The organism is Streptomyces sp. SudanB182_2057, assembly GCF_964272715.1.
Classification (GTDB): domain Bacteria; phylum Actinomycetota; class Actinomycetes; order Streptomycetales; family Streptomycetaceae; genus Streptomyces; species Streptomyces rubradiris.
This window is the reverse complement of record NZ_OZ186798.1, coordinates 4,400,408-4,457,680: the sequence shown is the minus strand read 5'-3', so window position 1 is coordinate 4,457,680 and position 57,273 is coordinate 4,400,408. Positions and strand designations below refer to the sequence as shown.

The 57,273-nt window shown below is 72.8% G+C and carries 45 protein-coding genes, 5 tRNA genes, 1 other RNA gene and 3 pseudogenes (1 of these 54 running past the window's edge); 28 read left to right on the top strand and 26 right to left on the bottom strand.

Features of this window, described 5'->3' with window-relative positions:
• The 3 genes from ACSURM_RS19465 to ACSURM_RS19455 form a co-directional block, all read left to right on the top strand.
• On the top strand, positions 1–515 hold the final stretch of the coding sequence (locus ACSURM_RS19465) for a sensor histidine kinase (protein ID WP_436956629.1). 739 nt of this gene lie to the left of the window's left edge; 515 of the gene's 1,254 nt are visible here — the last part of the coding sequence; its start codon lies off the left edge, out of view; the stop codon is at positions 513–515.
• Positions 512–1,126: a response regulator transcription factor gene (locus ACSURM_RS19460; RefSeq protein WP_030792512.1), complete on the top strand. Its 615-nt coding sequence runs from the start codon at positions 512–514 to the stop codon at positions 1,124–1,126. Before ACSURM_RS19465 ends, ACSURM_RS19460 begins: the two co-directional genes overlap by 4 nt.
• Before the next feature lie 23 nt (positions 1,127–1,149).
• Positions 1,150–1,225, top strand: a tRNA-Gly gene (locus ACSURM_RS19455).
• Positions 1,226–1,291: 66 nt separating this feature from the next.
• Here the strand turns inward: ACSURM_RS19455 and ACSURM_RS19450 are convergent.
• The 6 genes from ACSURM_RS19450 to ffs all read right to left on the bottom strand — a co-directional run bounded on the left by ACSURM_RS19450 (position 1,292) and on the right by ffs (position 10,141).
• Positions 1,292–2,191, bottom strand: coding sequence for a phosphoribosylaminoimidazolesuccinocarboxamide synthase (locus tag ACSURM_RS19450; RefSeq protein ID WP_436956626.1), 900 nt, complete (start codon positions 2,189–2,191; stop codon positions 1,292–1,294).
• Positions 2,192–2,260: 69 nt separating this feature from the next.
• Complete coding sequence (locus ACSURM_RS19445) at positions 2,261–3,757, bottom strand: N,N-dimethylformamidase beta subunit family domain-containing protein (RefSeq protein ID WP_436956625.1); 1,497 nt, start codon at positions 3,755–3,757, stop codon at positions 2,261–2,263.
• Positions 3,758–4,036: 279 nt separating this feature from the next.
• Complete coding sequence (locus ACSURM_RS19440) at positions 4,037–5,911, bottom strand: hypothetical protein (protein WP_436956624.1); 1,875 nt, start codon at positions 5,909–5,911, stop codon at positions 4,037–4,039.
• A 280-nt stretch (positions 5,912–6,191) separates the two neighbouring features.
• Complete coding sequence (gene purD / locus ACSURM_RS19435) at positions 6,192–7,451, bottom strand: phosphoribosylamine--glycine ligase (RefSeq protein ID WP_436956623.1); 1,260 nt, start codon at positions 7,449–7,451, stop codon at positions 6,192–6,194.
• Between the two features lie 95 nt (positions 7,452–7,546).
• Entirely contained in the window at positions 7,547–9,943 is a 2,397-nt protein-coding gene (locus tag ACSURM_RS19430) for a DNA polymerase III subunit gamma and tau (protein WP_436956622.1), read from the bottom strand.
• A 99-nt stretch (positions 9,944–10,042) separates the two neighbouring features.
• Positions 10,043–10,141, bottom strand: an RNA gene (gene ffs, locus ACSURM_RS19425) — signal recognition particle sRNA small type.
• A 119-nt stretch (positions 10,142–10,260) separates the two neighbouring features.
• Here ffs and ACSURM_RS19420 point away from each other — a divergent pair.
• A tRNA-Ser gene (locus tag ACSURM_RS19420) sits at positions 10,261–10,348 on the top strand.
• Between the two features lie 84 nt (positions 10,349–10,432).
• On the opposite strand, the pseudogene ACSURM_RS19415 reads toward ACSURM_RS19420, so the two are convergent.
• The 4 genes and pseudogenes from ACSURM_RS19415 to ACSURM_RS19400 all read right to left on the bottom strand — a co-directional run.
• A pseudogene (locus ACSURM_RS19415) lies at positions 10,433–11,452 on the bottom strand (copper resistance D family protein); the annotation flags it as partial.
• Positions 11,442–12,221, bottom strand: coding sequence for an SDR family NAD(P)-dependent oxidoreductase (locus tag ACSURM_RS19410; RefSeq protein ID WP_436956620.1), 780 nt, complete (start codon positions 12,219–12,221; stop codon positions 11,442–11,444). The pseudogene ACSURM_RS19415 and the gene ACSURM_RS19410, both read right to left, overlap by 11 nt.
• Positions 12,218–12,694, bottom strand: a complete 477-nt coding sequence (locus ACSURM_RS19405; protein WP_436956619.1) for a cupin domain-containing protein — start codon at positions 12,692–12,694, stop codon at positions 12,218–12,220. Before ACSURM_RS19405 ends, ACSURM_RS19410 begins: the two co-directional genes overlap by 4 nt.
• Positions 12,691–15,429: a GNAT family N-acetyltransferase gene (locus ACSURM_RS19400; protein ID WP_436956617.1), complete on the bottom strand. Its 2,739-nt coding sequence runs from the start codon at positions 15,427–15,429 to the stop codon at positions 12,691–12,693. Before ACSURM_RS19400 ends, ACSURM_RS19405 begins: the two co-directional genes overlap by 4 nt.
• A gap of 81 nt (positions 15,430–15,510) precedes the next feature.
• On the opposite strand from ACSURM_RS19400, the gene ACSURM_RS19395 reads away from it, so the two are divergent.
• From ACSURM_RS19395 to ACSURM_RS19385, 3 genes are all read left to right on the top strand, one after another.
• Positions 15,511–16,254, top strand: coding sequence for a siderophore-interacting protein (locus ACSURM_RS19395; protein ID WP_436956615.1), 744 nt, complete (start codon positions 15,511–15,513; stop codon positions 16,252–16,254).
• A gap of 37 nt (positions 16,255–16,291) precedes the next feature.
• On the top strand, positions 16,292–16,888 hold the full coding sequence (locus tag ACSURM_RS19390; protein WP_436956613.1) for an HhH-GPD-type base excision DNA repair protein: 597 nt from the start codon (positions 16,292–16,294) through the stop codon (positions 16,886–16,888).
• A 64-nt stretch (positions 16,889–16,952) separates the two neighbouring features.
• Positions 16,953–17,648 carry an HdeD family acid-resistance protein gene (locus ACSURM_RS19385; RefSeq protein ID WP_436956611.1) on the top strand — a complete coding sequence of 232 codons (696 nt, stop codon included), beginning with the start codon at positions 16,953–16,955 and terminating at the stop codon, positions 17,646–17,648.
• Positions 17,649–17,668: 20 nt separating this feature from the next.
• On the opposite strand, the gene ACSURM_RS19380 is transcribed toward ACSURM_RS19385, so the two are convergent.
• Positions 17,669–19,231 carry a helicase HerA-like domain-containing protein gene (locus tag ACSURM_RS19380; RefSeq protein WP_436956609.1) on the bottom strand — a complete coding sequence of 521 codons (1,563 nt, stop codon included), beginning with the start codon at positions 19,229–19,231 and terminating at the stop codon, positions 17,669–17,671.
• Between the two features lie 134 nt (positions 19,232–19,365).
• Between ACSURM_RS19380 and ACSURM_RS19375 the strand changes: the two genes are divergently transcribed.
• Positions 19,366–19,662 (top strand): type II toxin-antitoxin system VapB family antitoxin, encoded by a 297-nt coding sequence (locus ACSURM_RS19375; protein ID WP_004943146.1) that lies wholly within the window; start codon positions 19,366–19,368, stop codon positions 19,660–19,662.
• A gap of 104 nt (positions 19,663–19,766) precedes the next feature.
• The gene (locus tag ACSURM_RS19370; RefSeq protein WP_436961141.1) at positions 19,767–20,414 is read left to right on the top strand and encodes a LytR C-terminal domain-containing protein; all 648 of its coding nucleotides are present in this window, start codon (positions 19,767–19,769) and stop codon (positions 20,412–20,414) included.
• A gap of 75 nt (positions 20,415–20,489) precedes the next feature.
• Here ACSURM_RS19370 and upp read toward each other — a convergent pair whose 3' ends face one another.
• Entirely contained in the window at positions 20,490–21,125 is a 636-nt protein-coding gene (upp, locus tag ACSURM_RS19365) for a uracil phosphoribosyltransferase (RefSeq protein WP_436956607.1), read from the bottom strand.
• Positions 21,126–21,205: 80 nt separating this feature from the next.
• Here upp and ACSURM_RS19360 point away from each other — a divergent pair, with 80 nt between their 5' ends.
• The 9 genes from ACSURM_RS19360 (at position 21,206) to ACSURM_RS19320 (ending at position 26,797) form a co-directional block, all read left to right on the top strand.
• Positions 21,206–21,400, top strand: a complete 195-nt coding sequence (locus ACSURM_RS19360; RefSeq protein ID WP_354671425.1) for a hypothetical protein — start codon at positions 21,206–21,208, stop codon at positions 21,398–21,400.
• Between the two features lie 302 nt (positions 21,401–21,702).
• Positions 21,703–22,236, top strand: a complete 534-nt coding sequence (locus ACSURM_RS19355; protein WP_436961140.1) for a tRNA adenosine deaminase-associated protein — start codon at positions 21,703–21,705, stop codon at positions 22,234–22,236.
• Between the two features lie 89 nt (positions 22,237–22,325).
• Complete coding sequence (tadA, locus tag ACSURM_RS19350; protein ID WP_436961139.1) at positions 22,326–22,787, top strand: tRNA adenosine(34) deaminase TadA; 462 nt, start codon at positions 22,326–22,328, stop codon at positions 22,785–22,787.
• 70 nt (positions 22,788–22,857) lie between these two features.
• A tRNA-Ser gene (locus ACSURM_RS19345) sits at positions 22,858–22,942 on the top strand.
• 156 nt (positions 22,943–23,098) lie between these two features.
• Positions 23,099–23,278 (top strand): hypothetical protein, encoded by a 180-nt coding sequence (locus tag ACSURM_RS19340; protein ID WP_030786078.1) that lies wholly within the window; start codon positions 23,099–23,101, stop codon positions 23,276–23,278.
• Between the two features lie 10 nt (positions 23,279–23,288).
• Complete coding sequence (locus ACSURM_RS19335) at positions 23,289–23,582, top strand: Dabb family protein (protein ID WP_436956605.1); 294 nt, start codon at positions 23,289–23,291, stop codon at positions 23,580–23,582.
• Positions 23,583–23,766: 184 nt separating this feature from the next.
• The gene (locus tag ACSURM_RS19330; protein ID WP_030786081.1) at positions 23,767–24,603 is read left to right on the top strand and encodes an RNA polymerase sigma factor SigF; all 837 of its coding nucleotides are present in this window, start codon (positions 23,767–23,769) and stop codon (positions 24,601–24,603) included.
• 369 nt (positions 24,604–24,972) lie between these two features.
• Positions 24,973–25,932: an RNA polymerase sigma factor SigF gene (locus tag ACSURM_RS19325; protein ID WP_436956603.1), complete on the top strand. Its 960-nt coding sequence runs from the start codon at positions 24,973–24,975 to the stop codon at positions 25,930–25,932.
• A gap of 49 nt (positions 25,933–25,981) precedes the next feature.
• Entirely contained in the window at positions 25,982–26,797 is an 816-nt protein-coding gene (locus ACSURM_RS19320; protein WP_436956602.1) for a hypothetical protein, read from the top strand.
• Between the two features lie 18 nt (positions 26,798–26,815).
• Here the strand turns inward: ACSURM_RS19320 and ACSURM_RS19315 are convergent, their stop codons facing one another.
• Positions 26,816–27,013, bottom strand: coding sequence for a hypothetical protein (locus ACSURM_RS19315; protein ID WP_189994722.1), 198 nt, complete (start codon positions 27,011–27,013; stop codon positions 26,816–26,818).
• A gap of 206 nt (positions 27,014–27,219) precedes the next feature.
• On the opposite strand from ACSURM_RS19315, the gene ACSURM_RS19310 reads away from it, so the two are divergent.
• From ACSURM_RS19310 to ACSURM_RS19295, 4 genes are all read left to right on the top strand, one after another.
• Complete coding sequence (locus ACSURM_RS19310) at positions 27,220–27,714, top strand: MarR family winged helix-turn-helix transcriptional regulator (protein ID WP_436956600.1); 495 nt, start codon at positions 27,220–27,222, stop codon at positions 27,712–27,714.
• A gap of 13 nt (positions 27,715–27,727) precedes the next feature.
• Positions 27,728–30,250: an MFS transporter gene (locus tag ACSURM_RS19305; RefSeq protein WP_436956598.1), complete on the top strand. Its 2,523-nt coding sequence runs from the start codon at positions 27,728–27,730 to the stop codon at positions 30,248–30,250.
• A 103-nt stretch (positions 30,251–30,353) separates the two neighbouring features.
• Positions 30,354–31,175, top strand: a complete 822-nt coding sequence (locus ACSURM_RS19300; protein WP_030786095.1) for a YceI family protein — start codon at positions 30,354–30,356, stop codon at positions 31,173–31,175.
• A gap of 49 nt (positions 31,176–31,224) precedes the next feature.
• Positions 31,225–31,695: a PPOX class F420-dependent oxidoreductase gene (locus ACSURM_RS19295; protein ID WP_189994731.1), complete on the top strand. Its 471-nt coding sequence runs from the start codon at positions 31,225–31,227 to the stop codon at positions 31,693–31,695.
• Here ACSURM_RS19295 and ACSURM_RS19290 read toward each other — a convergent pair whose 3' ends face one another.
• The 7 genes from ACSURM_RS19290 to ACSURM_RS19260 all read right to left on the bottom strand — a co-directional run bounded on the left by ACSURM_RS19290 (position 31,696) and on the right by ACSURM_RS19260 (position 41,069).
• Entirely contained in the window at positions 31,696–32,454 is a 759-nt protein-coding gene (locus ACSURM_RS19290) for a TetR/AcrR family transcriptional regulator (protein ID WP_436956596.1), read from the bottom strand. It lies immediately after the preceding gene.
• Between the two features lie 79 nt (positions 32,455–32,533).
• Entirely contained in the window at positions 32,534–33,919 is a 1,386-nt protein-coding gene (locus ACSURM_RS19285; protein ID WP_436956594.1) for an MFS transporter, read from the bottom strand.
• 62 nt (positions 33,920–33,981) lie between these two features.
• Positions 33,982–36,162: an ArnT family glycosyltransferase gene (locus tag ACSURM_RS19280; RefSeq protein ID WP_436956593.1), complete on the bottom strand. Its 2,181-nt coding sequence runs from the start codon at positions 36,160–36,162 to the stop codon at positions 33,982–33,984.
• Positions 36,159–37,697, bottom strand: a complete 1,539-nt coding sequence (locus ACSURM_RS19275; protein WP_436956591.1) for a glycosyltransferase — start codon at positions 37,695–37,697, stop codon at positions 36,159–36,161. Before ACSURM_RS19275 ends, ACSURM_RS19280 begins: the two co-directional genes overlap by 4 nt.
• Before the next feature lie 14 nt (positions 37,698–37,711).
• Entirely contained in the window at positions 37,712–39,352 is a 1,641-nt protein-coding gene (locus ACSURM_RS19270) for an ATP-binding protein (RefSeq protein ID WP_436956590.1), read from the bottom strand.
• Complete coding sequence (locus ACSURM_RS19265) at positions 39,349–40,089, bottom strand: response regulator transcription factor (protein WP_436956589.1); 741 nt, start codon at positions 40,087–40,089, stop codon at positions 39,349–39,351. The genes ACSURM_RS19270 and ACSURM_RS19265 overlap by 4 nt, the downstream gene beginning before the upstream one ends.
• 107 nt (positions 40,090–40,196) lie before the next feature.
• On the bottom strand, positions 40,197–41,069 hold the full coding sequence (locus tag ACSURM_RS19260; protein WP_436956588.1) for a DUF2797 domain-containing protein: 873 nt from the start codon (positions 41,067–41,069) through the stop codon (positions 40,197–40,199).
• Between the two features lie 436 nt (positions 41,070–41,505).
• Between ACSURM_RS19260 and ACSURM_RS19255 the strand changes: the two genes are divergently transcribed.
• On the top strand, positions 41,506–41,907 hold the full coding sequence (locus ACSURM_RS19255) for a hypothetical protein (RefSeq protein WP_436956587.1): 402 nt from the start codon (positions 41,506–41,508) through the stop codon (positions 41,905–41,907).
• A gap of 483 nt (positions 41,908–42,390) precedes the next feature.
• Positions 42,391–44,523: a hypothetical protein gene (locus tag ACSURM_RS19250; protein ID WP_436956586.1), complete on the top strand. Its 2,133-nt coding sequence runs from the start codon at positions 42,391–42,393 to the stop codon at positions 44,521–44,523.
• A 97-nt stretch (positions 44,524–44,620) separates the two neighbouring features.
• Here ACSURM_RS19250 and ACSURM_RS19245 read toward each other — a convergent pair whose 3' ends face one another.
• Positions 44,621–45,241 (bottom strand): DUF4145 domain-containing protein, encoded by a 621-nt coding sequence (locus ACSURM_RS19245; RefSeq protein ID WP_436956584.1) that lies wholly within the window; start codon positions 45,239–45,241, stop codon positions 44,621–44,623.
• A gap of 378 nt (positions 45,242–45,619) precedes the next feature.
• Between ACSURM_RS19245 and ACSURM_RS19240 the strand changes: the two are divergent.
• Positions 45,620–46,054 (top strand): annotated as a pseudogene (locus tag ACSURM_RS19240) (tyrosine-type recombinase/integrase); the annotation flags it as partial.
• Between the two features lie 77 nt (positions 46,055–46,131).
• Here ACSURM_RS19240 and ACSURM_RS19235 read toward each other — a convergent pair.
• Positions 46,132–46,204: transfer RNA gene (locus ACSURM_RS19235), tRNA-Arg, on the bottom strand.
• Positions 46,205–46,405: 201 nt separating this feature from the next.
• Positions 46,406–46,496, bottom strand: a tRNA-Ser gene (locus ACSURM_RS19230).
• Positions 46,497–46,829: 333 nt separating this feature from the next.
• Here ACSURM_RS19230 and ACSURM_RS19225 point away from each other — a divergent pair.
• Together ACSURM_RS19225 and ACSURM_RS19220 are read left to right on the top strand one after the other, a co-directional pair.
• Positions 46,830–47,228 (top strand): annotated as a pseudogene (locus ACSURM_RS19225) (SSI family serine proteinase inhibitor); the annotation flags it as partial.
• Positions 47,229–47,771: 543 nt separating this feature from the next.
• Entirely contained in the window at positions 47,772–52,718 is a 4,947-nt protein-coding gene (locus ACSURM_RS19220; protein WP_436956582.1) for a PAS domain-containing protein, read from the top strand.
• 143 nt (positions 52,719–52,861) lie between these two features.
• Here ACSURM_RS19220 and ACSURM_RS19215 read toward each other — a convergent pair whose 3' ends face one another.
• Positions 52,862–53,443: a TetR family transcriptional regulator gene (locus ACSURM_RS19215; protein WP_436956581.1), complete on the bottom strand. Its 582-nt coding sequence runs from the start codon at positions 53,441–53,443 to the stop codon at positions 52,862–52,864.
• A gap of 134 nt (positions 53,444–53,577) precedes the next feature.
• Between ACSURM_RS19215 and ACSURM_RS19210 the strand changes: the two genes are divergently transcribed.
• Complete coding sequence (locus tag ACSURM_RS19210; protein ID WP_436956579.1) at positions 53,578–54,789, top strand: MFS transporter; 1,212 nt, start codon at positions 53,578–53,580, stop codon at positions 54,787–54,789.
• Between the two features lie 139 nt (positions 54,790–54,928).
• On the opposite strand, the gene ACSURM_RS19205 is transcribed toward ACSURM_RS19210, so the two are convergent.
• Positions 54,929–56,584, bottom strand: a complete 1,656-nt coding sequence (locus ACSURM_RS19205) for a long-chain fatty acid--CoA ligase (RefSeq protein WP_436956577.1) — start codon at positions 56,582–56,584, stop codon at positions 54,929–54,931.
• A gap of 120 nt (positions 56,585–56,704) precedes the next feature.
• On the bottom strand, positions 56,705–57,262 hold the full coding sequence (locus tag ACSURM_RS19200) for a SigE family RNA polymerase sigma factor (RefSeq protein ID WP_359041320.1): 558 nt from the start codon (positions 57,260–57,262) through the stop codon (positions 56,705–56,707).
• Between the last annotated feature and the right edge of the window lie 11 nt (positions 57,263–57,273).

Below are 57,273 nucleotides of genomic sequence, written 5' to 3'. Positions count from 1 at the left end.
TGCAACTGGCCCGGCGCGGGCGGCCGGAGGCGGTGGAGCAGATGATCGAGGTGCAGCGGATCGCGCAGGAGACCCAGCGGGAGGTGCGGGCCGTCGTGCGCGGCTACCGGGAGGCCGACCTCGGCGCCGAACTCGCCGGGGCGCAGGGCGTGCTGGCGGCGGCCGGGATCGACTGCGAGGTCCGCGCGGAGACCGGGGGGCTGCCCGCCGAGGTGCGGTCCGCGCTCGGTTGGGTGGTGCGCGAGGCGGCCACCAACGTGCTGCGGCACGGGGACGCGCGCCGGTGTCAGGTGGGGCTGACGGTGCGTGAGGGGCGGGCGGTGCTGACGGTGGAGAACGACGGAGCCGGGGCGGCGGGCGGCGGCGGGGGCGGCGGCTCGGGGCTGGCCGGGCTGCGGGAGCGGCTGGCCGCCGTGGGCGGGACCTTGGAGGCGGGCCACGCCGGTTCGGGCCGGGACCGGTTCCGGCTGGTCGCGGACATACCCCTGACCACTGTGAGAGGAGTCACCTCGTGAGCGCACCGGTACGGCTGTTGCTGGCCGACGACGAGCATCTGATCCGGGGCGCCCTGGCCGCGCTGCTGTCCCTGGAGGACGACCTGCTGGTCGTCGCGGAGGCGGCGAGCGGGCCCGAGGCGCTGGCCATGGCGCGGGCGCACGCCCCCGACGTCGCCGTGCTGGATCTGCAGATGCCGGGCGCCGACGGTGTGAAGGTCGCCACATCCCTGCGCGCCGAACTGCCCGGCTGCCGGGTGCTGATCGTCACCGGGCACGGCCGGCCCGGGCATCTGAAGCGGGCGCTCGCGGCCGGTGTGCGCGGGTTCGTCCCGAAGACCGTCAGCGCCCAGCGGCTCGCCGAGATCATCCGGACCGTGCACGCGGGAAACCGGTACGTCGACCCGGAGTTGGCCGCCGACGCGATCTCCGCCGGGGACTCCCCGCTGACCGCGCGGGAGGCCGAGGTGCTGGAGCTGGCCGCCGACGGGGCGCCGGTCGCGGAGATCGCCGAGCGGGCCGCGCTGTCGCCGGGGACCGTGCGGAACTACCTCTCCTCGGCCGTCACCAAGCTCGGCGCCGAGAACCGTCATGCGGCGGTGCGTCTCGCACGGGAGCGAGGTTGGGTATAGTTGCTCTCGCGCCACGGCGCAACGCGGACGTAGCTCAGTTGGTAGAGCGCAACCTTGCCAAGGTTGAGGTCGCGAGTTCGAGCCTCGTCGTCCGCTCCATGAAGAAGCCCCCGGTTCCCACCGGGGGCTTTTCCCATGCCCCCGGCTCCCGCCGGGGGTTTCCGGCTACGACCAGGCGGTGCCGGTCAGGCGCTCGTACGCCTCCACGTACTTCTGCCGGGTCGCGGTCACGACCTCCTCGGGCAGCGGCGGCGGGGGCTGCTCGCTGCGGCGGTCCCAGCCGGACGCCGGCGAGGTCAGCCAGTCGCGCACGAACTGCTTGTCGTACGACGGCTGGGCGCGGCCCGGCTGCCAGGTGTCGGCCGGCCAGAAGCGGGAGGAGTCCGGGGTGAGGACCTCGTCGGCGAGGACGAGGGTGTCGCCGTCGAAGCCGAACTCGAACTTGGTGTCGGCCAGGATGATCCCCCGGTCCCGGGCGATGTCCCGGGCCCGCGCGTACACGGCGAGCGTGGCCTGGCGCAGCTGGGCGGCGGTCTCCGCGCCGACCTGCCGGGCCACCTCCTCGTAGGAGACGTTCTCGTCGTGCTCGCCGACCTCGGCCTTGGTGGCCGGGGTGAAGATCGGGGCGGGCAGCTCGGAGCCGTCGACGAGGCCTTCGGGGAGGGCGAGGCCGCAGACCGTACGGGACTCCTGGTACTCGGCGAGGCCGGAGCCGGTGAGGTAGCCGCGGGCCACGCACTCCACCGGGACCATCTTCAGGGACTTGCACACCAGCGTCCGGCCCGCCCAGTCGGCCGGGGCACCCTCGGGCACGTCGGTGCCGATGACGTGGTTCGCGGCGAGGTCGCGGAGCTGGTCGAACCACCACAGGGAGAGCTGGGTGAGGACCCGGCCCTTGTCGGGGATCTCGGTGGGCAGCACCCAGTCGTAGGCGGACATACGGTCGCTGGCGACCATCACGAGGTCGCCCGCCTCGTTCTGGTACAGGTCCCGCACCTTTCCGGTGTGCAGGTGCACCAGGCCCGGAACCTCGATCGGCTCGGGCTTTTCTACGAATCCGGACACGGTTCCTCCCCGTGGCTCTGTCCAATGCCCCGATTCTCCCGTACGGGGCCGACCGTTCGCGCCCGGGGGTCAGTCGCGTTTGCAGATGCGGTCCAGCAGGTTCGCCGTGGCCCGCTGGATCCGGGTGTCCACGTGGCCGGGACGGTCCAGGGCCGGGGACCAGGCGAAGGTTCCGGAGGCGAACACCCAGGCGCCGGAGGGGGCTCGGTAGAGGGACGTCTCCTGGTGCCGGCGGACGCCGTCGGCGTCGGTGTAGGGGGAGTGGGCCAGCAGGATCCGGCCGTCGTGCTCGGGCAGCGCGGTGCGCGGGAAGTAGCGGTCCGCCTCGCCGGCGACCAGGCCCTTGATCTCGTCGCCCTCGTGCGCGCCGGTCGCCTCCCACAGCCAGTGGCCGCCGTTGCGCACGATCAGCGGGTGCGGCTCGGGCACCCGGCCCGCGTACTGGATGCCGATCAGTTCCTGTTCGGGCCGGTCGATCTCCCGCCAGAGCACCGGCCGTCCCGGGCCCTTGCGCTTGCGGCAGGTCAGCAGCCGGTCCGGGACGCCGGACGGGGAGGGCGCCAGCTCGACCTGCCAGTACATGGTGTTGGCGGAGAGGAAGACCAGCGAGGTGCCCCGGTCCCGGGCGTCCTCGACGGCCCGGCGCATCGGCACCGACCAGTACTCGTCGTGGCCCGGGAAGACCAGGCCCCGGTAGCGGGTGGGGTCGATCCGGCCGGCGTGCAGGTCGCGGGCGTCGGCGTAGGCGAGGTCGTAGCCGTAGCGCTCGGCCCAGCGGATGAAGTCGTAGGCGTGGCCGACGTGCAGGGGCAGGCCCGCGCCCGCGTACGGCCGGTCGAAGGAGACCGTGGTGGCGGCGTCGGCCTCGCCGAGGAGGCGGCCGTCCTCGCCCCAGGCGTGGTAGAGGCTGGCGCCGGTGTGGCCGTCCTCGGGGTAGAGGTTGTACGCCTGCCAGGTGACGTCGGGCAGCAGCAGGAGCAGGTCGGCGGGGTGGCTGTCGCGGACCGTGAAGGGCACGTGGGAGCGGTAGCCGTCGCGCGTGGTCAGGACGGCCACATAGGCGCCGATGCTCCAGTAGGAGGGCACCTGGAGCCGCCAGGACAGCCACCAGTGGTGGCAGGAGACCGTGCGGTCGGCGGTCAGCGGCGGGGGCTGGACGATGCCGGAGAGCCGGGGGCTGGTGGTGATCTTCGCCGCGCCGTCGCCGCCGTAGTGGCCGATGCGGTAGATGTCCACGACGAACTCCTGCGGCGGGTCGACCGTGATGTGGAAGTCGATCGCCTCGCCGGGCGCGACGGCGCCGGTGGAGGTGAAGCCCTTGATCTGGAGGTGCACGTCGTCGGCGGAGCGGGGCCCGGTGGCGGAGGCGCGGGCGGCCGGGGCGCGGCGGCCGGTCCCCTTGACCGCCTGCGGGCAGGCGTCGACGTACCAGGGCATCACCTTGCCGAAGTCGTCGATGTACGGCTCACTGCCGCGCAGCCAGGGCACCGGGCCCTGGCCGAAGGGGTCCGTGACGCCATGGGCGAGTGCTCCGGACTCCCAGCGGCGAATGCGGTCCGAGGCCATGGTCGCTCCCCTCCCTCGTCCCCCCGTGTCCGGGCTCGCTGTGCGGTGGCTCCGCCGCGTCCGGCCGCGCTGTCGTATGTCGCGCGCCATTGCCAAAGGCGTGGTCGGTCCCAGCACATCACATTACGCACGGGGCCGGTCACTACTCGTTGCGAATTGACCTGAAGTGGAAGACGCCTTTCCGTTACGGGAGTGACCGACGGGGGTAAGGCGCCGGCCCCCCGGGACCGGGCGCCGACGGCCTGACGGGCACGCCCGGCTACGGCCTTAGCAGCGGCGTCATACCAGCCGTACGGGCTTCTCGGGGCGTATGCCGAAGGCGGTCAGCCAGTCGCGCAGCGGGCCCGGGTCCCCGTCCTCGATCAGGGTGAGCACCTTGGGCGCGAGGTCGGCGGCCCGTTCGCCGCCCAGCAGCAGGGAGGGGCCGTCCAGCCAGTCCAGGGCGGGGACCGCGCCGGCGGTGTCCACGGCCGCGCAGCACACCATCGCCGTGACGTGGTCGGCGAGCAGCTCACGGGCGGTGCGGTGGGGCTGGAGCGGGAAGGGGGGCAGGCCGGGGTCGCCGGGGGCCCAGGCCACGCTGTCGGGGCCCTGGTGGGCGGTGGAGGCGCCGGTACGCGCCCGCTGGGCCCCGGCCTCCTCGCGGGCCAGCTCGGCGGTGAGCCGGGCGGCCAGGGCGACGCTGCGGTCGGTGCCGGGCTCCGCCTCGGCCTCGCCGTCGGCGTCCATGTCGCGTTCACCCACACCACCCGCGCGAGTGACGTCCTCGGACGGGGGTGGCCCCTGCGAGGAGTACCCGTCGCCGTCGGCGCGCGGAGTGGGCATCGCCGGGGCCTGCCGAAGAGGCTCGAGCGGGTGGGCGGCCTCGGCCGGGGTCGCATCGGCGGTGGCGAGGTGGTCCAGGACCCGGGCCAGGGTGGGGCCGCCCGGGTCGGGGGTGCCGGGATGGCGGGAGGGGCGTACGCCCAGCGCGTCCAGGACCCGGTGCAGGCGGGCCGCGTCGACGCGCCAGGTGCGGTCCACGACCTCCTCCGGATACGCCTGCCAGTCCACCGGCGCCCACTCGGAACACGGCTTCGCGGGGCCGCCGTGGAAGAGGCGGGCGGCGAGCAGGGACGCGGCCTCGTCCACCGCGCCGGGCTCCTCCAGCAGATCGCAGGCCGGGCGCTCGCCGAGCCGGGAGGTGAAGCCCTCGGCCAGCCGGTCGCGGCGGGACAGCTCGGTGAGCGCCGCCACCACGCCCGCGTCCAGCCGGGACGGCCACCGGCCCATGCGCCAGGCGGGCAGCGCGACTCTGGTCAGCAGCCGGTCCCAGCCGGCGTAGGCGAGTCCGACCTGCTCCTGGGCGACGATCCGCAGGCCGTAGTCGACCGCTTGGGCGCGCTCGGCGGCCGCCGCCGCGACCCCGCGCTCCATCTGCGTCGCGTGCTCCCGGCAGCCGCGCAGCAGCAGCCGCGCCACCCAGCCGACGGCCGCCCACAGCCCGCGGGCCGGTGGACAGCGGCCGGGTGCCGAGGCGACGGCCACGGCCGCGTCCAGCCCGCGCACGAAGCGGCGGGCGGCCGCTATGTCCGGGTGCGCCGAGGGTCCCGTGCCCGCGATGACCGGGGCGAGGACCGCGCGCAGCTCGCCGACGCGCATCCACCACAGGAAGGGCGAGCCGATGACGAGGACCGGCGGGGTCGGGGTGCGGGGACGGGACGGGACCGGCGGCCGGCCGGGTGCCGGGCGCGGCGGGCCGTGCGCCGAGTGCGCCCGGTCCTCCAGCCAGCTGTCGCAGTCCGGGGTGAGCGCTATGGCCGACGGGGCCGGTACCTCCAGGCGGTCGGCCAGGTCACGCACCATCCGGTACAGATCCGGGGCGGATTCCTCCGGGATCGGCACCGTGGGGCTGATGGCGGGGCGGGCCCGGGCCACGACCAGGCCGACACCGGCCGCTGCCAGCAGCACCAGCACCGCCGGGACGCCCACGGCCCAGCGGGCGGCGTCCCAGCCCCGGCCGACGAGATGGCCGGTGGAGGCGCCGGTCAGCAGGATCACCGCGGCGCCCGCGGGCAGCACCGCCACGGCCAGCGCCCGGCTCCGGACCCGCAGCACGGCGAGGGCCCGGGAGCGCGCGGCCTGCGCGCCCGCCTCCACACCGATTCCGGTCACGTGCCGATCTCGCCCCCTCCCTGCCGCTCGCGTGCTGCCCTGGTGTTGGTCACTCCCCCACTGTGGCACCCGCCACTGACATCGCAATGCCGGTGGGCCAAGTGCCGGAACGCTTGCGCGGCACCCTAGTTGGGGCCTGGTCCCCCGTCAGCCGGATAGCTGATTGCTCACTCGATGGAATGGCTTTGGTCAGAGCTGGGTGACAGACAGCAAAGATCAGGCCCCGGATTGTCGATCCGGGGCCTGAAGGGCATACGTGCAGGTCAAGGGCTGTCCTGGCTCAGGCGCCCGGGGTCTGTGCCGCCTTCGCCGCGATGTCGGTGCGGTACTGCGAGCCGTCCAGGCCGATCCGGTCCACCGCCCGGTAGGCCCGCTCGCGCGCCTCGGACAGGTCCGTGCCGGTGGCCGTGACGGACAGCACGCGTCCGCCGGCGCTGACGACCGCGTCGCCCTGGTGCTTCGTACCGGCGTGAAGTACGTACGCGTGCGGGGCGTCCTCGGCGGCCACCGCGTCCAGCCCGGTGATCGGGTCGCCGGTGCGGGGGGTGCCGGGGTAGTTGTGCGAGGCGACGACGACGGTGACGGCCGCGTCCTCGCTCCAGCGCAGCGGCGCCAGGTCGGCCAGGTTGCCGGTGGCGGCGGCCATCAGCACGCCGGCCAGCGGCGTCTTCAGGCGGGCCAGCACGACCTGGGTCTCCGGGTCGCCGAAGCGGGCGTTGAACTCGATGACCCGGATCCCGCGCGAGGTGATCGCGAGGCCGGCGTAGAGCAGCCCGGAGAACGGCGTACCGCGGCGGTGCATCTCGTCCACCGTCGGCTGGAGCACGGTCCGCAGCACCTCGTCGACCAGCTTCGGGTCGGCCCACGGCAGCGGCGAGTACGCGCCCATGCCGCCGGTGTTGGGGCCCTCGTCGCCGTCTAGGGCGCGCTTGAAGTCCTGGGCGGGCTGGAGCGGTACGACGGTCTCGCCGTCGGTGATGGCGAAGAGGGACACCTCGGGGCCGTCCAGGAACTCCTCGATCACCACCCGGTCGCACCCGGCGGCGTGCGCCTTGGCTGCCTCGAGGTCGGAGGTGACGACCACGCCCTTGCCGGCGGCGAGTCCGTCGTCCTTGACGACGTAGGGGGGACCGAAGGCGTCCAGTGCCTCGGCGACCTCCTCGGCGCCGGTGCAGACGTAGGAGCGGGCGGTGGGCACCCCGGCCGCCGCCATGACGTCCTTGGCGAACGCCTTGGACCCCTCGATCCGGGCGGCCTCCCCGGAGGGGCCGAACACCGGGATGCCGGCCGCGCGGACGGCGTCGGCCACACCGGCGACCAGCGGGGCCTCCGGGCCGACGACGACCAGCTCGGCACCGAGGCGGGCGGCCAGTCCGGCCACGGCGGCACCGTCGAGCGCGTCGACCTGGTGCAGCTCGGCCACCTCGGCGATGCCGGCGTTGCCGGGGGCGCAGTACAGCGCGGTGACGTCGGGGTCGAGGGACAGGGAGCGGCACAGGGCGTGTTCGCGGGCGCCGCCGCCGATGACGAGGACCTTCACGGGGCTCAGCCTAATGGCAAGGTCACCGAAGGCCGGTCGGCGGGTTTCTCGGAGGTTTCTCCAAAAGGGGGGTGGGCGACCCGGCCGTCGGTGGGCTACTCGTTGGTGAACTCCTCCACCACCGTCGCGCCCAGCTCGCGCACGATCAGTTCGTGGCCGGAGAGGGCCGACTCGTCCAGATCCGGGTCGTCGTCCTCGGGGATGTCGTCCTCGGGGGCGACGGGCGGCGGTTCGGGAGCGGCGGCCGGCTGGGGCGCCGGTGCGGGCGCGGGCGCGGCCGGAGCGCTGTTCCGGGTGGCGGCGGGAGCCTGCGCGGCGGCCTGGGGAGCCGCCGGGCGGGGCGCGGCGGGTGCGCCGTAGCCACCAGCGGGAGCGCTGCCGTAGCCACCGGCGGGGGAGCCGCCGTAGCCGGGCGCGCCGCCCGGGGCCTGCGGGGCGCCGCCGCCGGACGGGTCGACGACCGCCTCGATCTTCCACTGCACGTTGAACTGCTCGGCCAGCGCCTGGCGCAGGACGTCCTCGCTGCCGCTGCTAGCGAAGTTGTCACGGGCGCCGGCGTTGACGAAGCCGAGCTGGAGGGTGGTGCCGTCGAAGCCGGTCACCTGGGCGTTCTGGCTGAGCAGGATCCAGGTGAAGCGGCGGCGGTTCTTGACAGCCTCCAGGACGTTCGGCCAGAGCGCGCGGGGGTCGAGCCCACCGGTGGGGGCGGGCGCCGGGGCCTGCGGTGCGGGCGCGGGAGCGGGAGCGGGAGCCGGACGGCCCGGCTGCTGCTGAGGTTGCTGCGGCTGGCCGGCGCCCTGTCCCTGGCCCTGGCCTGTCCGCCCGCTCGCCGGAGCGGCGGCCGTGGGCCAGCCACCGGGACGCCGGCCACCGCCGACGGGGGCCGCGGTGGGCCAGGCGCCGGGGGCGGGAGCGGCCGGGGGCTGGGCCGCGGGCGCGGGTGCTTCCGCTTCCGGGGCGGCGGGGGCCGGGGCAGGAACGGGCGCCGCTGCCGCCGGGGCGGCGACGGCCTCGACGGGGACGGGAGCGGCGGTGCCCGCCGGGACACCGGGAGTACCGGGAGTACCGGGGGCACCGGTAGCACCGGGCGCACCGGGGGCACCGGGACCACCACCCGCACCAGGCCCCGCCGGAGCTCCCGCACCCTCCGGAGCCCCACCTGCGGCCCGCACAGCCGCGCGGGCCGCTGCGGGCCCTCCACCGGGCGGCACGGACAAGGCACCCGCACCCGCGCCGACGCCCGCGCCCATGCCCGCTGCCGCCACGGCGCCGCCGTGGGCCTCGGGGCCCGGGACGTAGCCCATGGCGGGCGCGCCGCCCCCGCCCGAGAAGCCGATGCCGCGCTCCAGGCGGTCGAGGCGGGCCATGACGGCCCGCTCGTCGCCGTAGGCGGCGGGGAGCAGGACGCGGGCGCAGATCAGTTCGAGCTGGAGGCGGGGCGAGGTGGCGCCGCGCATCTCGGTCAGGCCCTCGTTGACCAGGTCGGCGGCGCGGCTCAGCTCGGCGGCGCCGAACGTCTCGGCCTGGGCCCGCATCCGCTCCAGCACGTCGGCCGGGGCGTCGATGAGGCCCTTCTCCACGGCGTCCGGCACGGCGGCGAGGATCACCAGGTCGCGCAGCCGCTCCAGCAGGTCGGCGACGAAGCGGCGCGGGTCGTTGCCGCCCTCGATGACCCGGTCCACGACCTCGAAGGCGGCGGCCCCGTCACCGGTGGCGAATGCCTCCACGACGGAGTCGAGCAGGGAGCCGTCGGTGTAGCCGAGGAGGGAGGTCGCCATGGCATACGTCACACCGTCCTCGCCCGCGCCGGCGAGGAGCTGGTCCATGACGGACATGGAGTCACGCACGGAACCGGCGCCGGCGCGCACGACGAGCGGCAGCACGCCGTCATCGACCGGGATGTCCTCCTTCTGGCACACCTCGCCCAGGTACTCGCGCAGGGTGCCCGGGGGGACGAGCCGGAACGGGTAGTGGTGGGTCCGCGACCGGATGGTGCCGATGACCTTCTCGGGCTCGGTGGTCGCGAAGATGAACTTCAGGTGCTCCGGCGGCTCCTCGACGACCTTCAGCAGCGCGTTGAAGCCGGCCGACGTGACCATGTGGGCCTCGTCGATGATGTAGATCTTGTAGCGGCTGCTCGCGGGGCCGAAGAATGCCTTCTCGCGCAGCTCACGGGCGTCGTCCACACCACCGTGAGAGGCCGCGTCGATCTCGATGACGTCGATGGACCCCGGTCCGTTCCGGGCGAGGTCGCGGCACGACTGGCACTCCCCGCAGGGGGTCGGCGTGGGACCTTGCTCACAGTTCAGACAGCGGGCGAGGATGCGCGCGCTGGTCGTCTTGCCGCATCCGCGGGGGCCGCTGAACAGGTACGCGTGATTGACCCGGTTGTTCCGCAGCGCCTGCTGCAGCGGGTCGGTTACATGCTCCTGCCCGATGACCTCCGCAAAGGTCTCCGGGCGGTAGCGGCGGTACAGCGCGAGAGACGACACGCATACGAGGTTAATGGGGCGCACTGACAACGGGCCCCGCCCGCGGATCCGCACCCTCGCCCCGGTCCTGCCCTGCCCCGGTCCTGCCCCGGCCCCGGGAACGCAAGCGCCCCCCACGCACCCGCCAGAGCCGACCTACCCTTGCTGCCTTCCGGCCCTGGGGGAGTTCAGTCAGATAGCGCCGCGTGAGGGGCTGTGCCCCACAGTACCCGATGGCGGCGCCCGGACCGAACCCGATCGCCCCGTCCTCCGCACCCGGGGACGGCCTGCGGGAACGAGTTCGCGAGCACTCCTCTCGGTCATGTAATGTTCTCGGCGGAGGATTCGCCTAGAGGCCTAGGGCGCACGCTTGGAAAGCGTGTTGGGGGCAACCCCTCACGAGTTCGAATCTCGTATCCTCCGCCAGTGCCTCACCGGGCACGTTGTCGAAGGGCCCCACCGTTCGCGGTGGGGCCCTTCGACGTGTGGGCCCCGGACGGCAAGAGATCCTCACCGCCTCACCCGCACCGGCGCCGACACCGTCGCCTGGTCCACCTCCGAGACGCGGACCGTCGCCCTCAGGGTCCAGGTGCCGGGGAGGGGGAGGGTGAAGGCGCCGGTGGCCCAGTAGCCGCCGCGGTCCGTGACGCGGGTGTCCAGGGGGCCCACGCGCCGGTCCGGGAGCGTGAGGGTGACGCGGAGTTCCGGGACCGCGCAGAGGCCGCCGTCGGGGCCGTAGACCACCGCCTGGACGGAGTTCTCGCCCACCCGGCCGGGGTCCAGGGTGATCTGGACGCTGCCGTGACCGCCGGGGGCGCCGGTGTCGAACGGGAGCGTGGTGACGGAGGCGGTGGGGATGCCCGGCGCCGGGGAGGCGACGTCCCGGGCGGTCTCCGTCGCCGCGCGGCCGGGGGCGGTGGCGGTCAGCAGGGTGGTGAGGGCCAGGACGACGGTGGCCACGGCCGCCTCCGCGAGCACCGAGCGGCGCAGGGCGCGTGCGTGGAGGACGGTGGGCGTCTTGGCCACGCGGGCGGTCCGGGTGCGGGAGCAGGCCGCCGCGAGGAGCAGTGCGGCGACCGCCGCCAGTTTGGCCAGCAGGGTCCGCCCGTACGGGGTGCCGGTCAGCGCCTGCCAGGAGCCGAGGCCGCGCCAGGACTGGTAGGTGCCGGTCAGCACCACGACCGCCACCGACGCGGTCGCCAGCCGGGAGAAGCGGGCCGGGAGCGAGGCGGGCGGGCCGTCCGGTTCCGGGGCGCGCCGCAGCGTCCACAGCAGCGCGGCCAGACCGCCCAGCCAGGCCCCCGTCGCCAGCAGGTGCAGGGTGGCCGAGACGAGCGCCACCGGGACCTGGATGCCGGCCGCCGCGTGGCCGGAGGCCGGCCAGGTCAGGGCCAGGGCGACGGCGAGGACCGCGCCCACCGCCAGGGTGGCGCGGCGCGGCAGGCGGACGCGGCGCCGGCTCAGCAGGAACGTACCCGCCGCCGCCAGGAGCAGCAGCCCGATGCGGGCCAGGAGCAGCTCACCAGGTCGGCCGGGATGTCACCCCGCCGTCCACCACCAGGTCGTGCCCGGTGATCCAGGAGGCGAGCGGGGAGGCGAGGAAGGCGCAGGCGTCGGCCACGTCCTCGCCGCGGCCCAGGCGGCCGGCCGGGGCGGCGGCGAGCCAGCGGCGTACGCCGTCCGGCCAGGACTCGGTCAGGCCGGGGCGGTCGATCAGCCCGGGCGAGACCGTGTTGACGCGGATGCCGTCGGGGCCGTACTCCAGGGCCGCCGCGCGGGCGTGCATGACCACCGCCGCCTTGGCCGCGCCGTAGTGGGCGTGGCCGGGGGCCGGGTGGGCGGCCTCGATGGAGGCGATGTGGGTGATGGTGCCGCCGCCGTGGGCGCGCATGTGGGCGGCGGCGGCCTGGGTGCAGGCGAAGACGCTGGTGAGGTTGGTGTCGACGACCGTGCGCCAGTCCTCGGCCGTCAACTCCGGGAGCGGCTGGACGGGCTGGACGGCCGCGTTGTTGACGAGCGCGGTCAGGTGCCCGTCGGACCAGGCCGTCGTCTCCTCGACCAGGCGGCGGCAGGCGGTCTCGTCCGTCAGGTCGGCCCGGAGCACGACCGCCCTGCCGCCCGCCGCCCGGATGCGGTCGGCCACCTCGGTGGCGGCGGCGAGCGCCGTGCGGCAGTGCACGGCGACCGCCGCGCCGTGCTCCGCGAAGCGCAGGGCGATGGCGCGGCCGATGCCGCCGCCCGCGCCGGTCACCAGCGCGGTCTGTCCGTCCAGCAGGCGGGTGGGAGGGGGCGGGGTCATGGGCGGCACAGTTCCGTGATCAGGGGCGCCTCGGCCGGGTAACGCGCCGTGAGGTCGGCCGGGTTCCCGTGTTCGTAGTCCGCGTAGGTGAATCCGGGGGCCATCGTGCAGCCGAAGAACGTCCACGCGCCGCCCGCCACCACCCGCGCCCCCATCCAGGTGCGGGCCGGCACGGTCAGCTGGAGGTGCTGACCGGAGCCGGGGTCCGGACCGAGGACGGGGCTGCTGGTGGTGCCGTCGGGGGCGAGGAGCAGCAGTCGGAGCGGGTCGCCGAGGTAGAAGTGCCAGACCTCGTCGAAGGGCAGCCGGTGCAGGGCGGAGAAGTCGTCGGCGGTGAGCAGGGCCACGATGGCCGACCCCTCGGGGCGGCCGTCCGGGCGCTCGGGCCCGGCCCAGGTGCGCCGGAACAGGCCGCCTTCGCGGGGCAGGGGTTCGAGGCCGTAGCGGGCGGTCAGCTCTTCGGGCGTCGTCACCCGGGGAAGGCTACCGCCCGCTCCAGGAAGGCGAGTTGCGCGTGCTTCTCGGGCAGGTACACCTCGGGCAGGTCGACCTCGGGCAGGACGACGGCCGGGCCGCGGGTGAAGCCCTGGCGTTCGAAGCGGGCGATGGCCTTGGCGTTGCGCACATCCGGGTCGATCACGATCCGCGGCCGGTCCAGGACCCGCATCACGAACGTCGTGATCGCCTTCACCAGCCCCGACGTCCAGCCGGGGTGCGGCCCGTCGGGGCCGGCGGGGGCGAGGAGGAGGTGGACGCCGAGGTCGCCGGGGCGGACGTCGTAGCACTCGCCGACCCGGTCGGCGGACGGCTCGTAGGTCTGGAGGAGGGCGGCCGGTTCGCCGTCCTTGGTGACCAGGTGGGCGTGGTGGGTGTCGAGGGTGGCCATGTGGGCGTATATCTCGGCGACCTGGTCCCTGCCGAGGCCGTTCATGCCCCAGAACACGGCGCGGTCGTCGCTCACCCAGGAGTGGATCAGCTCCGCGTCGCCCTCCGGGTCGACGGGGCGGATACGGACGGTGCCGAAGCCGTCGATGTGCTGGACGTGCGGGTCGGTCATCGGGTTCCTCGGGGGGTCGGGGATGGTTCGCTCGTGGGTGAGCCGGGCCCAGTCGGTGACCACCGGGGCGAGTTCGCCCTCGAGCCACAGCGGGAGCTGGTCGTGGTGGTGGGGGCCGCCGGGTACGCCGTCGGCGCCGAAGGGCACCACCCAGCGGCTGCCCTCCCGGTCGGCGAGGTCCCAGACGTAGCGGGCGGCCGGACCGCGGGCGGCGCGGTCGGTGACGCCGGGGACGGCCGAGGTGCACAGCACGCAGTCGTGGTCGCCGCCGAGTCCGGGTTCGGCGGCGTCGGCGGCCGGCTGCCCGGGCAGGGCCCGCCAGGGGGCCAGGCGGTGGGTGGCGGACCAGGGGCGGCCCGGCGGTGCGGCGGCGACCTCCTCCAGCGCGTCGCGGACGACCGCCGTGCGGTCGATGTCGTACAACTCCTTGGCTTCCAGGAGGTGTTCGAGGGCGAGGCCGACACGGGGCACGAGGGCCAGCCAGGGCAGCAGGACCTCCGGGTAGGCCGGGGGCTCGGCGAGCGGGGCGAAGACCGGTTCCGCGGCGAGCCGGCGTACGACCGCGTGGCGCAGCGCCGCGAACACCGCCGCGTCGGTGCTGTCCGCGTCCATCCGGCGGTCCCAGTCGAGCAGGCGGTCGCGCAGGGCCGCGGCGGCGGGGCCGAGGCCGGTGAGGGCGGTGAGGCGCTCCAGCAGCGGGGCGGCGGAGCCGAGGTGGGTGTCGGTGTGGATGGCGGCCATGTCGTCGGCCGTCCAGGTACGGCGGGCGTCGAGCAGGGCGCCGATGCGGTCGGCGCGGTGGGGCGGGGCGAACTCGACGCCGAGGGGGGCGGCGAGGCCGCGGGCGTTGGCCATCACCGCGATGCCGTCGGTGGTGGGCGGGTCGGCGTACGGCGTCTCGTGGGTGCCCTGCCAGTCGTGGCCGGGGAGCCAGGCCGGTACCGGGTGGTGGCGGTTGGCCTCGCCGCGGAGGGGGACCTTTCCGGCGACGCGGTGCAGGGTGCCGCCCGCGGTGTCGGCGGCCTGGACGACGTTGACCGGCTCGGTCCAGGCGTCCAGGGCGCGGTCGACGTCGTCGACGGTGCGGGCGCGCAGGAGGGGGAGCAGGGCGCTGAAGCCGAGGTCCTCGGTGACGCGGGGCGGGTAGCGCAGGGCGAGCGCCTCGGCTTCGCCGTCGGCTCCGGGTCCGTGCGGCGGTTCCTCCCCCGGTACGACGACCGCGTCCAGGCCCTCCGGCCCGCCGGCTATCACCGGCCCCCGGGGCGTCTCGACGAGCTCTATCTCCAGCGGTGGTTCGGACGCGATGCGGACGGTCTCCGTGTGGCGGCTGGCGCGTCGCCAGGTGCCGTCCGGGCCGAGGGCCTCGATGCCCGCGCCGGTGCGGCGGAGCCGCTCGCGGTAGAGGTCCTGGTAGTCGGCCATGGCGTTGGTGATCGCCCAGGCGACCGTGCCGGTGTGGCCGAAGTGCGGGATGCCGGGCACGCCGGGCACGGCCAGGCCGACGACGTCGAACTCGGGGCAGGCCAGGCGGATCTGCTGGTAGACACCGGGGTCCTCGATGAACCGGTGCGGGTCCCCGGCGAGCAGCGCCCGTCCGGTGGCGGTGCGTTCGCCGGTGACCAGCCAGCCGTTGCTGCCCGCCGTGCCCGTCCCGTCGGTGGCGAACAGGCCGACGGCCTCCGGCCCGAGGTGCCGTATCGCCTGCTCGCGCCAGAGCTTGGCGGGGAATCCGGCGAACAGGATGTGCGTGCCGAGCCAGACCGCGAGGGGCGTCCAGGGCTGCCAGCGGCCCGGGGTCAGCCCGGTGCGGGCGAACTCGGGGGCGCGGCCGGCGCCTTCGGCCAGGCCCTCGTTGACGCCGGCGACGTACGCGCGTACCCAGTCCGCCGTCTCGGCGTCCCGGCGCTCCAGCGCGGCGAAGCAGCGCCGGGCGGTGTCCGCCAGCCGGGCCCGGCGGGCGAAGACGTCCCAGGAGAGGGCGTCGGCGCCGAGGAAGGACGCGGACGTGCCCTGCGCCCGGTGCCGTTCGACCTCCAGTTGCCAGGCCCGGTCGTGCGCGGTGACCAGGCCCTGGGCGCGGGCGAGTTGACGGGCGTCGGACGCGCGCAGGTGGGGGACGCCCCAGGCGTCGCGGTGTATCTCGATGGCCACGAGGGACCCCCTTGGTGCTTTTAGGTTAGCCTTGCCTAAGTATTTTCTGTGGCGGAATCGTACGCGAACGATGGAGGGGGCATGGGACAGGGGCGGGGCTGGGAAGGCGCGGTCCTACGACTGCTGCGCGCCAAGGACTTCGAACTGACCGTCCTCGAAGCCGAGGACGTGACCCCTCACTACCGGCGGCTCCGGATGGGCGACGGCGGACTGCTCGCCGCGACCGGCGTCCACCCGACGATGTGGGTCCGGCTGTGGTTCTCCGACCAGGGCCGGCCGCACCAGCGCGCCTACACCCTGGTCGACCCCGACCCGGTCGCCGGCACCTTCGGCCTCGAATTCGCCCTGCACGAGGGCGTGGCCTCCGACTGGGCCCGGACCGCGCGGCCCGGCGACACCGTCGAGGCCACCGTCCAGGGGACCGGCTTCCAGCACCCCGACCCCGGCCCCTCCCACCTCGTCGCGATCGGCGACCCGGCCTCGCTGCCCGCCGTCAACTCCCTCCTCGGCGCCCTGGGTTCCGTTCCGGCGACCGTCTGGTTCGAGGGCGACCCGGCGGGGCTGCCCTGCCGCGCCGAGCCCGGCCGGCACGAGATCCGGCCGGTGCCCCGCCGGGACGCGGGCGCCCACCTGGTCGAACGGGTCCGCGCCGAGCTGCCCGCCGTCCTCGCCGGCACCCCGCACCCGTACGTCTGGATCGCCTGCGACACCGCCACCACCCGCACCCTCGCGGCCTACGTGCGCAAGGAACTGGGCGTGCCGAAACAGCGGGTGCACGCGCTCGGGTACTGGCGCGACCAGCCCGCGCCCCGGGGAGCGGACTGAGCGGGCGGCGCGGGCGGGGGCGCGGGATCATCGACGCATGGACGTCACCCTGCACCTCGCCCAGGACCCCGCGGCCGACGCGCTGCTCGGGCGCTCCCCGCTCGCCGCGCTGACCGGGATGCTGCTGGACCAGCAGATCCCGATGGAGTGGGCGTTCAAGGGCCCCCGGACCATCGCCGACCGGCTCGGCACCGAGGACCTGGACGCCCACGAGATTGCGGCGATGGACCCGGAGGCCTTCGCCGCGCTGCTCGCCGACAAGCCCGCGGTGCACCGCTACCCGGGCTCGATGGCCAAGCGCGTCCAGCAGCTGTGCCAGTACCTCGTCGAGCACTACGACGGGGACGCGGAGGCGGTCTGGCGGGACGCCGGCAGCGGGCCGGAGCTGCTGCGCCGGCTCCAGGAGCTGCCGGGGTTCGGCAAGCAGAAGGCGCAGATCTTCCTGGCCCTGCTCGGCAAGCGGCTCGGGGTCACTCCGGAGGGCTGGCGGGAGGCCGCCGGCGCCTACGGCGAACCCGATTCCTTCCGCTCCGTCGCCGACATCACCGGGCCGGAGTCGCTGGCCAAGGTGCGCGCCCACAAGCAGGAGATGAAGGCGGCGGCCAAGGCGGCCAAGGCGGCCCGGAAGAACTGAACCCGCCTCACCCGTCCGGCCCACTCCGCTGGCCGCCGCCCGCCGCCCGCTCCCAGCATGGAGCATGACCGAGGCACCGAGCGGCGGCCCCGCCGGGGACCGTGAGTACGACGACCGGCACGTCCACGCGGCGGAACCGCCCCGGGGGCACCCGGCGGCGGAGCCGGCCCGCGGCCACCCGGAACCGGAACCGCCGTTCGAGGGACCGCTGCACGCCCTGTCCCGGGCCGCCTGGCAGACCGTCCTGCTCACCGGGATCGGCTCCCTGGTGCTCGGCGTCCTGGTGCTGGTCTGGCCGGGCGCCTCCCTGCTCGCCGCCGGCGTCCTCTTCGGCCTGTACCTGCTCTACACCGGTGTCCTCCAGCTGGTCGCCGCCTTCGGCACCCACCAGGCGACCTCGCTGCGGGTGCTGGCCTTCATCAGCGGCGCGCTGTCGATCCTGCTCGGCCTGCTCTGCTTCCGCGGGCCCACGCGGTCGCTCCTGCTGCTCGCCCTGTGGATCGGCATCGGCTGGCTGTTCCGGGGGATCACCCAGTTCCTGGCCGCCGTGCACGATCCCCGGATGCCCGCCCGGGGCTGGCAGATCCTCCTCGGGGTCCTCACCTTCGTCGCCGGTGTCGTGCTCATCGACTCGCCCTTCGAGTCGGTCGCGGTGCTCACCCTCGTCGGCGGGATCTGGCTGGTCGCGGTGGGCGTCGTGGAGGTCCTCACCGCGCTGCGCATGCGCGGCCGGGCCCGCCGGGTGCCACGGACTCTGTGACCCCCGGCCCCGCCCCGGGGCTAGCGTCTCCGCCGGGCCGTGCCGAACAGGGACCGGGTGATCTCCCGGCCCAGCTGGGTACCGACCGAGCGGGCCAGCGACCGGAACACGCCGCTGTTCACCACCTGTTCGACCAGCGACGGCTCCGCCCTGGGCCGTTGCCGGGGCGGCGGCGCCGGTGCCGTCTCCGGGGGCCGGGCCGCGCTCAGCCTCTCGTACGCCGACTCGCGGTCCACAGCCTGTGCATAACGTCCGTGGAGCGGGGAGCGGCGGACCGCCTCGTCCAGTACGGCGGTGTCCACCGGGCCCATCAGGGACTCCGGGGCGCGCAGCCGGGTGGCGGCGACCGGGGTGGGCGCGCCGGACTCGCCCAGCACGGTCACCACGGCCTCGCCGGTGCCCAGCCCGGTGAGCAGTTCCTCCAGGTCGTACGCCGATTCCGGGAAGGTCCGCACGGCCGCCCGCAGGGCCTTGTGGTCGTCCGGGGTGAAGGCGCGCAGCGCGTGCTGGATCCGGTTGCCGAGCTGGGCGAGGACGTCACCGGGCACGTCCTTCGGGGTCTGGGTGACGAAGAAGACGCCGACGCCCTTGGAGCGGATCAGCCGCACGGTCCGGGTGACGGACTCCAGGAACGCCTTGGAGGCGTCGTCGAACAGCAGGTGCGCCTCGTCGAAGAAGAAGACCAGTTTCGGCTGGTCCACGTCGCCGACCTCGGGCAGGTCGTGGAAGAGGTCGGCGAGCAGCCACATCAGGAAGGTGGAGAACAGCAGCGGCCTGTCCTGGACGGCGGGCAGCTCCAGGACCGAGACGACGCCCCGGCCGTCCGGCGCCGTGCGCAGCAGATCGGCCGTGTCGAACTCCGGCTCGCCGAAGAAGTCCGCCATGCCCTGCGCCTCGAACGCCGTCAGCGAGCGCAGGATCACCCCGGCGGTGGCGGTGGACAGCCCGCCGACGGTCTTCAGCTCGCTCCTGCCCGCGTCGGAGGTGAGGAAGGCGGTGACCGCGCGCAGGTCCTTGAGGTCGACCAGCTCCAGGCCCTTGCTGTCGGCGTAGTGGAAGATCAGGGCGAGGGACTGCTCCTGGGTGCGGTTCAGCCCGAGCGCCTTGGCCAGCAGCAGCGGGCCGAAGCTGGTGACGGCGGCCCTGACCGGAATGCCGTGGCCGAGGCCGCCGAGCGCGTAGAACTCCGCGGGGAAGCCGGCCGGGGCCCACTCCTGCCCGACCTCGCCGGCCCGTCGCCGCACCCGGTCGTCGCCCTGTCCGGGGCGCGCGATGCCGGACAGGTCACCTTTGACGTCCGCGAGGAACACCGGCACGCCCCGCGCCGACAGCTGCTCGGCGATCAGCTGGAGGGTCTTGGTCTTGCCGGTGCCGGTGGCGCCCGCGACCAGGCCGTGCCGGTTGAGCACGGACAACGGGACGCGGACCGGCGCGCCGGACAGGCACCGCCCGTCCCACAGGAGGGCGCCGAGGTCGAGCGCGGGGCCGGTGAAGGCGTAACCGGAGGCGATCCGCCCGGCCGGGCCGGGCAGTGCGGCGGCCTCCGGGGTGCCGGCGGGCGGCACGGACTCGCTGTCACTCATCTCCGGCCCCTGTTCCCCTGGCGACCCGTATGACCGTTTGGTCCGTCTTTCACCTGTCTTCGATCCGTCTTTTCAAGCGTCGCACCGGGCCGCCATGGCTGCGCCCGGAACGTCTGGGCCGGTAGGCTTTCCGTGTGATCTTCAAGCGCATCGGAAACGGCCGGCCGTACCCCGACCACGGCCGGGAGAGCACCCGGCAGTGGGCGGACGTCGCGCCGCGCCCGGTCCGCCTCGATCAGCTCGTGACCACCAAGCAGCAGCTCGATCTGGAGACCCTGCTCGCGGAGGACTCGACGTTCTACGGCGACCTCTTCGCGCACGTCGTGAAGTGGCAGGGCGACCTCTACCTGGAGGACGGGCTGCACCGCGCGGTCCGCGCCGCCCTCCAGCAGCGCCAGGTGCTGCACGCGCGCGTGCTCGAACTCGACTGACCCGGCACGACACGGCCGTTGGCCCTTTCGGGTTCCGCTGGGCACCCTCTGCTGATCATCTGATAGGCATCGTCGCCCGGGCGCACTACGCTGCGCTCATGAGCATGCTGACTCCCCCCGGCATGGGCGGCCAGTACCGGATCACGGGGGACAAGTACCCCCGCATGCGTCCGTCCCGCCGGCGCGGCAGGCTCGTGGCCGCGGCGGTGGCCTCCGCCGCCGTGCTCGGCCTGCTCGGCTGGGGCACCGTGCAGCTCATCGACGTCTTCACCGGCGGCGGCGACGGCACCGCGACGGCCCGCCGTACGACGCACTGCCCTGCCAGGACCGCCGCCGGGACCGGCCGGGCCCCCGCGGCCGAGGCGAAGTCCCTGCCCGCGCCCGGCCGGATCACCGTGAACGTCTACAACGCCACCCCGCGCAGCGGGCTCGCCAAGAAGACCGCCGACGAACTGCGCCGGCGCGGCTTCCGGATCGGCAAGGTGGGCAACGCCGCCAAGGAGTACGACAAGAAGGTCAAGGGCCCGGGCCTGCTCCTCGGCTCCCCCGCCGCCCAGGACACCTCGCTGCGGGTGCTCGCCACCCAGCTGACCGGCGCGTCCCTGCGCGCCGACGCCCGCGAGGGCGCCGACCTGGACCTGATCATCGGCGACGCCTTCAAGGACCTGACCCGCCAGCGGACGGCCGACGAGGCCGTGACGACGCTGACGGCCCCGGACACCGCCACGGCCCCCGCGAAGAAGACCTGCTGATCAGCGCCCCGGAAGGGGCGCGGGGAACGGCGCGATCGGCCCCGGGCCGCTCCCCGGTGGGCCCACCCGGAGGAACTACTCGGCGGACCCGTACAGCCGGTCCCCCGCGTCCCCGAGCCCCGGCACGATGTACCCCTGCTCGTCGAGGTGGTCGTCGACGGCCGCGGTGACCACGGTCACCGGCGTGCCCGCCAGCTCGCGCTCCACCACGGCGACCCCCTCGGGAGCGGCCAGCAGCACCACGGCCGTCACGTCGTCCGCACCGCGCTTGATCAGCTCCTGGATCGCCGCGACCAGGGTGCCGCCCGTGGCCAGCATCGGGTCCAGGACGTACACCTGGCGGCCCGACAGGTCCTCCGGCATGCGCGAGGCGTACGTGGACGCCTCCAGCGTCTCCTCGTTGCGGACCATGCCCAGGAAGCCCACCTCGGCGGTCGGCAGCAGCCGGACCATGCCGTCCAGCATGCCGAGACCGGCCCGCAGGATCGGCACCACCAGCGGACGGGGACGGGCCAGCTTCACACCCGTGGTGCGGGCGACCGGTGTCTGGATGTCGACGGCCTCGGTGCGCACGTCCCGCGTGGCCTCGTAGGCGAGCAGGGTGACCAGCTCGTCGGCGAGCCGCCGGAAGGTCGCGGAGTCGGTGCGCCGGTCGCGCAGCGTGGTGAGCTTGTGAGCGACCAGGGGGTGGTCGACGACATGGAGACGCATGCTCCTAACGGTACCTGCGCCACCGGCCGCCCTCACGCTGGAGTCAAACCGGCCGTCCGGGGGAAAGTGGGAGAGACGGAGTGGGGTGGTGTGACGTGTCCGACCTGCCTGACCAGCCCGGGAAACCCGAGACCGACGCCGAACGCCGCAGACGGCGCGCCCGGTTCCTGCGCGATCTCGCCGAGGCCCGGGAGCTGCGCGCCCGGGTGCGGCCCCGGCGCACCAAGGCCGCCCGGCTGCGCCAGGCGCTGCGCATGCGCACGTTCCGCTGGTAGTCCCGCGGGGCCGCGACCGGCGCGGAACAGCGGCGTGCGCACCGGTGTTGGGGAGGCGGCCGTGCGTGTGCCCGGGGAAAAGCCGCGTACGATCCGCAGGTGGCCGCAATGAGCGCGCTGCTGAGCCGATCACGGATCCACGATCGAATCAGCCAGACACAGGGAGCCGAAGACGTCCCCTGAACGCCTTGTTTCTGCCACGATTCCGAGTGGGTGGGGCTCGGAGCCCAGCTCTCTCCGCCCACGTACCTCCGCCGGGGGGACCCCCAACCGGCACGCCTATGACCAGTGGGAGAGTCACGGTGTACTTCGCCGCACTGCTCGCGCGCACCGAAGACGGGTGGGAAGCGAGCGACACAGAGCTCGACGATGTGGAGACCCTGTCGGATCTGGCCGACCTGGCCCGGGAAGCCTCTCCCGACGAGGACACGGTGCTCGTCCTGATCGAACAGGAGGACTCCTGGTTCGGTGTCGTCCGCGTGGACGGCGAGGACGACCCTCGCATCTACGTCTCGGACGCCGCCGCCGCCCGCCGCAGCGCTTACGGGGAGCTGCTGCTCACCGACGAACTGCTCGGCCGGGAGCCCGGCGCCGACGACGGCCCGGACCTGGACGCCCTCGACCTCGACGGCACCGAGGACGGCGAGTCCGAGGACGACGACGAGGAGGTGGTCGGCACCGCCGACGCGGTGACGCACAGCCCGGTGGGCGACAGCGGCATCCTCGACGACCTGGGCATCAGCGAGAAGGAGCTGCGTTCCCTGGACGCGAACGACGCGCTGAACACGATCGCCGAGGCGCTGGGCGCCTCGGAGGTGCTGGAGACCGTCCGCTGACCACGGAACGGAATCCGCAGGACACCCCGGACCCGGTGCGGAGCCCCGAGGGCACCCCGGACCCGGTTCGGGACCGCTGGCGGGCGGCGATGCGGCTCGCCCTGGAGCAGGCCGGCCGGGCCGGCCGGGGCGGCGACGTCCCCGTCGGCGCCGTCGTGCTGTCCCCGGACGGTACGACGGTGCTCGGCGCCGGGCACAACGAGCGTGAGGCCACCGGCGATCCCACGGCCCACGCGGAGATCCTCGCCATCCGGCGGGCCGCCGCCACCCTGAACGAGGCGGCGGGCACCGGGCGGCGGGCACGCGAGTGGCGGCTGACCGGCTGCACGCTCGTGGTGACCCTGGAACCGTGCACGATGTGCGCCGGCGCGCTCGTCCAGTCCCGGGTGGACCGGGTGGTCTACGGCGCCCGGGACGACAAGGCGGGCGCCGCCGGGTCCCTGTGGGACGTCATCCGCGACCGGCGGCTCAACCACCGCCCGGAGGTGATCGAGGGCGTCCTCGCGGCCGAGTGCGCCCGGCCGCTCACGGAGTTCTTCCGGGACCGCTGAACGGGAGCGGCGGGCCGCGGCCGGGATATCGATTTCGAACCATGCCGCCCCGTGCTGTAGGGTCTCCCTCGGTAGCGTGTCCGAGCGGCCGAAGGAGCTCGCCTCGAAAGCGAGTGTGGCGCAAGTCACCGAGGGTTCAAATCCCTCCGCTACCGCTCTTCGAAAGGCCCCGTCGTCCGGCGGGGCCTTTCGCGTGTTCCGGATCACAACGCGGGGGCGCCGCCGGGCCGTCGGCCCGGCGCGCGGGGCCCGGAGGTTACACTCGCGGCCGGCAGCAGGGGGCCTCGGGGCCCGGTACAGGGGAGGCCGTGGTGGCGGTGAACGTCAAGAAGATCGCCGTGTACGTACTGGTGGTCTTCGCGCTGTACGTGATCATCACGGACCCGGCCAAGGCCGCCGACTACGTCCAGATAGGGTTCGAAGGCATATCGGACGCGGCCGGGGCCATCGGGGACTTCATGACCTGGGCCGCCAACGGAGGAAAGAGCTGAGGTACCCCCCATGATCCGTCATCTGGTCCTCTTCAAGCTCAACGAGGGTGTCGAGCGCGACGATCCGCGGGTCACGGCAGGCGTCGAGGCCTTCCGCGCCCTCGGCGGGCAGATCGAGGAGGTGCGGTTCTGGGAGTGCGCCTGGAACATCAGCGACCGGCCCATCGCCTATGACTTCGCGATCAACTCGGCCGTCGACGACGCCGACGCCCTCAAGCGCTACCTGGAGCACCCGGCCCACCAGGCGGCCGGCGCGCAGTGGCGCGAGTTCGCCACCTGGGTGATCGCCGACTACGAGTTCTGAGCCCCGGGCTCCCCGAAAGCCCCCCGCCGGTCGTTTCCGGCGGGGGGCTTTCGCATGGGCGCCCACCCGTCAACTTGTCGGTGTCCGGCGACAACACGGCGTTATCGGGTGCTTGCACACAGTGCACATGTCTTGTGATGCTATGACCGCTTTTGACGGATGATTGACGGACGAAGAGGTGGCGTTGACCGTGTCGGCCAGTACTGCGCCCCCTCAGGACGAGGCGGCGTCCCCGACCCCGTCGGCCCCCGGAAAGCGCCGTGGCGCGGACACCCGCGCCCTGACCCAGGTGCTCTTCACCGAACTGAAGCAGCTGACCCCCGGCACGCCGGAGCACAACCGGGTGCGCGGGGCGCTGATCGAGGCGAACCTCCCGCTCGTACGCTACGCCGCCGCCCGCTTCCGCTCCCGCAACGAGCCGATGGAGGACGTCATCCAGGTCGGCACCATCGGCCTGATCAACGCCATCGACCGGTTCGACCCGGACCGGGGCGTGCAGTTCCCGACCTTCGCGATGCCCACCGTGGTCGGCGAGATCAAGCGCTACTTCCGCGACAACGTCCGCACCGTCCACGTCCCGCGCCGGCTGCACGAGCTGTGGGTGCAGGTCAACAGCGCGACCGAGGACCTGACCACGCTCTACGGCCGCTCCCCGAGCACCGCCGAGATCGCCGAGCGGCTGCGGATCAGCGAGGAGGAGGTGCTCAGCTGCATCGAGGCGGGGCGCTCCTACCACGCCACCTCGCTGGAGGCCGCCCAGGAGGGCGACGGACTGCCCGGCCTGCTGGACCGGATCGGCTACGAGGACCCGGCCCTGGACGGCGTCGAACACCGCGACCTGGTCCGCCACCTCCTCGTCCAGCTCCCCGAGCGCGAACAGCGCATCCTGCTGCTGCGCTACTACAGCAATCTGACCCAGTCCCAGATCAGCGCCGAACTCGGCGTCTCCCAGATGCACGTCTCCCGGCTGCTCGCGCGCAGCTTCCAGCGGCTGCGCTCCGCCAACCGCATCGACGCGTGACCGGCGAACGGTACGCGAACTCCTCCCGCACCGGACCGGGGCACGCCGGGTGTTCGCCTGGTGCATGACGGGCGCACGGAAGCACGGCACCGACGGCGCTGCATCGCAAACCCGATCGATCGGTAACCGGCGCGAGCGAATCGCTCACCAGGGCGGATGCCGACAGACACGGACAGAAATACCGTCAGACCCCTTCCCTGCAGGGGCGATTCGCCATTCGCATGTCGACATGTCGGTACAGCGCGTTGCCGACATGTGACATTCTGCGGGAAGCGCGTTTGCCGTGGCTCCGGCTCCGGTATTCAGGTGAAGGCTGCGTTGCTCGACGACGGCGCCGCCGCGACCGTCCCGCGACCCAAAGGGGGTGGCATGTCCGCAGACCAGGGCAGCTCGAAGGTGCTGACGCCCACGAAGAGCGAGGCAGCGCCCAAGGAGCTCGACGCTCTCGACGTCCTCGACGGCTTCGAGGGTGTCACGGCCCTCGACGCCGTGCCGGCCCTCGACACCGTGCCGGCCCAGGCCGTCGGCCCGTCCGCCGAAACGCTCCCGGCCCCGCAGACGGCGGCGAACCTCGACACCCGCACCCTGTCCCGGTCGCTGTTCCTGCGCCTGGCCGCGCTGGAGCAGGACAGCCCCGAGCGGGCGTACGTCCGGGACACCCTGATCGAGCTGAACCTCCCGCTGGTCCGGTACGCGGCGGCCCGCTTCCGCTCCCGCAACGAGCCGATGGAGGACATCGTCCAGGTCGGCACCATCGGCCTGATCAAGGCGATCGACCGGTTCGACTGCGAGCGGGGCGTGGAGTTCCCGACGTTCGCGATGCCCACCGTGGTCGGCGAGATCAAGCGGTTCTTCCGGGACACCTCGTGGTCCGTGCGGGTGCCGCGGCGCCTCCAGGAGCTGCGCCTGGCCCTGACCAAGGCCAGCGACGAATTGTCCCAGAAGCTGGACCGCTCGCCCACGGTCACCGAACTGGCCGCCGTGCTCGGCGTCTCCGAGGAGGACGTGGTCGACGGCCTCGCGGTCGGCAACGCCTACACCGCCTCCTCCCTCGACTCCCCGGCCCCCGAGGACGACGGCGGCGAGGGCTCGCTGGCCGACCGGCTCGGCTACGAGGACACGGCGCTGGAGGGCGTGGAGTACCGCGAGTCCCTCAAGCCCCTGCTGGCCAAACTCCCGCCCCGGGAGCGCCGGATCATCATGCTGCGCTTCTTCGCCAACATGACGCAGTCGCAGATCGGCGAGGAGGTCGGCATCTCCCAGATGCACGTCTCCCGGCTGCTGACGCGGACGCTGGCCCAGCTGCGCGAGGGACTGATCTCGGACTGAGGTCCGTCATCCGCTTCCCAACTGACGTTCCGTCAGTCACCATGTGCGGATGCTTCGTTCCGGGGTACCGCACACGACGGCATGGACACGCGGCCGCCGGGGCGCCGTCACGGCGGCCACGGCGGCCGTCGTCGTCCTGGGCGCGGTTGTGGCCGCGTGCGGGGGCGGCGGCCCGGGCGGCGGCTACACCGCGGTCGGCGCGGGCCGGGGCGGACCGACGGCCGTGGCGCCGACGGAGCCGGTGACGCTGGTGCCGCTGGACGGGCCCGCGGCGGGCGGGGCGAGCGGAGGGGAGGCCCCGCACGCGAGCGGCCCGGCGGCGCGCGCACAAGGTCCGGCGGCGCGCACGCGAGGCCCGGCCGGTCGCGCGGGCACCGATGCGCCGGCATCCGGGGGCGGCACGGCGAGCACGCACGGCACGGTTTCGGGCGCCCCCGGAACGAGCGGTGGGCAGGACGGCCGTACGACGGCACCGCCGCCACCGGCCGCCTCACCGCCTCCGGCCGCCACGCCTTCGCCGGCCGACCCGCCCGGCAGCCCGGCGCCCGGGCGCACGACGCCCGCCGCGCTGTCCTGGGGGGAGCCGGTGACCGAGGGCACCGACCGGCGGTGGTGCCAGGAGGTGACGGTCGCCTTTCACAACTCCGGTGGTACGGCGGTGCGTTCGGGCTCGGTGACGTTCGGGACGCACATCATCGGCGCGCTCGGCGTGGACTGGGGGACGGTGGAGTCGACCGTTCCGCTGCCGGTGCCGCTCGCTCCGGGCGCGCGGAAGAGTCCGGTGTGGACGGTGTGCGTGGACGCCTGGAGGGTGCCGCTCGGTATGCGTGTCGAGACGCGCGAGGTCTCGGTCGACTGGGGCTGAGCCCTTGCTGGCCGGCCCTTACTTCAGCGCCAGCCAGGCGACGCCGGCCACCACGACGAGCGCCACGATGACGCCGACGATCACACCGACCCGGGGGCCGGAGGAGGCCGCCGCCTGCCGCTGCCGCCCCTGGGGTGCCTCGTCGACGAAGGCGCGGAACATCTGGGTGCTGCCTGCGGGGTCGTAATTGCCCTGGGGGCCCTGGGTGTTAGCCATGCCCCGAGACCCTAGCGAATCCAGGTGACCGGCCCAAGTGCGGGGCCTTCGGGACAGACGGGGGCACCCCACCCGCACTCACCTGCACATTTACGTTCGCAATACTTGCCTTTGCCAAGTTTTTGCAGCGGCCACCCCCATGATTGTTTGCCTTCAGCAACCAAACAGTCCTATGGTTGCCCCAAGCAACGAATACGGGAGGTGTGATGGCCGAGCAGGCGCAGTTTGAAGAGCTGGCGCGTCAGCTCAGTGCCGTCGGAGCCGTGAAACGGGACATGGGGCGGATCCTGCCGCCCGACTGCCCGGCAGGCTCGGCCGCCGTGCTGACCCTGCTCGGCCGCCACGGCGACATGCGCATGAGCAAGCTCGCGGAACTGCTCGCCGTGGACATGTCGGTCACCAGCCGGCATGTCGCGCACGTGGCCGCACGCGGCTGGATCGAGCGGCTCCCGGACCCGGCGGACAAACGGTCGCGCATCCTGCGCCTGACCCCGGAGGGTCTGGAACAGCTCGACGAGCTGTCCCGGCGGACCACGCATCTGCTCGCGGAGCGGCTGGCGGACTGGACCGACGACGAGGTCGGCCAGCTGATCCGGCTGATGACGCGACTGCGCGACTCGTTCGGCGACTGCCGGTCCGCCCCGGTCCGGATCCCCGCCCCCGTAGTCGAAGAGACCACCCGTACACCCGCAAGCACGTAAGAAAAGGAAGCCCATGGCAACGACCACACCAGCCGGTGTGCGGGCTCACGCCAAGCACGGGGGAGGCCAAGGCGACGCCCCGATGACGCACCGGCAGATCATGGAGGCCCTGTCCGGGCTGCTGCTCGGCATGTTCGTGGCGATCCTGTCGTCCACGATCGTCTCCAACGCCCTGCCGGAGATCATCGGGGACCTCGGCGGCGGCCAGTCCGCCTACACCTGGGTGGTCACGGCCGCCCTGCTGTCGATGACCGCGGCCACTCCCCTGTGGGGCAAGCTCGCCGACCTGTACAGCAAGAAGGCTCTCGTCCAGATAGCCCTCGTCATCTACGTGGTCGCCTCCATGGCGGCCGGCCTGTCGCAGAACCCCGGCATGCTCATCACCTTCCGGGTGTTCCAGGGCATCGGCGTCGGCGGTCTGTCCGCCCTGGCGCAGATCGTCATGGCGGCGATGATCTCCCCGCGCGAGCGCGGCCGGTACTCCGGCTACCTCGGCGCCACCTTCGCCGTCGCCACCGTCGGCGGCCCGCTGCTCGGCGGCGTCATCACCGACACCTCCTGGCTGGGCTGGCGCTGGTGCTTCTACGTCGGCGTCCCCTTCGCGATCATCGCGCTGATCGTGCTGCAGAAGACCCTGCACCTGCCCGTGGTCAAGCGCCAGGTCAAGGTCGACTGGGGCGGCGCGACCCTGATCGCCGCCGCCGTCTCCCTGCTGCTGGTCTGGGTCACCTTCGCGGGTGACAAGTACGACTGGCTGTCCTGGCAGACCTACGCGATGGTCGGTGGTTCGATCGTCCTCGGCGCGCTGTTCGTGCTCGTGGAGTCCAAGGCGAGCGAGCCGATCATCCCGCTGCGCCTGTTCAAGAACCGCACGATCACGCTGGCGTCGCTCGCCTCGCTGTTCGTCGGTATCGCGATGTTCTCCGGCACCGTGTTCTTCAGCCAGTACTTCCAGCTGGCCCGCGACAAGTCCCCGACCATGTCGGGCGTCATGACCATCCCGATGATCGGCGGTCTGTTCGTCTCCTCGACCGTCTCGGGTCAGCTCATCACCCGCACCGGCCGCTGGAAGGCGTGGCTGGTCAGCGGTGGCGTGCTGGTCACGGCCGGACTGCTGCTGCTCGGTGGCATCCGGTACGACACGGACTACTGGAAGATGGCCATCTTCATGGCCCTGCTGGGTCTCGGCATCGGCATGATGATGCAGAACCTGGTGCTCGCCACGCAGAACCAGGTGGCCCCCTCCGACCTCGGCTCGGCCAGCTCCACGGTCACCTTCTTCCGCTCCCTCGGCGGTGCGGTCGGCGTCTCCGCGCTCGGTGCCGTGATGTCCCGCCGGATCACCCACTACGTCCAGGACGGCGTCTCCGCGCTGGACCCGAAGTCCCAGGCCGCGCTGGCCGGCGGCGCCGGCTCGTCCGACAGCATCCCGGACATGGACAAGCTCCCGGCGCCCATCCGGACGCTGATGGAGAGCGCCTACGGCCACGGCATCGCCGACGTCTTCCTCATCGCCGGCTGCCTCGCCGCCGTCGCCTTCCTGATCACGCTGTTCATCAAGGAGGTCCCGCTGAAGACCAAGGGCGCGCTCGCGCAGTCCACCGACGCCGCCGCCCCGGCCCAGGCCGAGGCCCCGGCCGCCGCGGCCACCGCGGCCCAGGCCCCGGTCCCGGCCGCGGTCGCCCAGACCGCCCCGGCCGCGTCCGACGGCACCGCCGCCGACACCCGGCCCATGGCAGCCGTCGCCACGGTCGCCGAGCCCGGCGCGGGCCACGGCGGCACCCCGGTGCACGGCTTCGTCCGCGGCGCCGAGAGCGCCCCGGTCCCGCAGGCCGCGGTCACCCTGATCTCGCTGTCCGGCCGCCAGCTGGGCCGCTCGGTCGCCCAGGCCGACGGCTCCTACGCGCTGGACGCCCCGGGCACCGGCAGCTACGTCCTGATCGCCTCCGCCGACGGCTACCAGCCGCAGGCCTCCACCATCGTGGTGGGTGAGGAGCCGGTGGCGTACGACATCCTGCTCAGCGGCACCAGCGGGCTGACCGGTGTGGTCCGGGCCGCCGGGAGCGCGCTGCCGGTCAAGGACGCGATGGTGATCGTCACCGATGTGCGCGGAGACCTGCTGGCCACCGCCGCCACCGGGGAGCAGGGCGACTTCGCCCTCACCGACCTGGTGCCCGGCACGGTGACCGTCGCGGTCAACGCGAGCGGGTACCGGCCGCGGGCCCTGCCGGTCGAGGTCGGCGCCACCGGCGTCACCCGGATCGAGATCGACCTGGACGCCGGCGCCCGGCTCCAGGGTGTCGTCCGGGCCCCGCACGGCCCGCTGGCCGACGCCCGGGTCACCCTGGTCGACCAGGCGGGCAACGTGGTCGGCACCGCCACCACCGGTGCGGACGGGGCGTACGCCTTCACCGACCTGGACGGCGGCGAGTACACCGTCATCGCGACCGGCTACCCGCCGGTGGCCACCGCGCTGACCGTGACCGGCCCCGGCGTGGACGGCCACGACATCGAGCTCGCCCACCCCGGCGAGTAGGCACCTCCCGGCCCGTGGCGGCGCGCGTCCTGAGCGGAGGGCGCGCCCGCCGCGGGCCGGTCTCGTACGAGCAATTTTTGAGCCTTTTTCAGGGAGAAACGGGATGGGACTGACCGCGAAGATCCGTACGCGGGACGGGTGGGCCGTGTCGCACGCGGTCGTCACGGTGACCGACATGACCGGTACGCAGGTGCTGCGCGCCGAGGCGGATCACGAGGGAGCCGTACGGGACACCACCGAGCTGGCGCCGGGGGCGTACACCGTGATCGTCACGGCCGTCGGCTACGCGCCCGCGGCCTCCTCCGCGATCGTCACCGCCAGCGGCCGGGCCGAGGTCGGCACGGTCACGCTGGCCCGGCAGGGCGGCACCGAGCTGCCGCCGCCCGGACCCTGGACCATCGACCCGGCGCACTCCTCCGTCGCCGCGGTCGCCCAGCACCTGGGCATCTCCAGCGTGCACGGCCGGTTCACGGAGTTCGGCGGCACCATCGAGATCGCCCCCGACGACATCGCCAAGTCCCGGGTGGAGGCGGTGATCCGGGCGGCCTCCGTCGACACCGGCAACGGCATGCGCGACACGCACCTGCGCTCCGCGGACTTCCTGGACGTCGAACGGCACCCGGAGATCACCTACCGCTCCACGGGCCTGACCCAGGCCGGCTCCGACCGCTGGACCGTGCACGGCGAACTGTCCCTGCACGGCGTCGTACGACCGGTGGACCTGGACCTCGCCTACCTGGGCACCGGCGCCGACCCCTGGGGCGGCACCCGCGCCGCGTTCCGGGCCACCGCCGAACTGCGCCGCGAGGACTTCGCGATGAACTACAACCAGGTCCTCCAGGCGGGCATCGCCGCCATCGGCACCACCCTGAAGGTGGAGCTGGACATCCAGGCCGTGCAGGGCGACTCGCTCCCCCAGGCGTAGGCACAGCAGGGTCAGCCTAGGGCGCACCCGCTGCCCCTAGGCTGCCCCCATGGCACCGAACATCGCTACCAACACCCGTGTACCGCTGGACGAGCTGCTGGACTTCGTACGGCCCCGGCACCGGGCCCTGCTGATCACCCGCCGGTCCGACGGCTCCCCGCAGGCGTCCCCGCTGACCTGCGGGGTGGACGACTCCGGGCGGATCGTGGTCTCCACCTACCCGGAGCGGGCCAAGACGCGCAACGCCAAGCGGGACGAGCGGGTCAGCCTCGTCGTCCTCAGCGACGACTGGAACGGCCCCTGGGTGCAGATCGACGGCACGGCCGAGGTCATCGACGCCCCGGACTCCGTCGAGCCCCTGGTCGAGTACTACCGCAACATCGCGGGCGAGCACCCCGACTGGGACGAGTACCGGCAGGCCATGATCAAGCAGGGGAAGTCCATCATCCGGGTGACCCCGCGGCGGTGGGGGCCGGTGGCGACCGGCGGTTTCCCGGCGCGGCTCGTCCAGGAGGACTAGTCAGCCCCGGGCGACCATCGCCTCGATGCCGGCGACCAGCAGGTCCAGCGCGAACGTGAAGTCGCGGTCCAGCATCTCGGCCACCGTGTCGCCGCCGCGCGCCGCCATGATGTCCTTGGACTCCCCGATGATCTCGGCGGTCCCGGGGACCTCGTCCACCAGGGCCATGGACTGCTCGAAGTACTCCTCCGGGGACAGCCCGGTGTCCGCCACCCGGGTCAGGAAGTGGCTCTCGATCGTGCCGTAGCCGTAGACGAACTGGAAGACGGCCGAGATCGCCCCGGTCACCCCGTGCGCGGGCAGCCCCGCCCGGCGGACGACCCGCTGCACCGCGCGGGAGAACGCGAGCGAGTGCGGGCCGACGTTGAGGAAGCGCCCGGCCAGCGGCGACAGCCAGGGGTGGCGGACCAGCAGCTGCCGGTAGGCGGTGGCCAGCCTCCGCAGCTGCTCGCGCCAGTCCTCGCCGGTGTCGTCCGGGTCGGGCAGCCTCAGCTCGGCGTAGACCGCGTCCAGGGCGAGTTCGAGCAGGTCGTCCTTGGTGTCGACGTACCAGTACAGGGACATCGCGGTGACGTTCAGCTCGGCGGCCAGCCGGCGCATGGAGAACTTGGCGAGCCCCTCGGCGTCCAGCAGCCGCACCGACGTCCCGGTGATCCGCTCGCGGTCGAGCCCGGAGGGCTGCCCGCCGCGTCCCCCGCGCCGGGGCTTGCCCTCCAGCCAGACGCTGTCCCGCGCCGACCGGCCTGCCTGCTTCGTCACCGGCGCACCCTTCTCCCACTCGCTTCGCTTCCCAAGATGCTAGGACCGCGGCCACCGCACGCCGGCCCGGGCCGGGCCGTCACGCGGACACCCGCTCCGCCCGCCGCAGGAGACCGGCCGCCACGAACCCGCCGACCAGCACGGCGACGGCTCCCACCAGCTGACCCGTGCCCAGTCCGACGGACAGCGACTCGCCCGACGCCACGGAGGCGCTGAGCACGGCACCGAGGACGGCCACACCGAGACCGTTGCCGAACTCGGCCAGCGTGCCGTTGATGCCGGCGCCCACCCCCGCCTTCTCCGGCGGGATGGCGCTCATGATGGCGTGCGCCATCGCCGGGTTCGCCACCGCGCACCCCGCGCCGATCAGCAGCAGCCCGATCAGCGTCCCCGCGTAGCCACCGGAGTCCAGCTCCGCGATCGACACCAGGCCCGCGGACATGCACACCATGCCCAGCGCGATCGACGCCGGCGTGCCCAGCCGCGCCGCCCACTTCGCGGACAGCCCGCTGAAGTTGAGCGCCACCACCGTCAGCGCCAGCGGAGCGGTCCGCAGACCGGCCTCCAGCGGCTCGTAGCCGAGGACGAACTGGAGGTGCTGGGTCAGCAGGAACAGCGCGCCGCCCATGCCGAACACGATGAGCACGGCCCCGGCGACCGCGCCGGTGAACCGCCGGTCCCGGAAGAAGTGGATGTCGAGCATCGGCTCCTCGGTCCGGCTCTCCCACCAGGCGAAGGCGCCCAGCACCAGCACCGCGACGACCGCCGTGACCAGCACCCGCGCCGATGTCCACCCGTGGCCGGGCCCGGAGATGATCGCGTAGACGAGCGAGGCCATGCCGATGGTGGACAGCACCGCGCCGATCAGGTCCGGGCGGTCACCGCGCGGGTTCTTGGACTCGGGCACGAGGATCACCACCGCGACCACGGCCAGCGCCGCGACCGGCAGGTTGATCAGGAAGATGGCGCCCCACCAGAAGTGGTCGAGCACGAAGCCGCCTATCAGCGGGCCGCCGGCGAACCCGAGCGCGTTGACCGCGCTCCAGATGCCGATCGCCTTCGCCTGCTCCTCGGGCGCGAAGATCTGCATCGCCACGGCCAGCGTGGTGGTCATCAGCAGCGCGCCGCCTATGCCCATGCCGGCCCGCGCGGCGATCAACTGGGCGGTGCTGCCCGCGAGTCCGGCCACCAGCGAACCGGCGCCGAACAGGACGAGCCCGGTGATCAGCATCTTCTTGCGGCCGTAGCGGTCGGCGGCGCTGCCCGCGGTGAGCAGCAGGCCGGACTGGACCAGGGAGTACGCATTGATCATCCACTGGATGTCCGAGGTCGTCGCGTGCAGCTCGCGGGTGAGCGAGGGGATGGCCACGTTCAGGACGGTGTTGTCGAGCAGCACGGTGAGCTGCGCCAGACAGATGACGCCGAGGATCAGCCAGCGCTGGGGATGGCCTTGGGATGTGGGCATGCCGTACACCGTATAGCTGTGGCTATACGGTGTACAACACAATTTCCGGTCGGCCTCCGGACTCAGTCGGCCGCCTTCCGCGTCAGGTCGTAGAACGTCGCCGAGCCCACCGTCACCTTCGTGAAGGTGCTCTGCACCCAGGAGCTGATCCCGGAGGCGGTGCCGTCGCCGCCCATGCCTCCGCCCATGCCGCCGCCCGCGATGAAGTAGTGGATCCTGCCGTCCGCGACGTACTTCTTGAACTGGGCGAGCGTCGGGGACGGGTCGGTGCCGTTGAAGCCGCCGATCGCCATCACCGCCTCGCCCGTGGCCAGCTGGTAGCTCGCCGCGTTCTGCGAACCGATGGAGGCGGCCACCCAGGTGTAGTCAGCGGCGTCCTTCTCCAGCAGCTCCTTCGCCTCGGCCGGCACGTTCGCGCCGTTCAGCAGGCCGCCGACGCCGCCCGTGCCACCCTCACGGGTCCGGCCGCCACCGGGGAAGCCGTCGCCGTTCCGCGGGTCGCCGTTCTGCGGGTTCTGACCGGTGCCGTCCTGCTGGTTCTGACCTGGCATGCCGCCGGGGAAGCCGCCGCCGCCCGGGAAGCCGTTGCCGTTCTGCTGGCCCTGCTGACCCTGCTGGTTCTGCCGGCCCTGCCCGGGCGTGCCGCCGCCGAAGCCGCCGCGCGCGCCGTCACCGCCGGGGCCGCCCGGGCCGCCGCCCCGGCCGCCCATCATGCTCGCGCCCGCCGGGCCGGCCGTGACGATCGAACCGGTGTGGCCCTGCCGGACGGTGCTGAGCGTGTACGCGGCCGGTCCGGCCAGCGCGGCGACGAGGCCCACGGCCGCCGTCGCGCGGGCGAGCCGCCGGTCCAGCCGGCCGGCGAAGACCAGGCCGAGCGCCGCGGCCAGCCCGCCGACCAGCACCAGCCAGCGCAGCCAGGGCAGGTAGTCGGGGGTGCGGTGGAGCAGGACGTACCCCCAGGCCGCCGTCGCGACGAGGGACGCGGCGAGCGTGACGGCCGCCCACCCCTCGCGCCGCCGCTCCCACAGCAGCCCGGCGCCCATGCCGGTCACGGCCGCGAGGTAGGGGGCGAGGGCCACCGTGTAGTACTGGTGGAAGATGCCCGCCATGTAGCTGAACACCACCATGGTCGTCAGCAGCGATCCGCCCCAGACCAGGAACGAGGCACGGGTGACCGAGGTCCGGCGGGCCCCGCGCGTGGCCACCAGGCCGGCGGCGAGCAGGATCAGCGCGGTGGGCAGCAGCCAGGAGATCTGGCCGCCGATCTCAGAGTCGAACATCCGGTCCCAGCCGGTCTCGCCCCACCTTCCGCCGCCGCCCGGCCCGCCACCGCCGCCGACACTGCCGGTCTCCTCGCCGTTCAGCCGGCCGAGCCCGTTGTAGCCGAAGGTCAGCTCCAGGAAGCTGTTGTGCTGCGAACCGCCGATGTACGGGCGGGAGGAGGCCGGCCACAGCTCGACGGCCGCGACCCACCAGCCGCCCGAGACGACCAGCGCGAGCGTCGCCGCGGCCAGCTGGGCGAAGCGCTTGCGCAGCGGCACCGGGGCGCACACCGCGTAGACGACCGCCAGCGCCGGCAGGATCAGGAACGCCTGGAGCGTCTTGGCGAGGAACGCGAATCCGACCGCGGTCCCGGCCCACACCAGCCACTTGGTCCGGCCGTCCTCCAGGGCGCGGACGACGAGGTAGCAGGCCACCGACATCAGCAGGGCCAGCAGCGCGTCGGGGTTGTTGAAGCGGAACATCAGCGCCGCGACCGGGGTGAGCGCCAGCACCGTACCCGCGACCAGACCGGCCACCGGGCCGGACCGGCGGCGCACGGCCGCGTACACGACGGCGACGGTCGCCACGCCCATCAGCACCTCGGGCGCCAGAATGGCCCAGGAGTTCAGGCCGAACAGGCGCACGGACAGCGCCATCGGCCACAGCGCGGCCGGCGGCTTGTCGACGGTGATGGCGTTGCCCGCGTCCAGCGAGCCGAAGAAGAACGCCTTCCAGGACGTGCTGCCCGCCTGGACGGCCGCCGAGTAGAAGGAGTTGGCGTAGCCGGAGGCACCGAGGCCGTACAGGTAGAGCAGGAGGGTGGCGGCCAGCAGGACCAGCAGGGCCGGGCGTGCCCAGCGGGGGTCCTCGGGCCGGCCGCGCCACAGCCGCCGTACGAACGGCAGTCCCGGCCCGGCGGCGGGTTCCCCCGCGGTCGTGGCGCCGGGCGCGGTCGTCGGCGGGGCGTCATGGGTGGTCATCGGGTGTCCCCCGGGTCGGTGGAGTACGGACGCGCCGGCCGCGGGCGCGCGGTGGCGTCCGTGGTCTTGGTGGCGTGGAGGTGCGCGGTGGCCTCGGTGGCGTGGAGGTGGGTGGTGGCCTCGGTGCTGTGCGGGTGAGCGGTGGCCTCGGTGCCGTGCGGGTGGGCGGTGGCCTGGTGCGGCCACGTGTACGGGGACGGGGACGGGGCCGGCGCGGTGGCCGTCGGGGACGGGGCCGACGCGGTGGCCGTCGGGGACGGAGCGGGCGCGGGGGCCGCCGGGAGCGGGCCGGGCTCCGTCCGGTCCGGGAAGACCCAGGCGCGGAAGAGCAGGAACCGCAGCACGGTCGCCGCGAGGTTGGCGGCGATGAGCACCGCCAGTTCGGTGGAGTGCGCCGGGCTGTCGCCGGCCGCGTTCAGCGCGGCGAGCGAGCCGCTGGTCAGGACGAGGCCGATGCCGAAGACGACCAGGCCCTGCGCCTGGTGCCGGACCGCGCCGCCCCGGCCGCGCACCCCGAAGGTGAGCCGGCGGTTGGCGGCCGTGTTGGCGACGGCGGAGACCAGCAGCGCGAGCGCGTTGGCGGTCTGGGGGCCGACGGCCTGCCGGAAGGCGCTGTACAGCAACAGGTAGAACAGCGTGGACAGGCCGCCGACCACGCAGAAGCCGACGAGCTGGCGGGCCAGTCCGTGCGGCACGCCGGTCAGCTCGCGGTCGCGCGGATCGTCGCCGAAGGGCCGGGCCAGCCGGTCCAGCGGCAGCGAACCGGTGGCCAGGGCCTTGCCGACCCGCCACACACCCTTGAGATCCTCGGTGGCCGTCCTGACGATGTGCACGGTGGAGTCGGGGTCGTCCACCCAGTCGACCGGCACCTCGTGGATCCGCAGGCCCGCCCGCTCGGCGAGCACCAGCAGCTCGGTGTCGAAGAACCAGCCGGTGTCCTCCACCAGCGGCAGCAGCGCCTGGGCCACGTCCCGGCGGATCGCCTTGAAGCCGCACTGCGCGTCCGAGAAGCGGGCCTGGAGCGAACCGCGCAGGATCAGGTTGTAGGCCCGGCTGATGAACTCCCGCTTGGGGCCGCGTACGACCCGGGAGGCGCGGGCCAGCCGGGAGCCGATCGCCAGGTCCGAGTGGCCGGAGATCAGCGGCGCCACCAGCGGCAGCAGCGCGTTGAGGTCGGTGGACAGGTCGACGTCCATGTAGGCGAGGACCGGGGCGTCGGAGGCCGACCACACGGTCCGCAGCGCCCGTCCCCGGCCCTTCAGCTCCAGCCGTACGGTGCCCACCTCGGGGATCTCGGCCGCCAGCCGCGCCGCCACCAGGGGGGTGGTGTCCGTGGAGGCGTTGTCCGCGATGGTGATGCGGAAGGCGTACGGGAAGGTGCGCGCGAGGTGCTCGTGCAGCCGGCGCACGCACGGCGGGAGGTCCTTCTCCTCGTTGTAGACGGGGATCACTACGTCCAGGACAGGCGTACCGGCGTCTCCGGCCGGGAGGTGCTCCCGCGCCGGCAGGGTGCCGGGAGAAGAGTCGGTTCGCATGGCACCGACTCTTCTCAGGCCCCCTGTCGCGCCCGTGTGGTGGCGCTGTGCTGCGGCTGTGAGTGCGGTGGTGAGGGTGCGGCGGGGGAGCGGTGCGCTTCGAGCACGAGGGTGTCCAGGGCGGGCAGGCGCAGGGTGAACACCGTGCGGCCGGGCGCGCTGTCCACGGTCACGGCGCCCCCGTGCGCGACGGCCACGGCCTGCACGATGGCGAGCCCGAGGCCCGTGGACCCGGTGGCGCGGGTGCGCGCGGAGTCGCCCCGGGCGAACCGCTCGAAGACGTGCGGCAGCAGCGGCGCCGGGATGCCCGGCCCGTCGTCCTCCACGTCCACGCACGTCCACGGCCCGTGCCGGCGCACCCGTGCGGTGACGGTCGTACCGGGCGGGGTGTGCTTGCGGGCGTTGCCCAGCAGGTTGACCAGCACCTGCTGGATGCGGGCCGGGTCCGCCGAGACCGGGGCCGGGGCGTCGGGCAGGTCGAGCCGCCAGGTGTGGTCCGGGCCCGCCGCGCGGGAGTCGCTGACGGTGTCGACGACCAGCGGGACCAGATCGGTGTGCTCCCACTGGAGCGGGCGGCCGGCGTCGAGCCGGGCGAGCAGCAGCAGGTCCTCCACGAGCAGGGTCATCCGCCCGGCCTCGGACTCGATCCGGCCGAGGGCGTGCCGGGTGTCGGGCCCGATCTCCTCGTGTCCGCGCCGGGTGAGTTCGGCGTATCCGCGGATGGAGGCGAGCGGGGTGCGCAGCTCATGGCTGGCGTCGGCCACGAACCGGCGTACCCGTGTCTCGCTCTGCTGCCGGGCGTGCAGGGCGCCGTGGACGTGGTCGAGCATCCGGTTGAGCGCGGCGCCGACCCGGCCGACCTCCGTGTGCGGGTCGCACTCCGCCTCCGGCACCCGTTCGCTGAGGTTCACCTCGCCGGTGTGCAGGGGCAGTTCGGAGACCCGGGTGGCGGTGTCGGCGACCCTGCGCAGGGGGCGGGTGGCGACGCCGACGAGGACGTATCCGGCGATGGCGGCGGCGACGAGCCCGGCGGCGGTGACGCAGACCTCGACCAGGATCAGGGTGTTGATGTTGTCGTCGGTGTCCTTGGTGGGCAGCGCCACGTAGAAGGCGTCGGTGCCGTTCTGGCTCGCCATGTACCGCACGCGGTAGTCGCCGAGGCCCGGGATCCGTACGGTGTGCGCGGCGCCGTCCCGCGGCACCGTGCCGAGCGCCGTCTTCTGCGCACTGGTCAGGCTGTCGGCGCGGGACCGCTTGAAGAAGCCGTTGTCGTCGTTCTGCCGCCGGGCGACGGCCGCGCTGCCGATCGTGGCGCCGCGCACGTAGGCGGCGACGGCGCCGAACGGGGTCGGCCCCTTCGTCAGCAGGTTCTCCACCTTGGTGTCCGGGGTGGAGGCGGCGTCCGGCATGCGGGGCACCCCGGGGACGGCACCGCCGCCGGGTTCCGGATGCCCGGCCCCGCGCAGGGCGAACTCGGTGACCTTGCCGTCCAGTTGCTCGTACAGGTGCGAGCGCAGCGCCAGCGTGGTCACCGTGCCGATCACCGCGCACACCACCGCGATCAGCGTCACGGACGCGACGACGAGGCGTGTGCGCAGGGTGCGCGGCTGACCCGCCCGGCGCCGTCGGGGACCGGGCCGCCGCCGCCCGCTCACGACGCGGCGGGCTTGATCAGGTAACCGGCTCCCCGCCGCGTGTGGATCATCGGCTCGCGGCCGGCGTCGATCTTCCGCCGCAGGTAGGAGATGTACAGCTCCACGACGTTGGCCTGGCCGCCGAAGTCGTACGACCACACGCGGTCCAGGATCTGCGCCTTGCTGAGCACCCGCCGGGGGTTGCGCATGAGGAAGCGCAGCAGCTCGAACTCGGTGGCGGTGAGGTGGATGGACTCACCGTCGCGGAAGACCTCGTGGCTGTCCTCGTCCAGGGTCAGGTCGCCCACGACGAGCACGGAGTCGGACCGCCGGTCGGCGGCGCCCGCCCTGCGGATCAGCCCGCGCAGCCGGGCGACGACCTCCTCCAGGCTGAACGGCTTGGTGACGTAGTCGTCGCCGCCGGCGGTGAGCCCGGCGATACGGTCCTCCACCGCGTCCTTGGCGGTGAGGAAGAGCACGGGCACTTCCGGCAATTCACGCCGCAGCCGGCCGAGCACGGCCAAGCCGTCCATGTCCGGGAGCATCATGTCGAGCACGACGGCGTCGGGCCGGAACTCGCGGGCCGCCTGGACGGCCCCCTGCCCGTCGCCCGCGCTCCTGATCCGCCAGCCCTCGTAGCGCAGGGCCATGCTCAGCAGTTCGGTGATCGACAGCTCGTCGTCCACCACCAGCACGCGGACGGGGCTCCCGTCCGGCCTCAGCAGTTCGGTGCGCCCCTGGGGCGAGGTCGTGGTCATGCCGGCCACCCTGTCGGGGAGCTCTGAGAACACGCTTTCCGGAGTCTGTGATTTCTCTGAGAAACACCCGGGGCCGTCCGCCGGCCGCATCCAGTGGCGTCTCGCCGTCAGAACAGCCCGTCCGGCTCCCTGCCGAACTCCCGGACGGGGAAAGCGCATCCGGCCGCCGCCGGCTCGGCCGGCACCAGCTCCCAGCCCGTCATCAGCCGGGTGTCCAGGACGACGGCCCCGCGCCCGCCGACGGCCAGATGGAGATCGGGCCCGGCGACCGCGACCAGCTCCCCGCGCACGCTCCCGCCCGGCACCAGCTCCAGCACCTCGCCGAACGCCTCCGGAATCCCCGCGAGCCCGAACGCCTCCACGTGGTCCACGACGTGGCAGGGCTCGGGCCGCAACGACTCCGGCCACCCGGCGAGCGCGACGGCCCGCGCGTGCAGCTCCCGCAGCTCGGCGGCGCGCTCCGCCTCCGTGCCCGGCAGCGCCGACCGCACCGCCCGCTTCTCGGTGTACGGCACCCGGTCCGGCACGTGCAGCGCGGCCCGCAGCAGTTCCTCGGCGCGCCGCGCGGCCATCAGCGGCCCGGTACCGAGCCAGCTGAAACAGACGGCGCCCTGTTCGAGCAGCCGGGCCGGTCCCCGCTCCACGGCGGTGATCCCGGCCTTCACCATGCCCGGCCCGAACCAGGCCAGGTAGACCCGGTAGGGCCGGGGGTCGTCCGCGACCGTGTCGGCGGCCACCGAGTGCGCACGCGCCAGCCGCGCGCACTCCTCACACCGCCCGCCCGTACTCCGCCCCGACACGACGGCCCGCACCGCGCACTCGTTCCCCCGCACCCCGGCACACCCCCGCACACCCCCCTCCGGCACACCGAAGGCGATCCACTTCCCCCGGGTCAGCGCACTACCCCGCCCACCACCCCACACCAACACCGCCCCATCCCCCGACCACCGAATCCCCGAACATCTCCAGACCTGTGCCATCAGGGGCGAGGGTAAGGGGTGGGTCGGACAACCCCAGGCCCCTGGCCAGCTGTGGGATTTCTCGGCGGCCTGCTGCTGAGCCTCGCAGTGGCGGAATCCTGGTTCTGGCTCACCTTCGCCGGCTTCGTGCTCATGACCGCCGTCTACGCCGTGAAGGGAGTCCACGGGCTTCGCACTCGCCGGCGCCACACGGCCTGATCAACCCCAACCGCCCGTGGTGCCGGCACTGACGCTCGCGACGGCCGTGCCGGCTCTCGCTGCTGTACGCCCCTGAAACGCAAGAGGCCCCGGAGTAATCCGGGGCCTCTCATCTGTGTGCACTCGGCAGGATTCGAACCTGCAACCTTCTGATCCGTAGCTCTACACAGATCGGTCACGGACGGTCATACAGGTCTCGCATCGGCCGCTCGGAGACGATACGGAGTGGAGCCGGTTGATGTGGTTGCTGTACCCGGCTCTTGTGCAGCAGAATCCTGGCGGGGGCTGGGGGTGGCGCGTGGAACGGGAACTACTCGAACGGCTGCTGGTTGGCGACGACGAGGCATCCGTGGCCGCTCTGGCTGCGCTCCGCTGCGGTGGTTCCTACGTAATCTGGGACGGGACTCCGGCTGCTGAGTCGCTCGCCCATATCTATGCACGTCGGCTGCGGCACACCCGCCGCCGAGGCATCGAGACCACGAACCTGGCACACGCCGTGGATCTGCTCGGCCGGCATCAGCACCCGGTCCGCCTAGGGCAGATCAGGGCTGCTGATAGCGCATGGACGTTCATGCTGTTTCTCACCGAGGACGGCAGCAGGCTGATCGCGTGCACCGGTGTTCGGCGGCCCCACGTCTGAACCGCAGCCGCCGAACGTCAGCCACGACGGCGGGGGGGGGCGATCGCCCAGGCGCGCGTATGTCTCGCTGCACCCCCACCGGGCTCAGTCATGCTGCTGATGCTGTCGACCAGGGCAAGCTGCGACAGCAGGTACGTGACCACGGCGCCGGAGACCTCAGCTTGGTGAGCTGAGGTGATCTACGAAGGTTGCCCAGCTGACCTGGACAGAAGCATTGCCAGCACCTGCCCGCTTTCCGGGTTGATACCCGGTGTTCCTCCTGGTTCCCCGCACGATCTGGCACGGGTCTGGCACGCCGGTGACAGCCATTGGTTACAGGACGCCCCGATCGCATACCGCCTGCGTAGTCAGCCCAGGATCCCAAGCAGGCGAAAGAACGGATCCGAGGACAGGGGGAGGCTTGGCATGTTATGTATGTGAGTTCACGCGATCTGCGGGTGGGGAGAAGACGTGCTTCTTAGTGACCTGGCTAAGCTTTGCGGCATGCAAGAGTCCTGGATCGGTTTGATCTCAGACTCAAAAGGCGTACGAGAGGAACGCAAGCCGAAGGAAAACTATGTCATTCCTGAGGTTCGCGTTACGTATGACAGCGGCCCGGTGACTCCCTCTCTTATTTTGATCACGGCGCCAGCTGCCGTAGGAAAAACAACAGCAGCACGCTACCTGAGTAACACACTTAAGGCGCCCATCGTCGACCTTTCGACACTTCACGTAGGAAGCAACGCCCTCGAAGGGGCGTTGTGGAAATCAATGGGCCCAGCAAGAGCTGGGAACTTCGTCGAGGAAATGAGGGATGGGCGCGCGACGCTGATCATTGACGCTCTAGACGAAGCGGAGATCCGCTCCGGCCAAGCGAACTTCCAGGCCTTTCTTCGGGACGTGGCCGAAACCGCATCCGATATGTCGGGTAGCCCTGCAATGATAATGCTCTCCCGCGCTGAAAGCGCGCGGTCCTTGACCGAACTATTCAAGGAACGAAATCTCCAATACTCTCACTTCGAGATTCTTCCTTTCGGACGTACCCAAGCTGAAACATACTTGGATGCTCGCATGGTCGAGGTGTACGCAGCTTCGGGGAAAGAAGCTGTACACCGGCGTTACCTTGCTCCCTATGAAAAAGCTCGCGATACCTTGTTTTCTCTTTTGGCTTCTGTCATCTCTAACGGAAGCTCAGATATCTGGGCAGACCCATCTGTCCGAGACTTTCTCGGATATGCACCGGTCTTGGACGTCGCTGCAGAATTCCTAGCGGTGGATAACTTCACAACGCTGCATCGAGACTTCTCGTCATCAGGAGCGGCAGAGGGAACAGCGCATTGGCATCTAGTCGCGCAAGTGATTGACCACCTCCTGGTTCGAGAACAAGATAAGTTTGTAACTCAGTTCATTGAAACTATAGAGTTCGAATCATTTGGGGATCTTCGACTGTCGGCTGCCCTGTACGCCCCCGAAGAGCAGTGCACACGCCTCCTTGACTATGTAGAAAACATTCCAACATCGGTAGAGTTGCCAGCTCATCTGCCTGAGCGCCTGCGGGAGCCCTACGAAGCGGCTGTTACAGCGCAACTGGTAAACCACCCCTTTTTGCGCGGTTCTGAGTGGTTCAACGTAATCTTTCGCGATTACGTGACGGCACGATCTCTAGCGAGTGTCACGACCGCAGGTGACGCTGGGGCGTCAATTCGGAGTCGGCTGCTCTCTTCTGAGTGGAAGCATTCGCCGATGTTTGCTTATTTCACGCATGCTCTTACGCAAATTAAGGGCGTTTCTATCAGCACTTGCCACTCTGAGCTATTCGGGGCCCTCTACGAATCCTTCAAGTCGATGTGTGTTGCAGGTGACACCCTGCATTTTACTGCAGGAAGGACTGGCAACAGACTTTTTGCATCTTATGCCGTATCGTCAAAGCCGCAAGGCGAGCTACTTCTTACCATGGGACCCCTCGGCTTTGCGTCGTACGAGGGCAGCCTGACCCTGACGTTTCCGCGCGAGTTGAGTAACGCGGAGATTTACGAGGTGCCGGAGGTCGTACTCGGAGGCGAAGGAAGCTCCTTCAAATTCGGGCCGAACGTCTACGTCGCCTGCCGCGACCTGCTCGTCGTGGCTAAAGACGTCCAGGTGTTTGGCACGGGGAATGAGGCCGAAATGCCGGTCCTGCTGAACGTTTCCAATCTCATCAGCGAGAATGTGAAGATTCGGGTCGAGTCAGCGCAACTTCACGTGCTATGCGATGACTTGTATTACCCCTGGACGCAATATCAGAAGAAGCTGAACCCTTCCAAGCTGCACTCGAATGCCCGCGAGGCGTCAGCCCTGTATCTGGAATTGCGGCGCATTGTGTTGCGCTTCAAAGACGCAAAAAAGGGGGAAGCCGCCCTCTTTCAGCCATTCGTTGACAACCTTATTGTTGGTGAGAATCGGCGGGCGCGTACTGCACTCGACTTTCTGCAAAGCATTGGCTGTGTGGAGGTGCGAAACAGCATGTATCTGCTCGACCTCGCGGAGTTTGCCAAGCTGGGGATTTCGCGACCTCAACTTCGAGAGCTTGAGATGTCTGAGGCCGTGGTAGCTCTCAGTCAGAGGCTCGTCGAATTCGCGTCGCGAAAAGGGAGGTAGCGTTAGGGTTAAGTGGTCTCCCTGTGTGGAATAAGTCGGGCCCTGCTGTCTCATAGCGCAACAGAGCCCGCAATCCACGCCTTATAGCTGAGTCGCCTTACTTTGCGACTGTTGTGCCGTTCTTGGCTAGCTCGTCAAGTTCACCCGGCACCTCAAAGAGGTTTCGCAAAAGCTGAGTAGTGAAGCGAAGTGCCCGCCCTGCCGTTTCTTGGTCCACTCGTTCATCGCTCGCATGAGCGCCCACATTTCCGATGGATCTGATGTGATGCAGGAGTGGCCCGAATGATTGCGTGACATGACCGTCGGCGATCAGCTTTTCGATACTCTTCATGAGGATCTTCTCTCTGATCTCGTAGTGAGCCGCAGCGGCTTCCAGCGTGCGCCTGAGTTGGACGGCGGCGGCGTCTGGCACGCCAACGCGAAGCACGAGTAGAGCATCGTTGTAGTAGCGTGCTACGTCCTCTGGCAGGTGGCTTATGTCTGTTTTGGCGTGAGAGGAGGTCGGCACTACCTCGTACGCTTTGGTGTCGTCGCTGTCGGGGGCGCCGTGACGCACCAGAACAGCGTTTCCGCATGCTGGGCATCCGAGCGTCGCCCAAAACTTACGCTCACCCCACTTGTCAACCACTTGCTGGTCGACGTTGATGGTTGTCAGCCGGGTATTCGTGAGACCACACCACGGGCAGTCTCGGAAGGAGTATCGTTCGTCCCAAGGCATGAGAAGAGACTAGCCAAGTGGCGAGAGCCGGAGAGTCTTTTTCGAAAGATCGATGGAGCTGCTTTGGCTCAAGTGATCATGGCCCCGTAAGCTTCCGGCGCCTCGGGCAGTCTGTGGAACTGCCCGGTAAAGCACGACGTTGGGGCCGTGATCTGTGAGACTCGCGCCTAAGTGGCTGCCTAAAGCCGTGGAGCCGACCGCCCCAGCCACGACGTACCCCTTTTCTGACGTCAGGCGGCTAATTGCTGTGCCGCGCGGCACGGGCGCCGGCCGGGCTGGAACGGGGCGGAGACAGGAGCGCAGGCCCGGCCGGGGGCCGTGCCGCGCGCGGTGAGCCGAGCGGGGCCTGGGACACCGCGCACGGCTCTGACCGCAGAAGGGCTCGCCGTCCTCCACCGGGAAACCAAGACCGAGGAGGACGACTTCCTTCCCCTCCCGGCGCTGTGCCTCAAGGCCCTCCGCATGCGGCGGGCTCAGCAGAGCGGTGACCGGAAGGCGGCCGGTGAGCTGTGGCAGGACACGCGCGGGCTGGTCTTCACCACGAAGTACGGCACCCCGATCGAGCCGGGGAACCTCACCCGGATCTTCGCGCTGCGGGATCGCCGCGCCGGCGTCCGCGTCATCCCGCTCCGGAACACCCGCCACACGTGCAGCTCGCTCCTGGTCGCGCTCAAGGTCCATCCGAAGATCGCCCAGCGGATTCTCCGGCACTCCCAGATCGCCATGACGATGGAGGTCTACGCCGAAGCCAGCGAGGAAGAGGTGCGAGCCGCACTCGGCAAGCTGTCCGATGCCATGGGCGGCGCCGGCTGACGCGGTTGCTGTACTTCGCTGCTGTACGCCCCTGAAACGCAAGAGGCCCCGGATTTCTCCGGGGCCTCTCATCTGTGTGCACTCGGCAGGATTCGAACCTGCAACCTTCTGATCCGTAGTCAGATGCTCTATCCGTTAAGCTACGAGTGCTTGTTCTTTTGTTTTGCCTTCGCTCCCGGTCCTTTCGGCCCGCTCGCGGCGACAGGAAGAACATTACATGACTGCCGCCGTCATGTGAAATCCGATCCCCTCACCCCCTCTGACCTGCGGAAACGTCCAGGGGCGTCCCACGGGGAGGGAAGTCGGGAACGACGAAGCCCCGGTCCTGGGGACCGGGGCTTCGGTTGGGAGCGGAGGCGGAGGGATTTGAACCCTCGATGGGCTTTAAGGCCCAAACCGCATTAGCAGTGCGGCGCCATAGACCGGACTAGGCGACGCCTCCAGCACAACCGCTCACGCGAGCGCGCGAGTGGTGCGTGCAGATGATGACACAGGCGAGTGCCCTGTCACCAATCGCCCCCCACGGTACTAGGCAGGCGGGCCGCAGGGCAAAGGGCTTCCTGGCCGACGCGGCGCAACGTCCCGGCCGGTCCCGCGTTGACAGGGCATGGTCTCTGTCTCGCCGGTCCTGCCGGTCCCGTCGGTCACGTCGGTCACGTCGGTCACGTTGGTCCCGTCGGTCACGGCGCGGTGTCGCCGCCGCGTCCTCGCGTCCCTCGCCGTCGCCGCCTGCCTCCTCCCCCTCACCGCCGTACCCGCCGCCGCGGCCGGCGCCATGCCACCGCCGGTCCGGCCCGAGGACCGCGCGTCCGGCGCCATGCCACCCCCCGTCCGGCCCGAGGACCAGGGTGATCACCTCACCGTCGTGGTCCGGCACGCCGGTGTCGGGCGGGACGGGAGGTACGACCTGTACTGCCACCCCGAGGCCGGCCGGCACCCGGACCCCGCCGGGGCCTGCCGGGTGCTCGACGAGAACACGCGGTGGGGCCGGGACCCCTTCGCGCCGGTCGCCCCCGGCACCGTCTGCACCATGGTCCACGGCGGCCCGGCCACCGCCCGGATCACCGGCACCTGGGCCGGACGCCCGGTCGACGCCACCTACGACCGCGAGGACGGGTGCCGGATCGCGCGGTGGGACCACATGGTGCCCCTGCTGCCGCGGGTCGGCGCCCCCGCCCAGGTCGGGCCACAGGGCGGCGCATCGGCCTGGTCCCGGCCGGTCAACGGCGGCCTGGTCCGGAGCGAGCCATGGACCGGCGGTCCCGTCCGGGCCGAGCCGCGTACTGGCGGTCCCGCCTAGGTCGACAGCCGCGGATCGGCAACCACGCCCAGGCCGAACCACGCACCGGCGTGTCGGCCTCGCGCGCGGCGTGAGACGGCGGTTCCGTCCACGCCTGACCGCACACCGGCGGTCCCGTCCAGGCCGGTCAGCAGACCGGTGGCGCCCGCTGGGCCAAGCCAGGGATCGGCGGGCCGGGCGGTGGGCGTGACGTGCGGGTTCTACGGGCGCGCCGGTTCCGTGGAGGACCCGGGCAGGTATCGCGGAGCGGGGGTATCGGTCATGCGTTCGCCGTCACTTCCTCGTGGGACCTCGCCACCGTCCGGCGCCGCGAGCACGACCCGTTCCCCTAGACTCCCTCGCGTGACACGTCGCGGGCCCCTTGGCAAGATGGCCCGAGCGGTCGGCAAGGTGCGGTAACAGGGAGGAAGGCGTCTCGTGAGCAGCAGGCCATCCCGAGGCGCTGCTCGCCTCGCAGCCATACTCGACGCGCTGCCGGACGCGTTGGTCCTGGTCAACGCCAACGGAACCGTCGTCAACGCCAACACCATCGCGCTGGAGGCCTTCGAGACGCCCGGCACGGCCCTCGTCGGCCGCGGGCTGCTCGATCTGCTGCCGCAGTTCGACTCGCGGCTCATCCCCGGCTCGATGCGGCGGCCCGACCACATGGCCCCGCAGGGGCGGACCAAGCCCACCCGGATGGTCGCGCGGCGCACCGACGGGACCGAGTTCCCGGTCGAGGTCACCAGCGCGAACCTGGAGAACGGGCAGCAGGCGTACGACGGTTACGGCTACACCGGCGACGAGCTGCTGATGATCGTGGTCCGGGATCTGTCCGGGACCGTCGACACCGAGGCGGAGCTGGCCCGCTCGCAGCGGCAGACCGAGATGATCCTGCGGGCGGCCGCGGAAGGTGTCGTGGGCACCGACACCGACGGGCGGATCGTGCTGGTCAACCCGGCCGCCGCCCAGATACTGGGATACCGGGCCGGTGAGCTGGGCGGCAAGGAGCTGCACACCCTCGTACTGCACTCGCGTGCCGACGGTTCGCCCTTCCCGTACGAGGAGTCGCCGCTCGCCGACACCCTGCGCTCCGGCCGCAAGCACCGGGTGCGCGGCCAGGTGCTGTGGTCCAAGGGCGACCAGCAGGTGCCGGTCGACCTGACCACCGCGCCGGTGCGCGACGGCGACCAGCTCGTCGGCGCCGTGATGACCTTCACCGACCGCCGGCCGTACGACGCCGTGGTGGAGGAGAAGGCCGCGCTGGAGAAGGCGCACGCCGACGAGCTGGAGCGGCTCTCCGAGGAACACGCCTCCGACCTGACCGCGCTGCGCCAGCGGCACGTCGCCGAGGTCGAGGAGCTGCTCGAGAAGCACGCGGAGGAACTGGCGGCCGGCGAGGAGCGGTACGCGGCGCTGGCCGAGCGGGAGAAGGACCGGTACGAGGCCCTCGCCGGGCGGCACGAGCAGTTGCTGACCCTGCTCGGGCAGTCGCTGCGCGGGCCGCTGGACGAGCTGCGGCGCGAGCTGTCCGCGCTGGCGGCCGACGACGCCGGCCAGCTGTGGCCCGAGGCCAACCAGGTCCTGCACCACCTGTCCGCCGGGTACTCCCGGATCACCACCCTCATCGACAACGTCCTCGGCTACCAGCGGCTGGACGCGGGCACCGAGGACATCACCCGTACGAAGGTGATGCTGGACGCCGTCGTCGCCGCCGGTGTGGACGGGGCCGTGGAGCTGATCGGGCCGGGTCGGGTGCAGTTCGCCGTGCACGCGCCGCCCATCGAGGCCGAGGTCGACCCGCGGCGGCTCGCCGTCGCGCTCGCGCACCTCGTCGCGGACGTCGCCGGGGTCGACGCCACCGGCAACACGCCCGTGTCGGCGGGCGGTTACCTGGACAACACCGTCGTGGTCGCCGCCGCCCAGCGCGGCGAGGTCGCGCGGATCGAGGTACGCGGGCCGTACGCCGGGGGAGACCCGGTGCACGAGCCGATCGTGCGCGGGATCGTGCGCGCCCACGGGGGCGTGCTCCAGACGCACGAGGTGCCGGGCATGAGCGGCAGCGCGTACGTCCTCGAAGTGCCCCTCGGAGGCGGTGCGGGCGCGATCGCCCCGCAGGTGCCGGACGCCACCGGCGCGCGGATCCCGGATGTCACCGGCGCGCGCGTCGCGGGTGCCGTGGCCGGTGGGCCGCTGCCGGTCGCCGTCGCCGGTGCGCCGCTGCCGGACGCCGTGCCCGGTGGAGCGCTGCCGGACGTCGTGGCCGGTACGCCGCTGCCGGACGCCGGTGAGGTCGCCGGGGACGACCCCGGCGCGGCCGAGCAGGGCGTCGGGGGCGGTCGGCGGCGGGCCCGGCGGTCCTCCACGGACGCCTTCCTGGAGAGTGACCTGGCCGGTGCCGGTGACACCGGTGAGTTCGAGGCGCCGGCCCCGACCGGCCGACGCCGGCGGCGGGCCGCCGCGCCCGCCGGGGAGACCGGCCCGGTTCCGGCCGAGGGCGCGGAGAGCGCGTCCGGCGGGACCGGACGGCGCCGTGCCCGCCCGGCCGACGGTACGGACGCCGGTGAGGGCCGGCGCGAGAGCGGCGGCGTGGCCGAAGGAGCCGTCGTGACCTCGGCCGAGCAGAGCGCGGGGGCCGCCGCCTCGGGTACGGGGCTGGGCGGCACCGTACCGCCGCAGGGCGTGCCCGCGGGTACGGGCCGACGGGCCCGCCACGAGGTCGAGGCCGCACCGCAGGCAGCCCTGCCGCCCGCCCTTCCCGCGGCGGAAGCCGGGGCCGGATCCGGTGCCGGGGTGGCGCCGGGTGCGCGGGCCGTTCCCGCCCAGGGCGGCCCGGTGGTTCCGGCCCAGGGTGGTCAGGCGGGTGGCGCCCAGGGAGGCGAGGCAGTCGCCGCCGAGGGCGCGCAGCCGGGCGGGCGGCGCCGGCGGGCGCTGGCCGCCGCGGCGGAGCGCGCGGCGGCGCAGGAGGCGAGCGGCCCGCGTACGGTGTTCGCCCTGCCCCCGGCCGACGCCGACCGGACCCCCGAGGCCCCCGAGATCCAGGGGGCCCATGAGGACGAGGGGACCCACGAGTCTCCGGTCCCGGCGAGTGGTACGACTCCGGCTCCGGGCGCGGGTACGGCCGTACCGGTGGCTCCGGGTGCCGACGCGAGTGCCGCCGTACCGGTGGCTCCCGGTGCCGGTGCGCCCGTCGCTCCGGGTGCCGGGGACGCCGAGGGCGGTCGGCCGCGCGTTCCCGGTGCCGGACCGCTGCCCGGTCAGGCCCAGTTGCCCGGTCAGGTGCAGCTGCCCGCCCAGATGCCGGTGACCGTCGAGGGGCTGTCCGGTGTCGACGGGCGGCACGACGCCGTACCGCTCGACCAGGCCGAGGACCACACCCCGCCGCAGCCGCACCCCACCAGCGCGCCGACCGGTCGTCGGCGCCGGGCCGTGGCGCAGCCCGCCGAGGCCGCCCAGGCGGTGGCACCAGGGGCCGTACCGGGCCAGGCCAGGCCCCTGCCGGTGCCGGGCGCTCCCGGCCAGGCACCGCAGGGAACCGCCGCCGCACCGCCGGTTCCCGGTCAGCACGCCCCCGCGCCCGGCGTTCCGGCCCAGGGCGCGGCCGCGCAGGGCACGATCGGGCAGGGCATCCCCCTCCAGGGCGGTCCCGTGGCTCCCGGCGCCCAGCCCGGCGCCGCCGTACCCGCCCAGGGCACGCCCGGACAGCCCACGCCCGCTTCAGCGGCACCCGCCCCGACGGCACCGGCCTCGGCCACGCCGCCCCAGGGCACGCCCGCCCAAGGCACACCCGCCCAGGGTGCCGCCGGGCAGTCCGCGCCCGCGCGGGCGCCGCAGGCTCCGGCCGCCGCGCAGCCGGGCACCCCGCCCGCCGGTACCCCGGTGGCGGGCCCGGGCCCGCTGCCGTTGCCCGCCGAGGCCGCGCCCGGTCAGGCGCCGGGGGCGCAGCCCGCGCCGGTGCCGCCCGTCGGCGGCACCGCGCCCGGCGCCCCGCCGCAGTGGCCGGGTGCCGGCGACACGGCGGGCGCGGGAACCCCGCTCCCGGTCCAGGGCCCCACGCCCCCCGCCACACCGGCCCAGGGCACCCCGGCCACCGGCACGCCCCTTCCCACCGGACCCAGCACGTCCGCCGCTCCCGCCACCGGCCAGGGCGGCCAACCGCCGCGGGCCGCACAGCCGTTGCCCGCCGAGGCCGCGGGCGGCGGACCGGTCGACCCGGACTCCACGCAGGGGCGGTCGATCTCCGTGCGGACGCTCGGTCAGGGCGTACCGTTCGCCCGGCAGGCCGCGCAGGCGCAGCAGCCGACGGCGACCCCGCCGCCGCACGCGCCCGGCGGTTCCGGCCGCCGGCGCAAGCTGGGCACGCCCCCGGACCCGGCCACCCGCCAGGAGGCCCGGCCGGACCAGGGCGCCCGGCCGCACCCGGCGTCCGAGCCGGTGCCCGGGCACCCGGCACCCGTAGGCCGGCCCCCGGCGCCGCAGCCCGCACCGGCCGGTCAGCCGCCCGTGCCGGGGCGGCCGGCCCCGGGCACCGAGGGGGCCGGGCGGTCGTACGCCATCGGCGCCCCGGAGCCCGACGCCGCCGAGGGACCGGAGCCGCTGGACGGTCCGGGCGGTGCCGTGGAGGTGGCGGACACCCCGCGCCCGCAGCCGATGGACGACGAGCTGCCCCCGGAGCCGCTGGACAACCCGCGGCGGCTGCTGGTGTGGCCCGCGCCGGACGTGACGACCCAGCAGGCGCTCAGCGACCGCGGTTACCGGCCGGTCATCGTGCACTCGCGCGAGGAGGTCGACGCGCAGATCGCGGCCTTCCCCGCCGCGCTCTTCGTGGACCCGCTGACCGGGCCCATCACCCGCACGGCCCTGCAGTCGCTGCGTCAGGCCGCCGTGGCGGCCGAGGTGCCGGTGCTGGTCACGGCCGGGCTCGGGCAGGCGTCGCGCGAGGCGGCGTACGGCGCCGATCCCGCCGTACTGCTGAAGGCGCTGGCGCCCCGGGACAGCGAGCAGCATCCGCCGCGGGTGCTGCTCATCGAGGAGCACCCGGAGATCGCGCTGGCGCTGACGACGACGCTGGAGCGGCGCGGGATGCAGGTGGCGCGGGCCGCGAGCGACAACGACGCGGTGACGCTGGCGGCGCAGTTCCGGCCCAACCTGGTGGTGATGGACCTGATGCAGGTGCACCGCCGCCGGGCCGGGATCGTGGACTGGCTGCGCGCGAACGGGCAGCTCAACCGCACCCCGCTGGTCGTCTACACCGCCGCCGTCGACCAGGCCGACCGGCCCCGGCTGGCCTCCGGCGAGACCGTGCTCTTCCTCGCCGAACGGTCCACCAGCACCGAGGTGCAGAGCAGGATCGTCGACCTGCTGGCCCGGATCGGCACCAACTAGGGACCGACGGCCGCCACCGGGGTCCGCCGGGCCGAACGGCACCCGTTCGAGCGCCGGCTCGGCCACGGACCGGCCGCCGCGCCCCGCCCGGCCCGGCGGCCGACCACCGAACCGGGAACGGCCGCCGCCCGGACGGACGCGGGCTAGCGTGCGACCAGCCTGCGGGCCGCCTCCTTGATGGAGGCCCGCAGGCGGTCCTGGTCTCCGTCCCCCCTGCCCGTCAGGATGCGCCGCATCTGCGGGAGCGCCGAGGACCAGTTCGTCAGCGAGATCAGCAGGATCAGCAGGTCGCCGGCCGGGATGGCGTCCGTGATGACACCCCGTTCCTGGGCGTCCCGGATCTGGTCGACCTTGCGGGCGTAGTGGTCCTGGCGGGCCTCCTCGTCGGGCAGTTCGGCGGTGCCGTACTCCATGCCCTCCCAGAAGAGCAGGCGCAGCAGCTCGGGGTGGGTGGCGTGGTAGTCGAGGAGGCGGTCCACCCAGCCGTCGACGTCGTCGGGGTCGACGGGCACGGCCGAGGCCAGGTCCACCATGCACCTGCCGAGGACCTGGGTGAACAGCTCCGCCTTGTTGCCGAAGTAGGCGTAGATCAGCTGCTTGTTGGCCTTGGCCGCGGCGGCGATGCGGTCGATGCGGGCGCCCGCGATGCCGTGCCGGGAGAACTCGGCGACCGCCGCCTCGAAGATCCGGGCCTTGGTGGCCTCGGGGTCCCTCACTGTTGCCATGGGGACAGGGTAGGCGGCCGGGAGCCGGTAACCAACTGTTTGGTTGACGGGAATGCGGGCGACGGTGCACGCTGTTGACGTCTGTCAACCAACCAGTTAGTTGTGCGAGCCGGCTCTAAGGAGAAGCTCCCCTCATGCCGTCAGCCACCACCACCCACCAGGCATCGCCCGTCCGGGACCCCGCCCGTGCGCGACCGGCCTCCGGCACCGCCTTCCTCCTGCTCATCGCCGTCTGCACCGCCGTCACGGCCGCCAACATCTACCTCGCGGCCCCGCTGCTCCCGCTGATCTCCCACGACTTCGGCACCACCCCGTCGGCCGTCGCCTGGATCGCCTCGGTGGCCCAGCTCGGTTACGCCGCCGGCCTGCTCTTCTTCGCGCCGCTCGGCGACCGCGTCAACCGCCGCCCGCTCGTCGCCTGGCTCTCCGTCGCCACCACGGTCGCGCTGCTCGCCGCTGCCGTGGCACCGGGCACCGCGGCCCTGGCCGCCGCCGTCTTCGTCGCCGCCGCGGCGACCGTCATCCCCCAGCTGCTGGTCCCGCTGGTGGCGGCCCGCGCCCCGGCCGACCGGCGGGCCCGGCATGTCGCCGCCGTCATCGCCGGGCTGTTCACCGGCATCGTCGCGGCCCGGGTGCTCGGCGGTCTCGCCGGGCAGGGCCTCGGCTGGCGCTGGGTGTTCGCCGGGTCCGCCGTCCTCACCCTCGCCCTGGGGCTGGCCACCGCGCTGGCCCTGCCGTCGGACCGGCCGGCGCGGCGGGGCGGGCTGTTCTCCGGCATAGCCGAGCTGCCGGGGCTGCTGCGCCGCTCGCCCGAGCTGCGGCGGTCCTGCGTCCGGCAGGCGGGGATGTTCGGCGCCTGGAGCGCCCTGTGGACCTCGCTGTCCCTGCTGCTGACCGGGCCGGCGTACGACCTGTCCACCGCGATCGCCGGGCTCTTCGGCCTCTTCGGGCTGACCGCCAGCGTGGTGGCGCCGCTGGCGGGCGGCCTGGTGGACCGGTTCGGCGCGGCGCGGGTCGTCGGCACCGCGTTCGTGCTGGCCGCCGTGGCCGTACCGCTGTTCTGGCTCGGCGGGCACGTGCTGCCGGCGCTGTTCGCCGCCGCGATCGCGATCCACGCGGCGCTGGTCGCCTCCCATGTGGCCAACCAGACCGTGGCCCTGACCACGACCACCGAACCGGCCACCGCCAACACGGCCTACGTCGTCTCGGGCTTCGCCGGCGGCGCCCTCGCCTCGGCCGCCGCGGGTCCCGCCTTCGGGCACTGGGGCTGGGCCGGGGTGTGCGCGGTGGCGGGCGTGTGGCTGGTGCTGGGCTGGGTGACGACGATGCGGACCGGCCGGCGCTGACGCCGAGACCGGCGACCGAGACCGGCGACCGGGGCCGGGGCCCACCGAGCGTGCGGGCCCCGGCCCCGGCCTCGTTCAGGAGGGGACGCTTCGTACCGCCGCCGTCGTCACGGCCGGAGCGCCCGTACCGCCACCGCCGTCACAGGCGGGTGACCTCCAGTTCCCCCTCCGCGTACTGCCGGCGCAGCACCTTCTTGTCGAACTTGCCCACGCTCGTCTTCGGCACCGACTCCACGATGGTCCAGCGCTCGGGCAGCTGCCAGCGGGCGATCCGGACCTCCTCCGCGAGGAAGGTGCGCAGGGCCTGGAAGTCGGCGCTCGCGCCGGGCCGCAGGACGACCGTGGCCAGCGGGCGCTCGCCCCACTTGTCGTCGGGTACGGCGACCACGGCGGCCTCGGCGACGTCCGGGTGGGACATCAGCGCGTTCTCCAGCTCGACCGAGGAGATCCATTCGCCGCCGGACTTGATGACGTCCTTGGCGCGGTCGGTGAGGGTGAGGTAGCCGTCGGGGGAGATGGTGCCGACGTCCCCGGTCTTCAGCCAGCCGTCGGCGCTGAACTTGTCGCCGGGACGCAGGGGTTCGGCGTCGGGCCCGTTGTAGTAGGCGCCCGCGATCCAGGGGCCGCGCACCTCCAGCTCGCCGGCCGACTCGCCGTCCCAGGGCAGGTGCGAGCCGTCGGGGCCGGTGAGGCGGGCCTCGACGCCCGCCGGGAAGCGGCCCTGGGTGACGCGGTAGCGGAACTCCTCGTCGGTGCCGACCGCGTGGGCCGGCGGACGGGCCACCGTGCCCAGCGGGGAGGTCTCCGTCATGCCCCAGGCGTGGCAGACCCGCATGCCCAGCTTGTCGAAGGCCGCCATCAGGGACGGCGGGCAGGCGGCGCCGCCGATGGTGACCTGGGTGAGGGAGGAGACGTCCCGCGGCCGCGCGGTGAGTTCACCGAGCAGGCCCTGCCAGATGGTCGGGACGGCCGCCGCGTGGGTGGGCCGCTCGGACTCGATCATCCCGGCGAGCGGGGCCGGCTGGAGGAAGCGGTCCGGCATCAGCAGGTTCACGCCGGTCATGAAGGTGGCGTGCGGCAGGCCCCACGCGTTCACATGGAACTGCGGGACCACCACCAGGGAGGTGTCCTGGTCGGTCAGGCCCATCGACTGGGCCATGTTGACCTGCATGGAGTGCAGGTAGACCGAACGGTGGCTGTAGACCACGCCCTTGGGGTCGCCGGTCGTGCCGGAGGTGTAGCACATGGCGGCGGCCTGGCGTTCGTCCAGCTCGGGCCAGTCGTAGTGGTCGGGCCGGCCGGCGATCAGCTCCTCGTACTCGTGCACCCGGGCGGTGGCGCCCGCCAGCGGGGCACGGTCGCCGGGGCCGGAGACGACGATGTGCTTGACCGTCGGCAGGTGCGGAAGCAGCGGCGCGAGCAGGGGGATCAGCGAGCCGTTGACGATGACGACCTTGTCGGCCGCGTGGTTGACGATCCACACCAACTGCTCGGCGGGCAGCCGCAGGTTGAGCGTGTGCAGCACCGCGCCCATGGACGGCACGGCGAAGTACGCCTCGACGTGCTCGGCGTTGTTCCACATGAGCGTGGCGACCCGGTCGTCGCCGGTCACGCCCAGCTCGTCCCGCAGGGCGTGCGCCAGCCGGGCGGCGCGGGCCCCGATCTCGGCGAAGGTGCGCCGGTGCGGCTCGGGCTCCCCGGTCCAGGTGGTCACCCGCGACGATCCGTGGACCGTCGACCCGTGGGTCAGGATCCTGGAGATCAGCAGCGGTACGTCCTGCATGGTGCTCAGCACGGAGTCCTCCCGGGCGACATTGCCTACGCGGTGGTAGAGGTTGCGCTGATTCTGCGCGCATACCACGCGGTATGTCACTAGGGGGTGCGTCACGCTACGGTCACCGTCGGGCGGAGCCCTCTAGCGGGCCGGGGCCAGCTCCGGGTCCTCGCGCAGCTTGCCCAGGGCGCGGGAGACCGCCGACTTCACCGTGCCCACCGACACCCCGAGCACCTCGGCGGTCTGTGCCTCGCTCAGGTCCTCGTAGTACCTGAGGACGACCATCGCCCGCTGGCGTGACGGCAGCCGCAGGACCGCCCGCCACATCGCGTCGCGCAGCGCCTGCCGCTCGGCCGGGTCCTCGCCCAGGGGCAGGGGCTCGGGCTCGGGCAGTTCCTCGCAGGCGAACTCGTCCACCCGGCGCTTGCGCCACTGGGAGGTGCGGGTGTTCACGAGCGCCCGGCGCACATAGCCGTCCAGCGCCCGGTGGTCCTCGATCCGCTCCCACGCGACATAGGTCTTGGCCAGCGCGGTCTGCAGCAGGTCCTCGGCGTCGTTCGGGTTCGCGGTCAGCGAGCGCGCGGTACGCAGCAGGATCGGCTGGCGGGCCCGCACGTACGCCGCGAAGGTCGGGTAGAGGGGAGTCTGCCGCCCGGGAGCGGCGGCGGCCGAGGCGTTGGTGCAGACGGGTGTGGTCATGCCTCCACGCT

Excerpts from the sequence above, each read along its gene's own strand:
- ACSURM_RS19445 (WP_436956625.1), bottom strand. The coding sequence starts at position 3,757 with ATGGCCTCGGACCGCATTCGCCGCTGGGAGTCCGGAGCACTCGCCCAT.
- ACSURM_RS19410 (WP_436956620.1), bottom strand. The coding sequence starts at position 12,221 with ATGACCCCGCCCCCTCCCACCCGCCTGCTGGACGGACAGACCGCGCTG.
- ACSURM_RS19395 (WP_436956615.1), top strand. The coding sequence starts at position 15,511 with ATGGGACAGGGGCGGGGCTGGGAAGGCGCGGTCCTACGACTGCTGCGC.
- ACSURM_RS19390 (WP_436956613.1), top strand. The coding sequence starts at position 16,292 with ATGGACGTCACCCTGCACCTCGCCCAGGACCCCGCGGCCGACGCGCTG.
- ACSURM_RS19385 (WP_436956611.1), top strand. The coding sequence starts at position 16,953 with ATGACCGAGGCACCGAGCGGCGGCCCCGCCGGGGACCGTGAGTACGAC.
- ACSURM_RS19380 (WP_436956609.1), bottom strand. The coding sequence starts at position 19,231 with ATGAGTGACAGCGAGTCCGTGCCGCCCGCCGGCACCCCGGAGGCCGCC.
- ACSURM_RS19370 (WP_436961141.1), top strand. The coding sequence starts at position 19,767 with ATGCTGACTCCCCCCGGCATGGGCGGCCAGTACCGGATCACGGGGGAC.
- upp (WP_436956607.1), bottom strand. The coding sequence starts at position 21,125 with ATGCGTCTCCATGTCGTCGACCACCCCCTGGTCGCTCACAAGCTCACC.
- tadA (WP_436961139.1), top strand. The coding sequence starts at position 22,326 with ATGCGGCTCGCCCTGGAGCAGGCCGGCCGGGCCGGCCGGGGCGGCGAC.
- ACSURM_RS19335 (WP_436956605.1), top strand. The coding sequence starts at position 23,289 with ATGATCCGTCATCTGGTCCTCTTCAAGCTCAACGAGGGTGTCGAGCGC.
- ACSURM_RS19325 (WP_436956603.1), top strand. The coding sequence starts at position 24,973 with ATGTCCGCAGACCAGGGCAGCTCGAAGGTGCTGACGCCCACGAAGAGC.
- ACSURM_RS19320 (WP_436956602.1), top strand. The coding sequence starts at position 25,982 with ATGCTTCGTTCCGGGGTACCGCACACGACGGCATGGACACGCGGCCGC.
- ACSURM_RS19315 (WP_189994722.1), bottom strand. The coding sequence starts at position 27,013 with ATGGCTAACACCCAGGGCCCCCAGGGCAATTACGACCCCGCAGGCAGC.
- ACSURM_RS19310 (WP_436956600.1), top strand. The coding sequence starts at position 27,220 with ATGGCCGAGCAGGCGCAGTTTGAAGAGCTGGCGCGTCAGCTCAGTGCC.
- ACSURM_RS19305 (WP_436956598.1), top strand. The coding sequence starts at position 27,728 with ATGGCAACGACCACACCAGCCGGTGTGCGGGCTCACGCCAAGCACGGG.
- ACSURM_RS19300 (WP_030786095.1), top strand. The coding sequence starts at position 30,354 with ATGGGACTGACCGCGAAGATCCGTACGCGGGACGGGTGGGCCGTGTCG.
- ACSURM_RS19295 (WP_189994731.1), top strand. The coding sequence starts at position 31,225 with ATGGCACCGAACATCGCTACCAACACCCGTGTACCGCTGGACGAGCTG.
- ACSURM_RS19285 (WP_436956594.1), bottom strand. The coding sequence starts at position 33,919 with ATGCCCACATCCCAAGGCCATCCCCAGCGCTGGCTGATCCTCGGCGTC.
- ACSURM_RS19280 (WP_436956593.1), bottom strand. The coding sequence starts at position 36,162 with ATGACCACCCATGACGCCCCGCCGACGACCGCGCCCGGCGCCACGACC.
- ACSURM_RS19275 (WP_436956591.1), bottom strand. The coding sequence starts at position 37,697 with ATGCGAACCGACTCTTCTCCCGGCACCCTGCCGGCGCGGGAGCACCTC.
- ACSURM_RS19265 (WP_436956589.1), bottom strand. The coding sequence starts at position 40,089 with ATGACCACGACCTCGCCCCAGGGGCGCACCGAACTGCTGAGGCCGGAC.
- ACSURM_RS19260 (WP_436956588.1), bottom strand. The coding sequence starts at position 41,069 with ATGGCACAGGTCTGGAGATGTTCGGGGATTCGGTGGTCGGGGGATGGG.
- ACSURM_RS19255 (WP_436956587.1), top strand. The coding sequence starts at position 41,506 with ATGTGGTTGCTGTACCCGGCTCTTGTGCAGCAGAATCCTGGCGGGGGC.
- ACSURM_RS19250 (WP_436956586.1), top strand. The coding sequence starts at position 42,391 with ATGCAAGAGTCCTGGATCGGTTTGATCTCAGACTCAAAAGGCGTACGA.
- ACSURM_RS19245 (WP_436956584.1), bottom strand. The coding sequence starts at position 45,241 with ATGCCTTGGGACGAACGATACTCCTTCCGAGACTGCCCGTGGTGTGGT.
- ACSURM_RS19215 (WP_436956581.1), bottom strand. The coding sequence starts at position 53,443 with ATGGCAACAGTGAGGGACCCCGAGGCCACCAAGGCCCGGATCTTCGAG.
- ACSURM_RS19210 (WP_436956579.1), top strand. The coding sequence starts at position 53,578 with ATGCCGTCAGCCACCACCACCCACCAGGCATCGCCCGTCCGGGACCCC.
- ACSURM_RS19200 (WP_359041320.1), bottom strand. The coding sequence starts at position 57,262 with ATGACCACACCCGTCTGCACCAACGCCTCGGCCGCCGCCGCTCCCGGG.